We start from the raw sequence: 57,671 nt of genomic DNA, 5'->3' as shown, positions 1-57,671 counted from the left end.
CAATTTTATGCTAATGTTGCGGTGATTAAATGGATTTTAAGTTTAATACATTGATGGAAACTGAATATTGATTCTCAGTATCATGCATTAATTTGAGTTATCATTTGAGCAATAACATCCGGGTTGCCGGCATCAAACCAAATAAATGACGTATCTTTTCTAAACCAGGTGAGCTGTCTTTTGGCAAAACGCCGGGTATTTTGCTGAATCATTTCAATAGCTTTTTGAAGGGTAAGCTTGCCATCAAAATAATCAAAGATCTCGGAATATCCTACGGTGTTTAATGCGTTTAAATCACGATAAGGCATCAAGGCGGTTACTTCTGCCAATAAACCCTGCTGCATCATGATGTTTACACGATCATTAATGCGTTGGTACAGTATTTCGCGCGGGAGATTTAAAGCCAGTTTTATAATATTGAATGGGCGCTTATTAACTGTGGATTGCCTGTAAAAGGATATGGGTTTGCCCGAGCTTTCAAAAACTTCCAATGCCCTTATGATTCGTTGTGGATTACTTAGGTCAACCTCGGCGTAATAAACGGGATCAACAGCTTTTAATTTTTCCTGCAAGTGGGTTAACCCTTTTTCCTCCAGTTCCTGGTTCAGCTTTTCCCTTGTGTTTGGATCGGCAGTTGGCAGATCGTCAAAGCCCTCGCAAATTGCTTTGATATAAAGCCCCGAGCCACCTGCCAAAATAACATGGTCATGTATTTTAAAAAGTTCGTCAAGCAAAGCAAGGCCCTGTTTTTCAAAGTCGCCAACAGAGAAAGGCTCATTTATGGAATGTGAATCAATAAAATAATGCTTAACCTGGGCCAGTTCTGCTGCATTGGGTTTTGCGGTACCAATACTCATCTCCCTAAAAAACTGCCTCGAATCGGCCGATACTACAACAGTATTATAATGCTTTGCCAATTCAATAGCGGCAGCTGTTTTACCCACAGCTGTAGGGCCAGCAACTACTATGAGGTTTTTAGGAGTGGGTTGAGGCATGAGGATATTATTCAGTGAAATAAAAATTCATTACTTGTAATAAAGCATTTGCAAAAAAAAATTGTCATCCTGAACGTAGTGAAGGATCTATTCGCAGACTTTACAGGGCGAATAACAGATTCTTCACTACGTTCAGGATGACATAGCTTTAACGCGTCGTTGCGCTTTCAGTATTCACTGGATTTTTAACTCGCAATGACAGGTATAAGTATCTTTATAACTTATATTAATAATCATCACCACCGCGGTGTGGTTTATCGTCATCCTCGAAGCCTTCATCATCAGAGAATTCATTGCCGAATTCATCATCTTCTTCCTCTTCGGCCTTTTCTTCGGGTAGGTCTGTTTCAACATCTGTAACTTCAGAGAAGTCTTCTGCATCTTCGGGATTGAATGCCATCTCGTTTAAAAAGTCGAAATCTTCATCAGGCGCAGCTGTAGCCGTAGGGGTGAATACATTGCCAAACTGTTTTGGTGCTTCACCAACAGATTTAATTACAGCCGGATATGTGGTGCCCGGTGTATCATTAAGAATGATCTTCATCAGTTCTACGTGAAAATCAAACGGGCGATCAAAATTGAACGTGTAATAAAATTTCTGGTGCGGATCGTCAATAAAGCTTAATAGTTTTACATTGCTCATCAGCGATATGCCACGATCTTTTCTTTTTTGATTAGGCAAATAGGTTATTTCTTCACCTTTGGTCCATTGATCATTGCTGATATAAAACGATGAAGAAAATTCGGGATTATAACCGGTTGACTGGTGTATTGCGCGGTGTAAATCTTCGAAAGTTTGATTCGATTTCACATCAATCTCTCTCATCACGTCATCATAATCTTCGAAAGTAACCCTGAACCTGTATAGTGCCATTGTTTTAGTAAATTTTTAAAATGGGGACAAAAATAGTGTTTTAATTTAATTTGAACTTGCCACAACTTTTAAGCCAATTTCTAAGCCTTTGGCAATTGTGTAATTAATGGCAGCCTCACGTTCGTTAGGAATCTCGCCTTCTAAAATGGCTTCGCGGATCTGGTTTTTGATAATTCCTACTTCACGGCCTTCTTTTATACCAAAAAGCTGCATAATATCTACCCCGGTAACCGGTGGCTGCCAGTTTCTTATGCTATCGCGCTCCTCAACATCTTTTAATTTTTGTTGAACAAGCTCAAAATTGTTACGATATTTTTTTACCTTATATTCATTTTTTGTGGTGATGTCTGCTTTACACAACAACATTAGTCCTTCAATGTCATCACCGGCTTCAAAAAGTAATCTGCGTACAGCTGAGTCTGTTACGATGGATTGTGATAATACAATAGGACGCAAATGCAGCTGAACGAGTTTTTGCACCTGTTTCATTTTTTCGTTTAGCGGCAGTTTTAACTGTGCAAATATTTTAGGCACCATGCGCGCTCCCCGATCTTCATGCCCATGGAATGTCCATCCGTGACCGGGTTCAAAGCGCTTGGTTGCGGGTTTGGCAATGTCATGCAAAATGGCAGCCCAGCGTAACCAAAGGTCGGTAGTGGTGGTGCAAATGTTATCTAGTACCTGCAGCGTATGGTAAAAATTATCTTTATGACCTTTGCCGTCAATATAATCAACTCCGTAAAGAGCGGTCATCTGCGGAAAGATTTTATGCAGCAAGCCTGTATCAAACAAATAGTTAAAACCGATTGATGGAACAGGCGAGAGGATGATTTTATTCAACTCGTCGGTTACACGTTCCTGTGATATGATGCTGATCCGATCGACGTTGTTTTTAATAGCCGCCACAGCAATATCATCAATCCTGAAATTAAGCTGTGAAGCAAACCTGATAGCCCGCATCATGCGCAGGGGATCGTCAGAAAAAGTCTCAGCAGGATTAAGGGGCGTCCTGATCAGTTTATGTTCCAGGTCGGCTAAGCCGTTGAAGGGATCAAGAAGCTCGCCAAATGTTTCTGGATTGAGAGAGAGGGCCAGCGCGTTAATAGTAAAATCACGGCGTTTTTGGTCGTCTTCCAGGGTTCCGTTCTCTACAATGGGCTTGCGGGAATCCCGGCGATATGATTCTTTACGCGCACCAACAAATTCAATTTCCAGGTCCTTGTATTTGAGTGATGCGGTACCAAAGTTTTTATAAATGGCAACCTTTACTTTGAGTTTGGCGCCCACTGCCTCGGCAAATTCAATACCATTGCCAATAATTACAATGTCAATATCTTTTGAAGGTCGGCTTAAGAAAATATCGCGTACAAAGCCACCAATGGCATACACCTGTACATGATGTTGTGCAGCAAGTTTGGATATAACAGAAAATACAGAATGCTGCAGATGTTGTTTCATAGAAACTCTAAATTCTAAGTTCTAAATTCTAAATTTTAGGCTTTGAAGCAAAGTGCAAAGGTAAGGTTAAATTCCAAACTCCAATTTCTAAATCCTAAATCTATAATCTGAACTCCCGAAACAAGACTTTCTGCCGTTATTTTCAAACTTTAAGTCTACCTTCTGATAAACTCAAAACGACCATCGGGAGCAAGCTTCATAATGGTTGACGGGGTTTTGATTTCCTTACTATGCTGATCTATGTCAACCACATAATCAACCCCATCTATAATCTCCTGGTCAATTTGTGAAAAGTATTGGGGCGAGGGTTTGCCGCTGATATTGGCCGATGTAGATACCAAGGGTTTGCGCAAGCGCTGTATAAGCTGCTGGCAAAACTGGTGACTTGTAACCCGTATAGCTATACTGCCATCAGCAGCTATTATTGAAGGTGAAACATTTTTAGCACCCGGCATTACCAGGGTTAAAGGGTTTTCGGCATATTCAATTAAGTCATAAGCCAAAGGGTTTACTTCCTGCACATAGCTTTCCAGTTTGTTTTCGGTATCAATCAGGATCACCATGCTTTTAGCCTCATCGCGCTGTTTAAGGCGAAATATCTTTTTTATAGCTTCGGCATTGGTGGCATCGCAGCCTATTCCCCATATCGTATCTGTAGGGTACAGTATAATACCGCCTTCTTGTAGTACTTTAAAAGCGTTGGCAACTTCATCTCTAAGCATGGTTCAATGTGTTTTGGTATAGCTGCTGCAATTGCAGGGCCAGTATATCATCATAAAAATTAGCAGCGTATTCAAGTCCTTTGATTATCATAGCTTGCCTTAATTTATCATCAGCAAAAATAAGGTTTACTTTTTCTGCCAGTGCCGTTGCATCATCCGGGTGGATGTAAATACTATCTGGTCCCCCCGCTTCTTCAAGGCATGAGCCTGTTGCTGCTATAACAGGCGTTCCTGAATTTAGGGCCTCCAATATAGGAATACCAAAGCCTTCATATCGGGAAGGATAAATAAATATCGACGCCAATTGATAAATAGCCGGCAGTTCATCAAAGGTAACATCTTTTAAAAAGATAACCCTGTTGGTTAAATTGTTGGCAGCTAAATACGCGTTAACCTGCTCCGTGTATTTTGTTGTTTTACCAATTACCACTAAAGGGATATCGTTTTGAATATTTTTTAACGCTTTTGCAATTAATAGTAAGTTCTTTCTTTCCTCTATAGTACCCACGCTAAGCAGGAATTTAGCGGGCAGGCTATATTTTGATTGTACTGCGGCTTTTTGTTCTGGAGTTTGTGCAATACCAAAAGCCAGATCACATCCCTGGTAAATTACTTCAATTTTATCTGCCTCGATATTTAATAACTCCATCAAATCGCTTTTTGTTTTTTTACTTATAGCGATGATTTTGTTGGCAACCTTGCAGGCGTGTTTTATTTTGGCCAGGTAAATTTGGCAATTAAACCATCCAAACTGTTTTGGAAAACGGATGAAGATGAGATCATGAATTGTAACAACAGAGGGGATGCCACTTTGCCCGATACCAGAAGGTAGTTCATGGCTAAGGCCATGATATAATTCAATACCATCGCGCTTCAAATCGTTCACAATACCTTTGCTACGCCATAAGGAGGTGAAGAATTTACTCTTAGGGGTTATTGTGTAAACGTTGCTATGATCGCCCAAAAAACTAAGTCGGCTGTTTGGTTTGTTTTTGGGTGTATATAAAAAATAGGAGTTCTCGGGATGAAAGCAAGCCATAGCCTTAACAAGCCAACGACTGTAGTTGCCCAAGCCCGTATTATTAAAAAAAGCCCGCTTGGCATCGTATCCTATTTTCATATGTTAAGATATAAGATATTGGATGGGAGATATAAGATTGATTAACTATAAAAATATAGTCTCAAATCTCGTATCTCCCATCTCAAATCTAACTTAAACCGCTACGTTATTTTCACGCAGCGCATCGTTCAGCGATGTTTTTTTATCGGTTGATTCCTTGCGGGTACCAATAATCAAAGCACATGGAACCTGGTATTCGCCGGCGGCAAATTTTTTGGTATATGATCCCGGTATAACTACAGAGCGTGCCGGTACGCGGCCTTTATACTCAATTGGTGTTGAGTGTGTAACATCAATAATTTTTGTTGATGCGGTTAAAACCACATTTGCGCCTAATACGGCTTCGTGTTCAACGTGTACGCCTTCTACAACAATAGCCCTTGAACCAATAAAGCAATTATCTTCAATAATAACAGGGGCAGCCTGCAATGGCTCAAGTACACCGCCGATGCCAACACCACCGCTTAAATGCACATGTTTGCCAATTTGCGCGCATGAACCTACAGTAGCCCAGGTATCAACCATAGTGCCTTCATCAACATAAGCGCCTATGTTTACATATGATGGCATCATGATAACACCTTTAGCAAGGTAAGCGCCATAACGTGCAATACCATGAGGTACTACGCGAACGCCGTTTGCTTTATAGTCGGTTTTTAGTTTCATTTTATCATGAAAAACAAAAGGGCCAACCTTTATTTCTTCCATACTGCGGGTAGGGAAATATAGTATCACAGCTTTTTTTATCCACTCGTTTACATGCCAGCGTGTTCCAATCAGTTCGGCTACGCGGATTTGGCCTTTGTCTAAACGTTCAATAACCGCTTCAATGGCATTGGTATAGTCATTATAATTTAGCAGATTCCTGTCTTCCCAGGCGTCTTCAATAAGTTTTTTAAGATCTTGCATTGGCGAAATTAACTTTTGGCAAATTAAAGGAATTTTAGGGAGAATTGATTGAATTTAGGTGAATGTGTTTTAGTAAAAGCCCGGCAATTTGGTGTTCGTTAGTTTTCTCTGTAACGGCAATCTAAATATGTTATAATTGATTACGGTTACAAACGTGCTGAATTATTATAATAACGATAACTTCTTTTAATCTGATTGTATTGGTTTTTAGTAATATAGGTTATATAATATAAAAAAATATCTTATAATTGTTTTACAGATCATTTAAATTATCACAACCTAATCCCCTCTTTGATTATGAATTCTATGGCCATTTTCTGCATTGTTTTACTGGCGATATCATCCCTGCTGATTTTTGGGATTATATTTTTCAGCATTTTGAAATACATTAAAAAGCGCTATTATCCTACCTGGAAATTTCCAGACTATGTTAGTGTTGGATATGCAGAATACCTTTACCACAAATTTATAAAAAAAGACCTTCAGGACTGGTTAAACCAGCAACGCTAATTTTTAGGATATTGATTAGTTTTGTGCCGTGCTGATTGCGGTTATAACTTATTATAACGTAAGCAGGATTAAACAGAGCTAATGGCTAAGAATTAATTAAACAATGCCCGAAAAAGAAAAATTAAGAATAGATAAGTACCTATGGGCTATAAGGCTTTTTAAAACCCGTACCCTGGCCTCCGATGCCTGTAAGGCCGGGCGTGTAAAACTGGATAGCAAGAATATTAAAGCATCCTACGAAGTGAAAATTGGCGATACTTACCAGGTATCAAAAGGTCCGGATCGTAAAATAATCAGAGTAACTGGTCTGCTCGAAAGTAGGGTAGATGCTAAAAAAGCTGTTGACTACTACATGGATATTACCCCTGTTGAGCAAACCCCGGCATTTAAATCCATGTTCCAGGCCCCTATCCTTAAACGCGATCGTGGTACAGGCCGCCCAACTAAATTAGACAGAAGGGAAATTGATGACCTGAAGGATAATTTTTTTGAGGGTAAAGAGGACGAAGAGGATTAACCTTATTTAATGTTAAAATAGGAAATAGGCAGCAGGGCAGGTATCTCTGCTTAATCTTAAGCGCCTGCCTGCAATTAAATGCCCGGCTGTTGCATGGGTGTTTTTTTAAATCTCTTATATTTATCAACTGAAAATATTTGAGGTACTAATCCACTCCGGCCATTTACAATTGTTTTAATGAGTAATGAAAATTAAAAAGCATTTTTTTATAGTACTGCTTTTATTAAACATTTGTATCGGCTTTGGCTGCGCATTGCCTGTTGATAGGCGGCCTGTTGCATTAAATGCGCAGATAGATCTTCGGCAACAATCTTTAAACAGCGAAATTCCGTTAAATGGCAATTGGGCCTTTTTTTGGCAGCAATTAATTCCCCCGCAAAAAATCAATATTAACAGAGGCATATTGGTGGATTTTCCATTTACCTGGGTGGGATATAAGCTAAAAGGTAAAGTCTTGCCCGCTTTTGGTTATGCAACCTATCATCTTACCGTGCTATTGCCTAAAACCAACAAGCCACTAAGCCTTGCCATGCCCGATGTTTACTCGGCGTACCGTTTGTATATAAATAATAGGCTGGCTGCTGTAAATGGAGAAGTGAGCACAAGTGAGCATGGTTTTATCCCCCATTGGGAGTTTCATGCAGTTGAATTACCAGCCCATACTGATACTATTAAAATTACCTTACAGATATCCAATTTTGCGCACAGTAAAGGAGGGATAAGTAAACAAATATTTATTGGGTATAAAGATACCGTTGAACTAAAACGGCTGCGCATTACAAGCATTGACATGGTGCTTACAGGTTGCCTGCTCATGGGCGGTTTTTTCTTTCTCGGTCTGTATCTTTTTGGAAGCAGGGACAAAGCAATTATGCTTTTTTCGTTATACTGCATCATTTATAGTTATCGGATCATAGGCACTGATAATTATGAACTAAATACACTTTTGCCCAACATCAGCTGGTACGTAACCACCCGATTAGAGTATATAAGTTTATTTGCGGGCATAGGCATATTTGGCTTATATACTTTAGCCTTATATCCCGCAAATGTTAACAAGCGCATTGTTAATAGCATTATTGTAGTATGTTTCTCTTTTGCGGCCGCTTCACTCTTTCTGCCTCCCATATATTTTACCAAATTGGTAAATCCTTTTTTAATGGTGACGCTTTTTTGCCTGGTGTATGTGCCTTATGTGTACCTGGATGCCTGGCGTAATAAACAGCCCGGCTCGTTGTATGCATTGATAAGTACCGTTGCCCTCATGTCGGTTTTTGCCATTTCATTGTTTCATTACTGGGGAATGATACCGCCTTTGCAGTTGTTGAGTTTCTGCGGATATGTTAGCTTTTTCTTTTTACAATCGCTGGTATTATCGCACCGGGTTTCTTTTGTATTGAAAAAGGCGCATGAACAGGCAGAGCAGGGGCTTATAGCAAAAAGTGAATTTTTGAGTACAATGAGCCACGAAATTCGTACGCCGCTTAATGCTGTTATAGGGATGAGCCATTTATTGTTGAAAAACACTCCCCGTAAAGACCAGGAAGAGCATTTAAATGTGATGCTTTTTTCTGCAAATAATTTACTGTCAATTGTAAACGATGTACTTGATTATAATAAAATTGACGCCGGTAAAGTATCCTTTGAGCATATTGAGATGGATGTGGCTGCTATAGCCAGGAATGTAGTTACCGGCTTGCAGTTTGCCGCCCAGGATAAGGGAATATACCTTAAATTACATATAGATGAAGCGTTAAAATACAAGCTTTTGGGCGACCCAACAAGGCTTACACAGGTGTTAACTAACCTGGTACACAATGCCATAAAATTTACATCAAATGGTGGTGTGCTGGTAGGTGTTGATGTTATTGAGGAAACCCCTGTTAGTATAATGCTGAGAATGGAAGTGAAAGACACAGGGATTGGTATTCCCAAAGCCAAACAGAAACTGATATTTGAAAGATTTACGCAGGCAGATTCATCGGTATCCAGGAGTTTTGGAGGTACCGGTTTGGGACTGGCCATCACTAAACGGATTCTTGAACTTCAAAACTCATCACTTAGATTGGTAAGTGATGAAGGGGAGGGCGCTATATTTTATTTTGAACAAACGTTTGAAAAAAGCACTAATACGCTTAATGAGGTAAGCGCCGATGTTCGTCCGCAAGAAGCTGATAATCTGCTTAGTGGCATAGCCATTTTGCTGGTTGATGATAATCCTATTAATTTATTGGTTGCTCAAACCTACTTAAAGCGTTGGGGGGCAATTATTGATGTTGCTGCGAACGGGCAGGAAGCATTGGATACGCTTGATGCAGGCCGGCATAAGCTGATACTAATGGATTTACATATGCCGGTAATGGATGGTTATGAAGCCACCAGTAAAATGCGTGCCATTGGCATTACCATACCTATTATAGCCTTCACGGCCCATCTTCCAACGGAGATAGAAGAGGAGATAAGGCAAACCGGGTTTAATGATGTGATGGTGAAACCCTTTTTACCCGATGAATTGTACCGCAAGGTATTGCATTACGTATTTAAATACCAGCATGGCAATTAAATTGTTAGCCTTTGTTAAGGTTAGTAAATGTTTTTATTTTCGGCAATTTCCCAAAGTTTAAAAGCTGGAAGGGCCTCATCACGCAATAGCTGTACAAAGGGAATCTTACGCTTAGCCATAGGGCTTTCCAGCTCATCATAAATGGCATGGTCATCAAAGCCAATGGTGGCTGCATCTGCTTTGGTATTGGCATAGTAAACTTTATCAATACGCGCCCAGTAAATAGCGCCCAGGCACATAGGGCAGGGTTCGCAGCTGGTATAAATTTCGCAGCCCGACAAGTTATAGGTACCAAGCTCCTGGCAAGCCAGGCGAATCACCGAAATTTCGGCATGTGCAGTGGGGTCATTGGTAGGCACTACACGGTTAGCGCTACGGGCCAGGATCATGCCATCTTTTACAATAACGGCACCAAAGGGGCCCCCCATACCTTGATTTACATTGTATTCTGATAGCTCGATAGCTATCCGCATAAATTTTTCGTGCGCCTTGTTTTCCATATGGTACTAAATTAAAAAACCTCAACCGAAGTTGAGGTTTTTTTCTGTCTGAATCAGAATTTTAAAATTAGCAAAATTTCAATCTGTATATCCGCACATTTGAAATCTGCACATCTGCAATATTATTTTTTCTCTTTAGTGTAAGCTTCGTTCAGTTTTTTTACTACATCGCTGGTAACATCTAATGATGGATCGCCATATAGTACAACCGGGCTTGCTTTCGAAAATAGTAACACTAATTTATAGCCTTTTTCTTTGGCATAAGCCTTGGTGAAATCAGCAATCTTATCGTATTGTTTAGAGTTTTCTGTTGCCTGTACATTCTGGAATTCAGCAGTGGCATTTTGCTGGTAGCCTTGTAATTCCTGTTGCTTGCGTTGTAAACGTTGCTCAGTTGCCTGGCGCTGATCTGCTGGTAAAGTAGCTGCACTTTTTTGGTAATCAGCAACTTCACGCTGAAAAGCCTGGCCTTTTGCCTGCAAATCGCTTTGTGAAGCTTTTCCTTTTTCTTCCAGGCGTTTGTTCATATCCTTGGTATACTCATATTTACTTAATAAAGTATCAGAGTTGATATAAACGATGGTTTCTTTACTGTCGCCTACAGCAGAAGTGGCAGCAGCCGGTTTATCGGCAGTTTTATTTTGATTACAGGCGGCTATGCTCCCTGCAATTAATATTCCGAATGTAAATTTTGTTAAAATTGAAGCCGTTGTTTTCATTATGCTCAGTAAAATATTAAAAAAGTTTGACAAAGATAATCTTTCATTGCAAGTATCCTAATTTGATGTGCAGATTTCCGGATGTGCAGATTACAGATTTCAGATGTGCAGATGAAGCGCGCCGATGTGTAGATTATTTTCCTGAATCTATTTGATTAAGAATTTAAAAAACCCGAATGATTTCGTTTCCAACGATAAAAAAGCATCTGCACATCTGAAATCTGTAATCGGCACATCTTACTTATCCCCTCGCTTTTTATCCACAATTATTCGTTAATGCCAGCTAATTTTCGTACTTTTGAAGGTTGTTGTACTAAATAAATATGAGCGAAGAAAATCAGGACAAATCCAATTATTCAGCAGATAATATACAGGTATTAGAAGGTTTAGAGGCGGTACGTAAGCGTCCGTCCATGTACATTGGTGATACAGGCGTTAAAGGTTTGCACCATTTAGTATATGAGGTAGTTGATAACTCTATTGACGAAGCTCTTGCCGGCCACTGCGACACAATTAAGGTTTTTATATTAAAAGATAACTCGATAAGAGTTGAAGATAATGGTCGTGGTATTCCAACCGCGATGCACACTAAGGAACAAAAATCGGCTTTAGAGGTAGTAATGACCGTACTGCACGCCGGTGGTAAATTTGATAAGGATACTTATAAGGTATCGGGCGGTTTACATGGTGTAGGTGTTAGTTGCGTTAACGCATTATCTATCCACCTTACAGCATTGGTTTACCGTGAAGGTAAAATTTGGACGCAGGAGTACTCAGAAGGAAAGCCTTTGTTTGATGTTAAAACTATCGGCGAAACAGATAAAAGAGGTACAACGATCATCTTTAAACCGGATGCTACCATTTTTAGTCTTACCACCGAATACAAATATGATACACTTGCCGGTCGTTTACGCGAGCTTTCATTTTTAAATAAAGGTATCCGCTTAACGTTAACCGACGAGCGGATACCTAATGAAGATGGCTCTTTCCCAACAGAAGAGTTTTACTCACAGGGTGGTTTACGTGAGTTTGTTAAATTTTTGGATGGTACACGTACATCTATCATCCCGGAACCTATATATCTTGATGGTATTAAAAATGGTATCCCGGTAGAGCTTTCCTTTCAGTATAATGATACTTACTCCGAGAATGTTTTCTCGTACGTTAATAACATCAATACTATTGAAGGTGGTACACACGTTGCAGGTTTTCGTCGTGGTTTAACCCGTACTTTAAAGGCTTATGCTGATAAATCGGGCTTGTTGAAAAACTTGAAAATGGAAATTACCGGTGATGACTTCCGTGAGGGGTTAACCGCTGTAATTTCGGTAAAAGTTCAGGAGCCTCAGTTTGAAGGGCAAACTAAAACCAAGTTGGGTAACAACGAGGTTATGGGGGCTGTAGATATGGCAGTAGGTGAAATTTTAGGTAATTTCCTGGAAGAGAATCCGAAAGAAGCCAGGCTGATTGTTAATAAGGTAATACTTGCTGCAACTGCCCGCGCTGCTGCCCGTAAGGCACGCGAATTGGTTCAACGTAAAAGTGTAATGACAGGATCTGGCTTACCGGGTAAATTATCCGATTGTGCCAATAACGATCCATCACTTTGCGAGCTATACCTGGTAGAGGGTGACTCGGCGGGTGGTACCGCCAAACAGGGCCGCGACCGCGAATACCAGGCTATTTTACCTTTACGTGGTAAAATCCTGAACGTAGAGAAGGCCATGGAGCACAAAATTTACGAAAACGAGGAGATAAAGAACATGTTCACTGGTCTGGGCGTAAGCCGGGGTACACCAGAGGATGATAAGGCGCTTAATATCACCAAACTGCGTTACCATAAAATCATCATCATGACGGATGCTGACGTGGATGGATCGCACATTACAACGTTGATCTTGACGTTCTTCTTCCGTTATATGAAGGAATTGGTAGAAGCCGGCTATGTATACATTGCTTCGCCGCCACTATACCAGGTTAAAAAAGGTAAAGAGTTTGAATACTGCTGGAACGATGTTCAGCGTGATGCTGCCGTGCAGCGCTTAAAAGGTGCCGGTAAAGAAGATAGTGTTCACATACAACGTTACAAAGGTTTGGGCGAGATGAATGATATCCAACTTTGGGATACCACCATGAACCCCGCCACCCGTACGCTAAAACGTGCTACTATTGAAAACGCTGCCGAGTGCGATCATACCTTCAGTATGCTAATGGGGGATGAAGTTGCCCCTCGCCGCGAGTTTATTGAGCGTAATGCTAAATACGCTAAGATAGATACATAGGAGGCCCCCCCGCCCCCCTGAAGGGGGAGTTAATGGGTAGTCTTTACAAATATTCAGCCTCGCTTTTTAAGCGGGGCTTTTTTTGTGCTTTGAATTTTTCTTTTGGCGCGGGGCTTTTTTAGTTTAATAACCTGCTTGCCATAATCTATCACCGCTTTATATTTCATCAATATATCACCGCCCAAAACACCCAATACCTGTGGATGCCCCATCTGGCTATAGGCTATATTGATGGTGGATAAATCTAATACCGCAACTTCAAAGTCATCAACTAACAAACTGCCGATGTTCATGCCACTGATGAGAGCGGTAAATGATTGCATGGTATTGGTGCCAAGCCCTGTTGATAAACGGTCGCTTTCTAATATAGACGTGGCCTCACTGGCTTCGGCCAGCATAGTTTGGTCAAAGGCGGTTTTTGAGGCGCCGGTGTCCAATACCATAATAAAGGCCTTACCAAAAAGGATCACTTCGACCAAGGGGTGAAAGCCGTCGTCATGAAGGTCGATAATCTGGAGGGGGATAGATATGGTCATCTGATAATGATAGTAATTTTATTAAATAATTCGGAAATTGATAGCGCAATAATTAAAATTTATTCAACAGAATAGAAAATTAGTAGCTCAATAATTAAAGCTAATAACTAAAAGTGTAAAAATTATACAATAAATGTAAAGTATATTGAGCAAGCTTGCACATATGCTATATCTATTATATATCTATATTTATTTTTTTAGATCAGATGCTTCTTTATTAGCCTTCAAATTCACGTATAAATCTGTTTACCTAAGATAAATATTATGAAAAGCGAAATTATTAAAGATATTGTAGTTTGGGATATTGTAAACTGGTCAAATGCAATAAAATACTGGGGTGATCATGCTCAGGTTATGAATAAAAATTATGAGTGTTTGGAGTTAGGTTCAAGTAAAGGGGGACTATCTTTATGGCTTGCATTAATTGGTAACAATGTGTTATGTACAGACCTTAACGGCCCTGAAGAAGACGCCTATCGTTTACATGAAAAATATAAATGTACTTCCAGAATTACCTATGCCTCAATGGATGCCACCAATATACCGTATGAAAATCATTTTGATGTGATCATATTTAAGTCTATAGTAGGAGGCATCAGTAGCGGTAATCAGCAAAACAAAGCAAAAACGCTGAATGAGATCCACAAAGCCCTTAAACCGGGCGGAAAATTGCTATTTGCTGAAAATTTAGAAGCTACTGCTTTTCATAAAATATTGAGGAAAAATTTCGGCACCAAAGGATGGAACTATTTAAGAATGAATGAAATAAAGCATGTGTTTGCGCCATTCAAAAAAATAAAGTATTCAACAATTGGCTTTTTTGGGTGCTTAGGCAGAAATGAATGGCAGCAAAACTTTTTAGGAAAGATAGATAATATGTTGAGCTCGTTTATTCCACACAAGAGTAAGTATATATTAATAGGCGTAGCTGAGAAATAATTCCATCGCTGAGCTATTGGTTTTAACAATTTACTAATTCGGCAAATAAAAACCATTTAAAATGGATAACCTATAGCGAGGTTAAATACGCTTCGGCTGAAATTCAGGTCCCAGCGTTGTTGCCCCGAATATACGTAGGGCACCCTAAGTGGTACACCAAGATCGGTACGTAGTACTAAAACCGAAAGGTCAAATCGTAAGCCAAACCCAGCATCTACAGCTATATCATTCATAAAGTTTTTGCCAAAGGCTGCGCCTGCCCGCCCGCCTGAATGCAGTAGCCATATATTACCTGCATCAACAAATAATGCACCACGTACAATGCTGAATAGCTTGGGGCGATATTCCAGGTTGGCTTCTATCTTTATATCGCCGGATTCATCGGGTAAAAAATCACCGGCGCTAACTGTTTTAATTGGATTGTATGAACCCGGGCCAATGGACCGTGCCTGGAAACCACGCAAACTGTTTGGTCCGCCTATAAAAAACTGCTGGCTGTATGGAAGCTGTGTCGAGTTGCCATAAGGCAAACCCACACCAACAATTAAACGACTCGCAAAAGTGCTGTTTGGACTGGTTTTATGGAAAAACCTTATTTCGTTTTCCAGTTTTACATACTGGTTAAAAACGGCGCCAAAAAGCTTACGTACTTTGCCCGCCGTGGTATCGGCACCCGTAATTAAACCATATACATTATTTGATAAGCTAACCTTACCATTATAATAAAATGTATTGGTGCGGTAGTCGTCTGTAGTGTTGGTAAAAGTATAGCCATAGCTCGGCCCAAGGGTAAACTGCTTATCAATAACGTGTTGCAGGGCCGGGTTTCGGGGTTTGCCCGGGTGGTTTTTATTGCTTATGCTATCCAAATAAAGCTGCGATACACTTTGGGGATTTAAAAAAGTCAAATTCAATATATTCAACTCGTGGCTGCGGTGAGCATTTTCTTTCCACTGGTAACCAAAGGATGCGTTGAACGAATTTAGCGTATATAGCTTTTGACGGTTAACCAACGTATATCCCAAAGTTAAGTTGGTATGGGGGATATAGGCATTATCGGCTTTTGGATATATAGGGCTGATAAACCTCGGCCATGATAGCGTGGTTGTAATACCGGCCTGGTAAACGTTATAGCCGTTATTGTTACCACCAAGCTGCACATCTGTACTACCAAACAGGGTTACCGTTAAAGCCTCGGCACCTTTAAAGGCGTTTCGGTGTTTCCAGTTGAGGTTTACCTGCGTACCAGTATAATTGGCAGATGTTGTACGACCAAGTATTTCCAGCTGTAATGATTTTCTTTGGTAGGGCGTTAAAAAGTAATAGATATCCAGTTTTGGCGAATCTGGCGTTACATCTTCAAATCTGTTTTTTACAAATTTGTAGGGACCCAGGTTAACAAACCTGTTTAGCGAGTTATTATGTGCGGTGCGGTTATATGCATCATTGGGATGCAGTAAAACAGTATTGGCAAAAGCAAAGCTGCTGATGGTTTTTCTTCGCTCAACCATGTTGTACCAACGGTATGGTACAGCTTTATCAAGCATCAGTGAAGTATCCCTCAATGAATAACTGGGGTATACATAAATATTCCTGATGGTATAAATTTCCCTGGCTCTTTCTGATATCGAATTTTTAACTGCTACAAAAATGTCAACCTGGTGCCCTGCAACAGTACTATCTACCCGCATGATCAGGTCTTCGGGTGCAAAAAAGTAAAAGCCTTCTTCCTTTAACCTGGCATCAATACGTATGCGTTCGTTTTTTATAATATCAAGATTATAGTTTTCACCAGGCTTTAACAAGGTTTTAGCAAATGTGGCTGCTATAGCAGTATCAATATTTTCGTTACCCTGCGGAAAGGTCACTTTCCTGATCTTATAAGCTGGTCCTGCCTGGGCGGTATAAATGGCCTTAGCTGTTTTGCCCTTACTTACGGTATCGCCCGTAACCTGCGCCTGGAAATAACTTACATTCTGTAACCTGTTTTGCAATATGCTGCTGTTCTTTTCAAGGTTTACAGCGCTCACCAACACAGGTGGCTCACCAAATTTGGTGTTTAGCCAATGGGCCAGGCCTTTTGTTTTTTTGGTTTTTGTAATGTTGTAGATATACAATTTTACCCGCAAACCTAATATTGATCCATTAGGATAGGGTCTTAATAATGCTCCCAGCTCATCGCTCAGTGCGTTGGCATCGCTTTTTTTAATATCCTTATCTGTAATTTTTACCTTGCCACCGGTATACAGTTTTTGCCCCGGCGCCAGGTAGCGGGTATTACTGCAGGCATTTAGCAAAACAGTCAGTATCAATATATATCTTAAATGCTTAATCATTGGCTTAGCTTGTAGGTGTGTTTAATGCTTTTTGTTGAGCCGCTTTATCCGCCTCTTCTTTAGCTTTGTCCTTTTCTTTTTGTTCCTGCCTGTATTTGCGGCGCATTTCTTTTTCTTCTTCGGTGCGTTTGCGGAAGATCTCTTTAAAACGGTTATAGTCAACAGTAAGGGTAAAGCCTAAGCCCGTTTCAACTACCTGGCCCTGTATCACAATAAATTCATCCCGGCGGTAGGCGCGCAGGGTGTACCGGCCATCTTTACTCAGTTTGTAACCTACAGATACATCACCCGCTATGTTTGTGGCCTTTTGTCCCTGCTGGTTACCTTCCAGGTTAAAGTTATTACCAACACTTACGGTAAGCCTGTCATTCAGGAAGCGTTTGGATAAACCTATGTTAAGATCTGTTCTGTTGGTTGCCGTGCCCGATGAGTAATCTTCGCCGGATGTTAAGCCGAAATTAAGGTCGACCCCTTCAATGAGGTTGCCTGCCAGTTTATTCAACTGGTCTGACAATAAGCTACTCACGCTGCTGCGGATAGCGCCTTCAACACCGCCGCTGCCGCCCTGGCTTTGCAGTGGGTTATCGCCAATAAAATGGCCTAATACCAATACCCCAAGCACTTGCTTATTCAGTTCGTTAGGATCCTGCCGTACCTGACCAAGGCGTGTATTTACCAAATTTACCACATCGGTTGATACCGTATAGGAGCTATCAGGAAGTACAATATCAAAGCTGATATCTGGCGTAAGCAGCTGATTTTTTAAGTTAAGGTTAACGTTAAATGGCAGCTTCTGCTTATACATGGTGGAGTTATCTGTACCCGACAACTGGTTTTCAACGAGGTCGATTGGCGGCACGTTGGCCACGTAAGTAGCGGTCAGGTCAATATTAGCACTGGTGGGATCACCTGTCCAAACAATGGTACTCCCTTTTTTAAAGTTGAATTTACGTTTTACAGTGGCATAAGCCAGGTTATAGGAACCAGAGTTAACTACATAGGTACCGGTTAGGTTTGTTTTTCCGCTTGGGTCTATACCACCATTTAAGTTGGCTTCGCCTTTCAGGTGAACCACATCCCCGTTTCGCTCATCAACTACAATGGTAAAGGCGGCATCTTTATCAATAATTATATTTGCCGATACATCAAGCCCGGTAATATCTGATTTTTTGAGCGAGTCCAACTGCCGGGCCAACAATATAGAATCCATTTTGGGCGCGTTTTGATCTATAAATTCAACTACTCCTTTCCTGTCTTCAATACCCGGATCTGAAGTTGGCAGTACAAAGGTCATATCGGTTTTCGGGTTTACAGTAAGGTTGGCATCCACAACAGGTTTAGCCATGTTACCACGGATTTTGATGCGGCTATCTATATAAAGCTTACCATAAAACAATTTGTTGTCGGCCTGAGTAGAGTTTACGGCTCTGAAATTATTACTGTTGATATCAAGCCCGAAAGCAAAATCAGAATATGTTTTGGTGTAAACGCTGCCGCTGATAATAGCCTTGTTCCCGGTTGAATCAACCAAAGTAAAATCATTAAAACGGATGCCCTCATCATTAAAGGTAATACTCTCCTTAGGCATACTGAAGTAGGAGTTAAGCATAGTTACGTTGAAGCCTACCTTGTTAAAGTTTACATCGCCCCTTATAGATGGTGCAGTGGTTGTGCCCGTTATTTTTAGCTGCCCGGTAATATTACCTGATGCATTACGCAAACTGCCAAAGCTAAAACCTTCGATGCTTTTCATGCTTAGGCTAACAATATTCAGGTTCATATCAAACCGGCTTTCGGGGGTTGTATAATACACGCCATTCAAGTCAACCTGGTTGCCTTTGCCGGTAATGCTCACATTTGCAGCATAGGCATTATCGGTTTGGTTATTTACTTTTAAAGCGATGTTGCCCAGGGTATCGCCCTTGAAATTAAAATCGTTCACGTTAATTGCAGCTGTAAATGTGGGCGAAGCCTGGAGATTACCTACTACTGCATCACCATTAATAGTGCCGCCAACCTGCAAACTGTCCTGTTTGGCTATTTTTGCAAGTGCTTCTATTTTAAAGTTGTTGAATTTAATATTAAGCGGACTGTTGAATTCCTGTGTAGTACTGTTAACACTTAGCACCTGGTTATTATTGGTGATGGTAAAGTTATGCGCAAGGATTCCTTTTGGCCCATATTGGAAAAAATTGTCGCCACTAACTGCCCATGGCAAATAATCAAGCAACAAGCCATCCTGGTTAAAACTAAACTGGTATTCGTTTGGCAATAAGCTAAATGTACCAGCTACCCGATATCGTTCCTTCTTTTTAGCATCGCGTACCTGTAGGCTTATTCCCAGTTTGTTGTTTTGGGCGCTGCCCGATATGCTGGTATAAAGCAGATCAACAGATGTGCCAATCTTTACCTCATCAACTGATAAGTTATAATTAAGCGCATTGTTGCCCGTGTTGATATTTAGCGTTGCCCGATTAATGGTATTGGTGCCGTACACAACTTTTGGTATTGAACCATTAACTATTAACTCGCCGGTTGAACTGTTGAAACTGCCCTTAAGTAATACAGGATCCAGCTGTTTTAAATCCGGGGCAAATTGGGTGAGTAAAGGTGTTTTAACTAAATGTGCATCAAACACGAATTGCTGCGGTGAGTATTTGGTTTTAACAGCAGGTGCTGTTTTAACCGTCTTTCCATTTTTAGTTTTTACAGCAACCTGTTGCCCGCCGGCAATGGCAGTGTTAAAATATTTATTGATCACATCCTGTACTGCATCGCCAATTTGGGTAAGCTTGTACTTGCCGGCAACATGGGCATTCATAATGGAGGTTTTTAAACGCAGCGTGCTGCTATCGGCATTGGCTGTTGAGATCAGGCTTACCGTATCCAGTTTAATGCGCTGGCCCTTGTTTACCACTAAAAGATCAGTTGCTTCAATATTGGCATTCAGGTAATCAGGGTCGGCAGTGGGTACGTTGGCTACTATCTTACCATGAAAACGCATATCGTCCTTTACGAAATTGAGTTTTTGCAGATTAATGCTATCCACCGTTAAAGTACCGGTTACTGACGGATATTTTTTATTTAAATTGGCTTTGGCATCAAGACCGAAATTGATGTTTGGATCCTTCATTCGTGCAACTACCGTATAAGCCCCATTACTCGAACTGCCTTTTAAAGCAAGGTTTTGATAGGTATAGCCTTTAACATAAGCCTTAACCAAATTACCGTTGAATGAAATACTTGCCTTTTTAGGATCAAGACCTGTGCCTTTCAAATTAGCGGTCATGGTTATTTTGCCAACCATTTGTGGCTGTTTAGTTAAAGCGCCAACATTAAGTTCATTTACTTTTACGCTTGCGGTATAGGCTGCACTGGCTTTGTTAGTGCCGTTTTTCATGGCGGCTACCAAATCAATAGCGCCATAGCTGGAGCGCAGGCCCATTTTGGTATTAAAGTTGGCCATGCTGCCCTTGAAGTTACCCTTGAGGTTAAGCTTTTCGGGAATGCTCACATTTGCAGGTATGCTGCCCGCCGGAGCAAGTTTGTCAATATCGGTTCGGCTGGTATTAAAATCGTTTATAGTGACATCGAAGTATGATTTATTTATATCGGGCAGTCCTTTTAATTTAGCAGATGCTTTAATATGGGTGCTGCTCAATCCGGTTATCTCCAGGTTAGGAATCTCCAGATTGTTTACCTGCCCTTTTACTTTACCATTTATTTTGAATACTGTGTTTGGGGATGATTTAAAGGGCTCCATAGTAGCCATGGTTGGCATTAACAGCAATACGTCCTTCAACCCTAAACGACTGCCATCCAGATCGGCATTGATGCCCAGCGAACCAATGTTTTTGGTAATAGCTGCTATCGACGGATACCTTACCTGTACCGATTTTTGCAGGGTGGTTTGTGGTGTTACCAATAGCAGATCATTCATATAAGCATTGGTAGGCCCATAAAAAAATGCGGTGTGGAATTTGTTGATTTTCAACCCGCTTTTTTCATTGAACGAGAAGGAGTTGATCTTGCCCGAAATAGTATCCGGATTGTAGGAAATATCCCCAGCCTCGGCATTCAGGTTCCTGATATCCATGTGCCCAAAATCAATCCCTTTGGCTATTGCTTTTTGGGCATCATTATCAAACTTAATGTTGTCATTACTAAAGCTGATTTTTCCCATTGTTACTGCCCAGCGCGATGATTGCGGTGCTGCCACCAACGTGTCGAGCTTCTTGGCTACCTTAACAATGGCTTTGGTAACGGTTTGTGGCTTAGCTAAACCTATAGCTGCTTTTGTATCATTTAGTTCGATGTTTTTAATCGCAACCTTTTGGTGTTTCAGGTCTATTTTATCCATCTCAACTAAAAACTTATTCAGATCAACGTTAGCGGTCATTTCGCTGCTGCGGTAATCAACTTTTATTTTCGATAGATCAATTTCTCCTAAATTTAAATCGAGATTCATTGGTTGCACGGCGGTATCAACCTTGGCAGCCTGGGCAATTGATGATCCGGTTGGGGTTTGAATAATACGCGCGTTAACACCAGATAAGGTAATTTTGGGTATGGTAAATTTCATTTTATCCATATCAAAATCTTTTATCCGGGTATCAAAATGGCCCAACAAAAATTTTACGTCGTTTCCGGTTGTGAGATCCTTGTATTTAATATTGATCCTATTGAGGTTGATCTTATCGACAGAGAACTTCATAGTGGAAGTGGTGTCGGTAGGCTTCACCTCTTTTTTTTGCTCACCGGCAAAGGCTTTCATAATATAGTCGAAGTTGAAAACGCTATCGGCCCCGCGGCTTACGTTGGCGGTAATGCCCTGCAGGTTAATTTCGTTTATCTCTACCTTGTTGTGCAATAGCTTAAAAAGGCTGATATCAACCTTCAATTTATCGCCCGCGATAAGGGTGTCTTTCTTCTGATCCTCGAAGTATACATCTTCCAAAACCAATAGTTTAGGTAAGCCAAGGCTTATATGACCAATTTTAACCTTAGTATGGATTTTTCCCTGTAAAAAAGTTACTGCTTTATCCTTTGCGAAGTTTTGCACGGCAGGAACTTGTATTAAAATTACTACAAGGATAACCAGTAAAACTACACTCACCAGTATCCACAGTATCGTTTTGAGGGTTATGCGTAGGATTTTTTTCAATTGTATTATTTTTTCAAAGGTGAAGATCTATTTGCTTAATGTAATCAAATAGTATGCTAAAACATTGACCTGGTTTAAATTTCATTCAAAAATGGAACTTCAAAAAGGAAATTTAGTCCTGTCTTTTTGGAAAGGATTGTACGTTGCGGCTATTTGTTTTTGTTAACACACAACATCGTGAACTTGTTTTTTGATAACTTTGTATTTCTACAGGATTATTGTTGAAACGGATTTACTATGCCAGATTTTTCTCACTTACACGTACATACCCAGTTCTCGTTACTTGATGGTGCTGCCGATATATCAAAACTTTATAAAAAGGCTGCAGCTGATGGAATGAAAGCACTGGCCATAACCGACCACGGCAATATGTTTGGTGTGTTTAAGTTTGTGGCCGAAGCCGGTAAGCACAACGTAAAACCCATCGTGGGCTGCGAATTTTATGTGGTTGAAGACAGGCATAAGAAACAATTCACCAAAGAAAAAAAGGATATACGCCGCCACCAGCTGATGCTGGCCAAAAACCCCGAAGGTTATAAAAACCTGGTGAAGCTATGCTCATATGGTTATATGGAAGGCTTGTACAGTAAATGGCCGCGTATTGATAAAGAGTTGATATTAAAACACCATAAAGGCATTATTGCAACAACCTGTTGCATAGGTGCATCGGTACCGCAGGCTATATTAAGGGATACCCCCGAAGCGGCAGAGGCCGAGTTTAAATGGTGGCTTGACCTGTTTGGCGAAGATTTTTACATTGAACTGCAGCGCCACGATATTCCCGATCAAAATATAGTGAACAAAGTGCTGCTAACTTATGCTAAGAAGTATAATGTTAAGGTGATTTGCTCCAACGATTCGCACTATGTAGATCAGCAGGATTCAAATGCGCATGATATTTTGCTTTGCGTAAACACGGGTGACATGCAAAGCACCCCCATAGCTACCGATGAGGAAGGTGGCCGCGGCTATCGTTTTGGTTTCCCTAACGATCAGTTCTACTTTAAAACGCAACAGGAAATGAGCCACCTGTTTAATGACCTGCCAGAAGCACTGGATAATACCAATGAGATTGTGGACAAGGTTGAAGTGCTGAAATTAAAGAGGGACATCCTGTTACCTAATTATGTTATCCCGGATGAATTTAAGATCCACACAACAGGTGATGCCGATACGCTGAACCAGTGGGAATACCTGAAGCACCTAACCTTTATGGGCGCCAAGGAACGGTATATTGATATTTCGCCCGAGGCAGAAGAGCGCATCAACTTTGAGCTGTTCACCATAAAAACAATGGGTTTTGCGGGTTACTTTTTAATTGTGGCCGATTTTATTAGGGCAGGCCGGGATATGGGTGTATTTATTGGCCCTGGTCGTGGTTCGGCCGCCGGATCGGTGGTTGCCTATTGTACCGGGATCACCAATATCGACCCGATGAAGTACAACCTCCTGTTTGAGAGGTTCCTGAATCCCGATCGTAAATCAATGCCCGATATTGATACGGATTTTGATGATGCCGGTCGCCAAAGGGTTATTGATTATGTGGTAGATAAATATGGTAAAAACCAGGTAGCACAGATCATTACCTATGGTTCAATGGCTGCCCGTACCAGTATTCAGGATGTGGGCAGGGTGTTGGATATGCCGCTATCCGAAATGAACCTTATCAAGAAGCTTGTTCCGGATACTTTGGGTATTACGCTTAAAGAAGCAATTGAGCAGGTGCCCGAATTAAAAGAGATACTGAATGGTAACGACCTCCGTAGCCAGGTATTACGCGAGGCTTCTAAACTGGAAGGGTCTGTACGTAACACCGGTGTGCACGCCGCAGGTATCATTATTGCCCCTTATGATTTAACAGATATTGTTCCGGTAGCAGTTGCCAAGGACTCCGACCTGCTGGTTACCCAGTATGACGGACGTGTAATTGAGGATGCAGGTGTAATTAAGATGGACTTTTTGGGTTTAAAAACCCTTACCATTATTAAGGATGCGCTGCGTATGGTTAAACAAAATCATGGCATACATATAGATATTGATTACATCCCGCTTGATGATAAGGAAACCTATGAGCTTTATCAACGTGGAGATACCAACGGTACTTTCCAGTTTGAAAGTGACGGGATGCAAATGTACCTGCGCGAGCTTAAACCCGATAAGTTTGAGGATTTAATTGCCATGAACGCCCTGTATCGTCCGGGTCCGATAGAGTATATTCCCAATTTTATCAGTCGTAAACACGGAAGGGAACCCATCGTGTTTGACCTTCCGGATATGGAAGAATACCTGGGCGAAACTTATGGTATTACCGTGTACCAGGAGCAGGTGATGCTTCTATCGCAAAAATTGGCAGGCTTTAGTAAAGGTGATGCCGACGTTTTGCGTAAGGCCATGGGTAAAAAGCAAATTGAGATCCTGAATAAAATGGAGTCTCAGTTTATGGACGGGGCAATAGCCAAAGGGCATCCTAAGGATAAACTCACCAAAATTTGGACGGATTGGAAAGCATTTGCACAATACGCCTTCAATAAATCGCACTCTACCTGTTATGCCTTTGTGGCATACCAAACTGCTTATTTAAAAGCACATTTCCCATCTGAGTACATGGCCGCGGTTTTAAATAACCAGAATAACATGGAAAAGATCACCTTTTTTATGGAAGAGTGCCGAAGGATGGGTGTACAGGTTTTAGGACCGGATATTAATGAATCGGACATGGCTTTTGCGGTAAACAAAAAAGGCCAGGTGCGTTTCGGCTTAACCGGAGTTAAAGGGGTAGGCGATAAAGCGGTTGAAAGTATTATTGAGGAGCGCGAAGCAAATGGTCCGTTTACAACGCTTTATGATTTTGCCCGCCGTTCAAACACGCGGAGTGTAAACCGTAAATCATATGAAAACCTGGTTTATGGCGGTGCATTTGACGAGTTTGGTTTTAACCGTGCGCAATTTTTTGCCAAAACAGATGTTGGCGTATTAACCGGTGTTGAACGACTGATTAAATACGCCAATGATTACCAGAATGTGCAAAGCAGCTCGCAATCGTCATTGTTTGGAAGTTCGGTGGCGTCATATGTTCCTGAGCCGGCAATGCCTGAGGCTGAGGAATGGCCACTGATAGAGAAATTGAAATACGAGAAAACGGTGATCGGGATATACTTAACCGGGCACCCGCTTGATAATTATAAGGTAGAGCTTGAACGGTTTTGCAACAGTACCATCAGCGATTTGAAATTGATGCAGAAGGCTCGCTCTGGTGAAGGTGGTGAGGATATCATGGGCGCATTTAATGAGCTACGCAAGAGGGGCGAGATCCGCATTGGTGGGCTGGTGGGGAATGTTCAGCATAAAATAACCAAAACCGGTAAGCCATTTGGTACTTTCGTGTTAGAGGATTACAATGAATCATACGAGTTTGCACTGTTTGGCGATGACTATGTGAAGTTTCGTAACCTGATGATGGATGGGTACTTTTTGCATATAAAAGGGAATATTGAAGAGAAATTCCGCCAGAAGGATAACTGGGATCTGCGCATCCTGGTGATGGATCTGCTATCAGAAATGCGAGATAAACTAACCAAATCATTAACCGTATGTATCGATATCACGATGCTCAACAGTAAACTGCTGGATGATATACAGCATATTATTAACGAGAATAACGAGAAGTATCCTGTTAAAAACTGCAAGCTTCGTTTCAAGATCAATAACCGTGAAGAAGCTATGCAAATTGAGCTCTCATCCAAAAATTTTAAAGTAAACCCAAGTGATGATTTGATAGCCGGGATAGCCAGTATAACAAATATGCAGCCGGTGTTGGGGTAAAGAAACATTAGATTATAGAAATGGAAGGCAATCAAAAAGAAACAAATCTATGGGAAGATGAAGACTTTTTAAATGAAATGAAAAGACGTATGGATGACTATGAAAGTGGGAGAGACGTTTGAATTTCATGGGAAGAAGTCAAGCAAAAGCCCAAGGATAGAAACAATAAGTAACCCCCAGTTATCAGCACCTCTCCTTTTACCGATACACCGTATAGATAATGATCATACTATAGCCTTAGTTTTATGAGCACTGGCGTACCTCAAATAACTTATAATGGCAATTACAGGTGTTGTTATGAAGAATTGAAGGAATCCAAAACCTAAAAAACCTGTGCAACCAACAGCGCATTTTATATCTGATGGTAGCCCCCACATTGAAATCGCAAACGCACTAAACGATAGGATAATAACGAGCGCAAGGGATATTAATGTAATTGCATAAAGCGGCAACTTAATTTTATCTTTTATCCTCATTCCCGATAATTTAATCTGAAAGATGAGTGGAAAAAAGGTAAGAATCAGCGGGATAATAAAAACGAACATTTGATTAAAGGCTTATTGCTTATTAATGCCAATAATTCATTAAAGGTAACCCTTGTTAAAAACTCACAGTCAGCCCAATGTTAGGTGGATAACTTATATTAATATAATTGTCACATTGTCAGGTGTGGTTTGTGGCAAGCTATTTGAATAGTATATATTTGTAATACAAAATTTAAAAATAAAAATCATGGCTTTAGAAATAACTGATGCAAACTTTGACGAACTTGTCCTGAAATCAGACAAACCCGTACTTATTGACTTTTGGGCAGAATGGTGTGGTCCGTGTAGGATGGTTGGTCCGGTAGTTGAAGATATTGCAAAAGAATACGAAGGCAAAGCTGTTGTTGGTAAAGTAAATGTTGACAACAACCCAGGTATATCAATGAAATTCGGTATCCGTAATATCCCTGCTTTATTATTCTTTAAAAATGGCGAAATTGTGGATAAACAAATTGGTGCAGTTCCAAAATCGGTATTAACTGAAAAATTAGCTAAGCAATTAGCTTAAGTAGTACAGGCATAAATTAAGTTTATCTTCATAGCTTAATCCACCATATTTTACTTTAAAAAGCGTTGCTATTTTGGCAACGCTTTTTTTATGCCCTATATTAGCCTTATGCCCAAATTAAATAACGATCAGCAAATACGGCAACTGGCCAATCTTGAACTGCTGGCCCGCCAGGTGGTTGAAGGTTTTATAACCGGTTTGCACCAAAGTCCGTTCCATGGGTTTTCGGTAGAGTTTGCCGAGCATCGTTTATACAATAACGGCGAATCGGTAAAAAATATAGACTGGAAACTGCTAGCCCGCACTGATAAATTGTTTGTTAAACAATTTGAGGAAGAAACTAACCTGCGCTGCTACCTGCTGCTGGATACTTCATCATCAATGAACTTTCCCGAAAAGGGCACCAATAAGTTGCAATTTTCCATCTATGCCATCGCGTCATTAATGTATTTGTTTAAAAGGCAGCGCGATGCTTTTGGGCTTTGCCTGTTTTCTGATAAAATGGATTGGCTGAGCGCGGCAAAGTCAACCACAACACATCTGTTTCATTTGTACGCCGAGCTTGAAAAGGCATACCACGCACCCAAACTAAATACAGTTACCAATATTACCCAGGTATTACACCATGTAGCCAATGAGATTCACCAGCGGTCATTGGTGATCATATTTAGCGATATGCTGGAAAATAGCCTTAACCCTGAAAAGTTGCAGGCATTGTTTGCTGCTGTTCAGCATTTAAAGTTCAACAAGCACGAGGTGATCATTTTTAATGTGAACGATAAGCATAAGGAGCTTGATTTTAATTTTGATAACCGCCCACACCATTTTGTTGATATAGAAACCGGCGCCGAAATAAAGGTTCAGCCCGGTAAAATACGGGATGCCTACAAAGCATCATTAACAGCGTACCGCCATCAGCTGGAATTGAAATGTGCCCAATATCATATAGACCTGGTAGATGTTGATATTCATGAAGGATACCATGCCATGTTGAAAACTTACCTGGTGAAAAGAAATAAAATGATATAAAAAAGAAAATCTATGAAAGCGGAATGGGAGTGTTAAAGATTAATTTAACGGTGGTCCCTTCGCCTTTTACAGAATGTATTTGCACCTTAATGTTATGAAACGCGGTGATACTTTTAACAATAGCTAAACCCAGGCCGTAGCTTTCTCTTTCATCAGTATCCAATTTTTCAAAGCGGTTAAAAGCATTCTCAATTTGCTTACTATCCATCCCAGTACCCGTATCGGTAATTATGAGGGTGTACATATCTTCTTTTAATTCATCGCCGATGATAATGCTACCTGCGGCATTATTATATTTTATAGCATTGTTTATCAGGTTAAAAAGCAAGGTATGCATTAGCGGGCGGTTGCCCTGTATGGTATAAATGTATTTAAGATTATTGGTGAACTTTAATCGTTTTTCCTCAATCCGGTCTTCCAGCTCCTCTTGTATTTCCATTATTACGGCAGCTATCATAACCATATCTGTTTTAGCATATTGGTTGTTTTCAACCTTTGAAATTAATAACAGGCTGTTAATGATAGATTTGAGCCTGTTGAGCGTTTTAAGGGACGCATGCATTTTATTCTCGCTGCCTTCGCTCAATTCTTCCTGCAATAAAATATTTTCAAGTCTTGAGCTGATAATAGATATTGGTGTGAGCAACTCATGGGATACGTTGGCAATGAATTGTTTTTCGAGGATAAACAGGTTCGATATTTTTTTCATCAACGAGCTTATACTGTCATCCAGCAGTTCAAAATCCTGGGTAGTGGTCTTTATTTTTTCATAGTCAAAGTTCATAGGGTCATTTACCTTAATAAGCTTACGATCGATGATCTTATAAAAAGGGGCCAGTAAAAACTTAGTAAAAATCAGGTCGCTTATCAATGTAAGCACCAGTGCAATAACCAAAACTACAATAGTAAACTTTTTGATGATTGATTTTAATTCCTCAACCGATTCAATAGCCACGCCAATCTCTAGCATGTACGTATGGTTATTAAAATTAAAGCGATGCCATAATATGCGGTAGTCTTGCGTATTGCGGTCTATCTTACGGCTTTCCGTTTTAAAGCGGCCGTTAGGGGCCAAAACCGATTTGTATTCTACCGGCTTAATGGAGATGAACTCTTCTTTTAAAATGTTATAGTCAGTGTATGTTTTTTGAGTGGTTAAATAACTATTTATTTCTTTGGACGACAGGCTCCTTAAAATTTCCTGTTCATCCTGTTCCAGGCGCAGTTCAATGTGATTATAGGATATTTTTTCTATAGATAGCAGGATAAGCAGACCCGTGAAAAGGATTATAGCAACCTTTGTTAAGGTATTATAAAGAGCCAGTTTTACCTGTAGTTTCATTGATGCTTTTGCTGGGCTTAGATATTGATCCGGTAACCAATACTCCTTACGGTTTCAAACCAATCAATAGGGATGTATTGTGAAAGCTTTTTACGCAGGTTTTTTACATGCACATCCACAAAGTTCGAGTCGGAATTAATTTCCAGTACATCGCCCCAAACATGCTCTGTTAAATTGGTGCGTGATATAACCCGGTTTTTGTTGAGCACCAGGTAGTTGAATATTTCAAACTCCTTTTTGGTGAGATTAATCCGCTCCTCATTATACATCACGGTACGGTTCTGGATATTAACTTTCAATCCCTTAATGTTAATATCGTTACTTTCCAGCCGGTGTTTGCGGCGGGTAATGGCGTGCATGCGTGCTAAAAGTTCACTTAAAGAAAAAGGTTTTGCCAGGTAATCATCTGCGCCTTGCTCCAGGCCGGAAACCCGGTCATCAACAGCACCACGGGCGGTGAGTATAATAACGGCGTCCTCGCGTTTATCCAAACCTTTAAGCATCTTTAAGAGATCAAATCCGTCGCCATCGGGCAGGCCGAGGTCAAGCAGAATAAAATCATAGTTATTTATAAAGATCTTTTCCTCTGCCGATCTTTTGGTGCGCGCGTGTTCAACCGTAAAGCCTTCATGGCTTAAAAATTCATCAACCTCAAGTGCTAAACCTTTCTCGTCTTCAACAATTAAAACATTCATAAGCGTGCAATTTACAAAAGGTAAAACTTATAAATAAAGCAATTAGTATAATATTAACTGTAACGTCGGTAACGATGTAAAATACATTGGCAGTGATGAAAGGTGAACGAGCTGAAAAAAGGGCTTTTTATATAATGGAACAATAGGAACAGGCTGTTATATTTCCTGATGTTGATTCTTTATTCATGGTTTTTATAATAAATATATGTTTTAATTGTTAATCAACTTAACTAAAAGGTTTATAAAATTACCCAAATCAATTTTGGCCAAATACTGTTACCAAATAAATACTATCTTTTTTATATGAGACTTTCCATTCAACGCAAACCCATAAGAGTTAACCCAGACCCCAAACGTGTTATTGCAAGATTCTTTTTCAATGGGAACGATCGTGCTATAGAAGTAATAGAACGCGTAATGGACATCAGCGAGGAAATTGCCTTTGGTATTGTATCTCCGCTGCTACAGGAGTACTCCAAACGCCATCGCAATATAACCAGGGTTTTAAACCGGCATTGCAGTAAACTAAAACCGCTGTTTGTAGAGCTGAATATTGATTATGATACCCTTACAGTTAATCGTAAACTACTTATCGGTTCCTATTTTACTCATGAATATTCTATTGAATCGGCAGCATTCTTCAATCCATCCATTGTTGAAGATCCGGATCAGACCGAATTGGAAGACGGCCAGCGTAGGGTGATCATCAGTTTCAGGGCGGTAGGCGAGGGGCATATTTCATCTATCACGTTTCGTCGTGGATTAATTGATAAATTTAATAATATTACCATTTTACCAGCAGGTAATTACATTGACGAGGCCGAAATTGTACGTAACGCAGTTTACAATAAAAAGCTATTTTTTGATAAGGCTGTTATAACCCAAATAAACATTGATGTATTACATGAGCTGGAAGGCAAGCTGGATCATCATTTTGAATATGCCAACCTGCGCCGCATCATCCTTGATTCGCAAAAACTACAGGAAAGCGATATGAAAAAACTGGAGTACGATAAAGTACTTTGGCTGGCCGACTCGTATTATGAGATTGTTTTTTCACTTGATACCGATATTTCTGATAGGGTAATATTCCCGATATCTGAGTATGAACGTAAAGGCATTGAGGATGCCCGCTTTGTTCAGTTCACCAATGATGATGGCAGCTCTGTTTACTATGCCACCTATACGGCTTATGATGGTTCGCTTATTATGCCAAAGCTGTTGCAAACCACAGATTTTTATAATTTTAAAATAATGCCCCTATATGGAGCCGGCGCGCAAAATAAAAACCTTGCGCTGTTCCCCCGTAAAATAAATGGCAAATTTGCAATGATATCCCGCATTGATGGGTGTAACAACTACATCATGTACTCCGATAAGATCAACATATGGGAAAAGCCGATCCTGCTGCAGCAACCCAAATTTACCTGGGAATTTATCCAGATAGGTAATTGTGGGTCGCCTATCGAAACTAAGGATGGCTGGTTGGTAATTACCCATGGCGTAGGCCCTATGCGCCGCTATGTACTGGGGGCAAGTTTATTAAAGCTGGATGATCCGGAGATAGAGGTAGGGAGGTTAAGTGAACCACTCCTGATCCCCAATAGCGATGAACGCGAGGGTTATGTACCTAATGTGTTATATTCCTGTGGCGCTATTGTTCATAACGGTATGCTGATTATTCCATATGGGGTATCAGATTCATCAACCGCTTTTGCTGAGGTATGCCTGGACGACTTATTAACCAAGTTAAAGGAGGATAAAAGCGAAGAAACTGCTTCCTAATAAGTTGATTGGTCTTTCGTGAATTAACAGCTCAAAATGAACGGTTCATTAAGGCATGATGGCGGGGTATTATTATTCACCGTTCGCTGTTGATTATGTAAAGTTTATTACGTAAATTGATTGATAATATAACGACTCGGTTAATATAGGACAGGTGACCTAAATAATAAGCGTGTCAATCAAACCTCTACTCCTGATTTTCAACCCTAATTTGAAGAAAACGTGCAACATAATCTAAAAAGGCAAGTTATTTAACGCTCTGTTGTAAAATAAGCATTTGGCATATCCATTGATATAATAACTAATACAACAGGGCAAACATATTTTATTAGTCATGTGAGTGTTATAGTTTATTATATGGTAAAAAAATTATAAAACAATGGATCATTTCAGAGAAATAAAAAACAGTTTAACCTGGCACAACGAGGGCAAATTTGAGGTTGAGCTGATTAATGGCATCATCACCAAACTTAATTTTTGCGAGCCCGGGAAAGGTCCCGATGATGTGGGCAAGTGCCTTACTTCCACCAACTATAAGTATTTGCAGTCGGTTTATTCATGTCTTGGCGACTTGTTTGTATTTATTGAGGAAGAAAACAAGAGATTGGGTTACAGTTATGCCCAGGCAAGCGAAGTATTACAACGCCAGCCAGAACAAACTACCGAAAACGCTTACCCTTTACTTGGTGAAACCAAAATTCGGCCGTTAAGTGATTATAATCATCAGCCGGAATCAACAGAATCTTCAGGAGAAAGCGGGGAGTTAATAAGGGACGTGGGATAGTAAACTTAATCCATGTAGCTTAATGTGAGGCCTTTAAAGTATTGTTCTTTAAAGCATAATATTCCTATGCCCATAACTTTACCATTCATTATGCAAGCCTCCAGCTTTGGCTTTTGGGAGTTTGTTTTATACCCAAAATTTTCTGGTACAAATTCAAATAATCTCCCACCATCTTATCGCATGAAAATTGGGAGTTTGCCCAATTATAACAGTCAATACGATTTATCTCGCTCAGCCTGCTTACTGCTTCAACCGCCTCATCCACGGTATTTACTAAAAAGCCTGTTTGTGCATCTTTAATTAGCTCCGGCATTGCACCCTTATTAAATGCAATTACCGGGGTACCGCAAAGCATGGCCTCGGCTACGCTCATTCCGAATGGCTCATTAAAGCTAATGGGGTGTAACAGGGCGGCGGCGTTGCCCAAAAGTGCTTTACGCTTAGCTGGCCCGGCATGGCCAATGTATTCCACTTCATCTGATAAAAAAGGTTCAATTTTTTCCCTGTAATAGTTCTCATCCTGTATGATGCCGGCAATAAGCAGTTTGCGTTTGCTTTTTTTTGCAATACTGATTGCTTCGGCAGTCCCCTTATCTGGATGGATGCGGCCAAAGTAAAGCAGGTAATCACCAGGCTTTTCAAAAAAATCAAAATCCCGGGTATCCAGGCCGTTGTAAACGGTGGCCAAATAACTCAACTCCGGGCTGCGGTCGGCATTGCTGATGGATACATAGTGACCTATAGGATTGTACTTTTTGTAAACCGGGATTATCCGGTGCGATGAAAAGCCGTGTATGGTAGTGATCACGGGGGTTTTTATCAGGCCCGAATAGGTAAGGGGCAAAAAATCAAAATTGTTGTGAATAATATCAAATTCGCCAGCCTTTTCCATCAGGTTACTAATGTGCAGGCATTCCAATACCTTAGCGTCCTGGCTTCTATCTTCCTCATAACCGGTTGTACAAACCGACTCCAGCCTGCCGGCAGTTATGGAGTCGCCGGTGGCAAAAAGAGTTACCTCTATGCCCAGCTTTATCAAACCTTCGGCAATATTTGATGCAATTTGCTCCCAGGGTCCATAATGCCGGGGTGGTGTACGCCAGGCTACCGGGGCTAAAACGGCTACCTTCATTTAGCAGATCTCCATTTTTTGCCCGTATTTGTTGTATTCGTATTCCAGCTCAAAGGCTTTTAATACAGTTAAATGCGAAATCAGGTAAGCCAGTGTACTTTCGGCGCCCTGGTTGCGGTTAATGCCATTTGGTAATAAACCATCGCAACAGCCCTTGGTTTCATGATCATACAACGGGGCCCGCAGCGTGTTTTCGCCCAGGAACCACTTATAGCTCAGGAACATTTTCTCTATATATTGCGGTACCCTGAATATCTGGTAAGCCTGGAAGTGCATGAGCACCATAGCCATAGTTTCAATAGCCTGCTGATCAAAAGTAGGGAAGGTGCCACCACGATAATACCAGCCATCGTTACCAACCGGGCTTAAATATCCGTTGGATAGTGTCAGTTTATCCAAAAATGCCATAGTTGCAAGGGCTATTCTTTTTGCGTCCTCGTTGCCTGTAATTTCGCACGAGTGTAGCAATGCCAGTGGAAGAATGGCATTATCATAGGTCATTTTTTCTTCAAACCATTGCCAGTCTTCAGATTGTGTATTTTCAAAGGCATCTATTAAAGGTTGAGTAAGATCGGCAAGTATTTTCACCATGCCTTCATCAGAAGGATAAACCTGCAGGTACAAGCTGATACCAATTATGGTATTTGCCATCCCCCTTAAATGTTTTAAGGCTGCAAAATGCGGTATTGATTTATGAAAGATCTCTAAAGCAAATTCACGGTATGAGTTGCTCGCTGCGCAACCTATTAAATGGCCCAATGACCAAATGGTACGGCCAAAGGAATCCTCAGAGCCAACCTCATCCAGGTAACGCCTGTCAAAACTCAGAAAATTGCGAAAATTTCCATCATCTGTCTGCATATAGTGGATATAACTTAGGTATATAGGCAGCAGTTCAAATGCTTCTGTACTTTTATTGCGTTGGTAAGCCATGAGTGCCATGATAAGGGCCCGCGCATTGTCGTCAAGGCAATAACCCTCTTTTAAATTGGGTATGCCATATTTGGCATGTTGTACTATACCTGTATCATCTGTTAGGCGCAGCACATGGGTTAAACTAAACGTAGGTAATATCTCGGGGTCAACAATGCTGTTTTTTAATATCTTGTCGCTGAAATCATATTTTGAGATTGATTCCTGTGCCACTTTAATAAATTCGGCACCAATTACAGGCCAGCGCAGATGCAGGCCATATTGATAGGCATTTTCCTTTAATTCGTTTAAAATACGGTCCTGGTCCAATAATTCAATTATTGTATCGGCCAAGGCTTCGGAGTTTTTGAAATCGAAAAGCCTTCCCCGGTTATCTGCCAAAAGTTCGGTTGCATGCCAGTAGGGGGTTGATACTACCGCGGCACCTGCGCCAACGGCGTATGATAAAGTTCCGCTGGTGATCTGTGCTTCATTCAGATATGGGGTCACATATATTTCACAGGCAGTAAGGTAACTTACCAATTCTTCCTCAGCTACAAATTTATTGATAAACGCCAGGTTTTTTGATACGCCCAACTGCACCGCCAATGATTTCAGGTGATCGCGATATTCCTCGCCCGAATTTTTGATAACCCCCGGGTGTGTGTTTCCTAATACTACGTACATCACATCCGGATGATTTTCAACAATTTTGGGCAGGGCCTTAACAACAGTTTCTAAACCTTTATTGCGGCTAAGCAAGCCAAATGTTAACATTACGCGGTGGTTTTTAAATACCGAAAGATTTTTTATCGGGTTTTCTTCAGGGGCTTCTACATCGGGTACGCCATGCTCAATTATCTGAATCTTTTCGGCTGGTATCTCATATATAGTGGTTAAAAATTCCACCGCCCGCTTGCTCATCACAATAATTTTTGACGATTGCTCAGCAATTTCACGGATGATGATCCGCTGAACATAGCTGGGGTCTTTTAGTATGGTATGTAATATCGAAATCAGGGGCTTCTCCAACCGGTTGATCAATGGCAAGATATAAATACCGCTTTCGCCGCCGTAAATACCAAACTCATGCTCCATAATGCAAACATCGGCGCTGCTGGTATTGATATAGCTGGCTGCCCTGATGTAATCCTTTTGGTGATTTTGGCGTATAACATATTTTACCTCCTCCGGATACTCATATTCCTGTATGTTTTCAGAGTCATTTAGGGCAACAACAAAGCCTCCCTGTAATAATGATTTTCTTTCAGGAAAATTAGCGCTGATAGCATTCATTAAATTGTTATTAAATGTAGCTAAACCGCATTCGCGTGGGGGGTAAGTTGATATATATGCTATTTTCATAATTAGATGGAAGTGTTAAAAACGGTGGCTGTAATAATTAAACAACAATTTTTTATCTATTGTTTAACTGGTGACTATAAAAAAGTTCATTAGTGCGCTGCATTGTACGAAAAGTAATCCCTGGAACTCATTTTTTATAGTTATATGGATAATTGCATAAACCGTACCATTTTAATTAATACAAAAAATTATAAGGTATTATTTAAGAAAAGTAACTTAAAAGTTACGAAAGAAAGGTGTAGCGTTATCACTACAGGACATGATTTGGCCAGGCAGCCTAATTGCAGCACGCGACCACAGGCATGGCCAATATAGAACGGAATGGATTTTGGTAATGGATGAATTACTTACAAATATGCTCGTCCTAATTGTAAAAGTTGCCAAAAAAAATGCATCCGTAGGCAGTCGTACATGTCTGATTATCAAATTCATAATAAATAAAAAAAGTAACCAACGAATTAATTTTTAAAACCAATTGTTCTTTTTAAAGTTAGTTTAAGTATGAAAAAGACAATTTTAAGTTTAAGCCTAATCCTGTTTTCCACTTTAGGTTTTAGCCAGATACTCAAGCCGGTAAAGATAGATAGTCTTGTTACCGTTTCATTACCCGCTAACTTTACTAAGAAAGATACCTTAGGTCAGCAAATTTATCAGGGTACAGCCTCTATGGGATATATAGTTGTTATACGTGCGGAAAACGCGGCAAACAACAAACCCTTAAATAAAGAAAAAGACCTAAAAAAGGTATTTCAAAAATTTGCAGATGGGATCCAGAAACAATCACGTAATGGCAGCATCATGAACCCACGCGATACCACCATTGGTAAACTTGAAGCCAGGGTATTTACGCTGAGAGTTGATAACAGCAACTCCACAGGCGAAGCACCGCAATTAAGGCAGTTTATCCTGTTATATACCCAGGAAGCTACCTATACACTGGAGTATTTTTATCCCGAAGCCAGGGCCGAACTTGCTAAGGCCGAGCTAAAAACGTTTACAAGTTCAATAAAACTTGCACCCGATTTAAAACGTAATGATCAGTATATTTCAAATGCCAAGGGTTTATCAACGCCTATAAAAATAGCTTTATATGGGGGTGCTCCACTTATAATTATTATTGTGCTGATGGCTATGCGCAGGAAGAAAAGACTAGAAGCCGAGGCTTAATTATTTAAAAAGAGTTCTGTATAGGCCCTTGTTCCACTTATCGGTATGGATAAATTGTTTACTATCCAGCCAGGTTAACCAAAACACGGTAACCATTACACCGATAACGGAACCGGCAATAACATCTTCAAAAAAGTGTTGGGTAAGGTACATTCTTGAATAGCCAACCAACATAGCAATTAATAAGGCTGGGACACCCCAGCCTTTATTTTTGCATAAATACGTAATTACCAGCGCGGCCGAAAAAGCGCTTGTTGTATGCCCCGAGGGGAAACTGTTGAAACTGAGTATATAAATTCCTTTAACGGTGTGTACATGGCTCCACTGACTTTCAAAGTAAAGCATTGGCCTGGGGGCGTCAACAATGTATTTTAATACCTGGGCCACCAACGATGTTACCAGGTAACTTGATGCTAATAAGAGGAATTTGCGATAGCTGAATAAAAGCATGATCAACGATAGGGTGATCGCTGTAAGGCCATCTCCTAAGTCGGTCATGTAGGGTTCAATATAATCTGCCCAGGGGCTATTCCATCCATTAACTGCAAAGAAAACTTCCTGCCGGGTGTATAATAGTTTGATAACCAAACAAGCGCAAAGAAACAGCAGGTAGAGTATAAAAAACGGCCTGATCCTGTATAAAACATCTTTTATCCCTATCTTCATGGTGCAAAATAAGCATATACTTATTCAATGCAAAAAAATGATTATGTTTGGAATTGGGTTACACTAATTACTTTAATTAAATGTCGAAAAGTATATTTCGTAAAAAATCTGTTGCCAAAATATTACATGATGTTGAATGCGGTTTCAGCGACAGCGAACACCCTGGTACCGCCTCCTCCCAATTAAAAAAAGAACTTAACGTTAAAGATCTAACCCTCATGGGTATAGCCGCCGTAGTTGGCGCTGGTATTTTCAGTACTATAGGCGAGGCCTCTTTTCATGGCGGCCCCGCGGTATCTCTTTTATTTGTAGTAACTGCCATCACCTGCGGGTTTTCGGCCCTATGTTATGCCGAGTTTGCTTCCCGCATACCTGTTGCCGGTAGTGCTTATACTTACGCTTATGCGTCATTTGGTGAATTAATTGCCTGGATAATTGGCTGGGATCTTTTAATGGAATATGCCATTGGTAACATTGCCGTTGCCATATCCTGGAGCGAGTATTTTGTAAACTTGCTGGAGGGTTTCAATATTCACCTGCCCAAATACCTTACCATGGATTATGTGTCGGCCTTAAGAGGTCACGACGCTGTGTTGGCTGCTGGAAGTAATCTGGCTGATATTAGCGATAGGGTAAAAGGTGCCGCCATGGCCTGGGATAATGCGCCCGGTATCGACGGATTTAAACTGATTGCCAATCTGCCTGCGTTAGGAATCGTATTTATTATCACCTACCTGGTTTATATCGGCATCCGCGAAACCAAGAAGGCAACGAATGCTATGGTGATCCTGAAAATTGTGATCGTTATAGCGGTTATCGTTGTGGGCTTTTTTTACGTAACACCGGCTAACTGGCATCCATTTATGCCAAACGGTTTTGGAGGTGTTATGAAAGGTGTATCGGGTGTGTTTTTTGCTTATATAGGTTTTGATGCCATATCAACCACTGCCGAGGAATGTGAACAGCCCCAGCGGGATCTGCCCCGTGGTATGATCTATTCGCTTATAATTTGTACTGTTTTATATATCCTGATAGCCCTTGTACTTACCGGTATGGTAAGCTATAAAGAACTGCAGGTTGGAGATCCGCTTGCTTTTGTATTTGCTAAGGTGGGCTTACATAAAGTTAGTTACATTATATCTATAAGTGCCGTAATTGCAACTGCAAGCGTTTTGTTGATATTTCAGTTGGGCCAACCACGTATCTGGATGAGTATGAGCCGGGATGGTTTGCTTCCCAAGGCATTTTCACGTATCCATCCTAAGTTTCATACACCGGCTTTTGCAACTGTTGTAACCGGTTTCGTAGTTGCTGTACCAGCGCTGTTTATGAACCTTACCGAGGTTACCGATTTAACCAGTATAGGTACCCTTTTTGCATTTGTATTGGTTTGCGGTGGGGTATTGCTATTGCCACGCGAGGCCGCGGTTAAGGGCAAATTCCATTTGCCGTATGTTAACAGTAAGTTTATAGTTCCGTTGATAACCATTATCATATTTGGTTCGCTTTTTTACTTAAAACCCGCTCCACAGGTAGAAATGATGCAGTTTAAAAAACTAAGGGAAAAACCGGCAATTATCGAGAGCCTGGATGCTGCCGATAAATCCGCTTTATTTGTTACCTGCAATATGCTTTATGGGAAACAAAGTATTGACGGTAAGGCTGACGAAACAAAGTATTTTAAAAATCTGGAAGAAGATAAATTCAACACTGCCTTAAGGATTACCCCTATCAGCGAGGCTAAAAAGTATCATTTAGGATTAGATGGATTTTTATATAATTTCCCTAACTACCTGTTCTTTATTCTCATTATTATAATTAGTGTTTATAGCTTCTTAAAAAACTTCTCGCTGATACCTGTTTTAGGGCTTATGAGCTGTTTTTACCTGATGACCGAACTTGGTTATACCAACTGGTTACGGTTCCTGGTATGGCTGGTAATAGGCCTGGTAATATATTTCAGCTACAGCTACAGGAACAGTGTATTAGGCAGGGAGGTTGAAACAGCATAGATAATTAGATAACCATGTGGACCTGCCCCATTTGCAACCGGGAATTTACTGCCATCAACCAGGTGCACTCCTGCAGGGAGCGTAACCTGAGCGATTTTTTACAGGGTAAATCAGCGCACACGGTTGAATTGTTTGATCATTTGATAAATGAATACCTGCAAATGGCCCCCATTAAGGTTTACCCAACCAAAAGTATGATCGCTTTGGGGCTACGCACAAATTTTGCTTATGTAACTCAGTTAGGTAAAAATTTTATTGATGTAGTATTCCCCTTTAAAGAGATCTATGCAGATAATCTGTGCTTCACTAAAATAAAAACGGTTCCCGGAACTAATGATCATAACCATTACTTCAGAATGTATTTTAAAGAAGATATTAATGAAGAGGTGAGGGGATATATGAGGAAGGCTTTGGAGGGATAATCTCACGCTCCAAAGGCCACTGTATGAATACATCTTGTTAATAAAAGAAAATTGTCATTTCGACGAACAGCGGGTGGCACGAGCATTGGGGTGAGGAGAAATCTTATATAAGCGACAAGCGAACATGCAGGTTGTATAAGACTTCTCCTCACCCCTTTCCTTTTTCCCCACGCCTGTTCGTCGAAATGACAACATCTTTTAATACAAAATAAGGGGGGATAAAAAGATGTGCCTACATAGTAACTCTAAAGGAGATGTGTTCCCACAAAGCCTATAAAACAAAAAGACCTCAGATAATCTAAGGTCTTTTTGTTTGTAAAGGGTTTATGTGCGGCTAATTCACCCTGTGTATTTCAATAGCCTCAGGTATTGACAACATCAGCGGAACTTTTTCAACCGTTACAAAACTCAGGTCGAGGCCAAAACCGCGTTCTTCTGATAAACTTACCTTTTTGAGATATACATAAAAATCCATTATAAAACGCTCATATAACGATAGGCTATGCGAACGGGAAAACACCTTTTCAATCACCACAAACCTAAAGTCGCCCACTATTTTGTGTTTATTTAGTGATTTGTAATGACTGGTAATATCTACCTCGCCTTTTTTAACCAAGTCTTCAACCACTTTCCTAAACAACAGGTTTATCTGCTGCTCAACCCGGAAACCTAATTTAAAATCGATGCGGATAAGTTTGTTTGGCACCAAAAAGTCGACTTCGTACTCACGTTTGTAGGGCTCATCAACCACATCAACGTGAACCAGCCAATATACATCTGCACGCTTAGGCTGCTTTTGGAGTATGGAGTAAACAATTTTCGATTCGATTTCTGAGTTGAAATTGGCGCTGGTTAAATAAACCAGTTGCGATGCGTATTTAGGTACGCTTTCGTCTGCACTTAGTTCATTAATAAGGTTGTAATAATCATCAATACCTACAAACTTAACGTAACGGTTCCTGATTTTGCGGGCAGTGTGCCATGTCCACATCACCGTGAATAATACAAACCCTATTGATAGGGTGAACCAGCCACCATGTAAAAACTTAACCAGGTTACCTGTAAGAAACGTACCCTCAATAACCAGGTAAACCGCTAAAAACGTATTGATGATATAGGAAGGTACTTTTTTGCGTTTCAGGAATTTAGATACCAGTATGGTGGTCATGAGCATCGCTACCGTGATACTTAAACCGTAAGCCGCCTCCATTTTATCTGAGTGGCGAAATATCAGTACCACACCCAAACATCCGGCCCAAAGCAGCCAGTTAACACTGGGTACATACAATTGTCCCTTTTGCTCTGATGGATAATTGATACGTACTTTTGGCCAAAGGTTAAGCCTTACAGCCTCGGCAATAAGCGTAAACGATCCCGAAATTAAGGCCTGGCTGGCAATAATAGCAGCAACGGTAGCTATACCGATACCGAATATAAGGAACCACTCGGGCATAATTTTATAAAAGGGGTTATTGGTATTCAGGTCCATTACGGTGCCATTTCTTTGCAGTAACCAAACTGCCTGCCCCAGGTAGTTAAGAATTAAACAGGCTTTAACATATATCCAGCTTATGCGGATGTTTTGTTTACCGCAGTGCCCCAGATCTGAGTATAAAGCCTCGGCTCCTGTAGTACACAAAAATACCGCTCCTAAAATGATAAAGGCGTTATGACTGCCTGCAGAACTTAACAGCTCATAAGCATAATATGGATTTAATGCCCTGACAATACCCGGTGAGTGAACAATATAACTGATCCCTAACACCCCCATCATGGTAAACCAGATGAACATAATAGGTCCAAAAGCCTTACCAACCAGTGATGTACCAAATTGCTGTATAATAAACAGCCCGGTAATAATGGCCATTACAATTTTTACAGTAGGCAATTGTGGGTAGTAAGTTTGTAAACCCTCAATTGCCGATGATATGGTAATAGGAGGGGTAATGATGCCATCGGCAAGCAAGGCGCAACCACCAACAACGGCAGGTACAATAAGCCATTTTGCTTTTCGGCGAACGAGTGAGAATAGGGAGAAGATACCACCCTCACCCTTATTATCGGCACGTAGCGTAATCACCACGTATTTCAGCGTGGTTTGCAGCGTTAACGTCCAGAAAATGAGTGAGACTCCTCCAAGTATTAATGTTTCGGAAATTTGGTTTGTACCAACAATGGCTTTGAATACGTATAATGGGGAGGTACCAATATCACCGTAAATTATTCCTAAACTGATGAGAAGGCCAGCGGCCGACAGTTTTTGCAGATCTTTATGGTTCGACACTATTTTGATTTTGTGAAGTCGCAAAAATATTAATTTTTTCCATTAAACTTAAATTATCATTAAACGTATAAGTAAATTACGAGTCAAAACCGTAAAAACAGCCCTTATTGTTAAATTTTGTTAAAAAGTTTTACAAAAACGTCATTTTTCTACGTCGTGAGGGCATTATTTATACTTTTGTAGGGAAACTTAATAATGAGGCGAAAAACTACTTACTCTTTTATTTACACATATGCATGGCTTGTATTAGTTGCGATGGCAATTTTTATGAATTTTGCGTTTGCAGCAAGAGTTACGCCCGATAAACTAACTGGCACTAAACAGGCTAAAGGTGATACTACCTATCATGTAACTAAAGCAAAAGGCGGTAAGCCTTCCTATTTAAAAAATGGGCTTCACCTGGCGCTGCCACCTTTAAAACCAGCTGTAACATCAAGTGCAAAAGTAAGTGTATCGCGCCCCGATGATAAGTTGCTTAATGACGTACAGTTGTACCCTAACCCGGTTACCGATCAAATTAACCTGAAATATTCGGTTAGTCGCAACTCCAACGTAACGGTTAAAATAATGGATGTGTTGGGGAATGATATAACCACCGTATTTAACCAACGGGTTGAGGTTGGCGATCACAATATCAGCTACTCCATAAACAACAAACTTAGTCGCGGCTTTTATTTTGTACGCGTTGTAGCCGGTACCGAATCGGTTATTAAAAGGATCTCTGTATTATAGCACCCGCCTTCAGGTGCCTATAGGGCTTATAGAAAATTACGCTCCATTTTTATCAAAGGCCGGGTATTTCACCCCAACATCTACACTTTAAAGCTTACGTGTATGCCAAACCCATCTATTTTTTTAGCTTTGGCGTTTATAGCATTCCCTTATGAAGATAATTGCCATTGGCCGCAACTATGCCGAACATGCCAAAGAATTAAATAACCCGGTGCCAACCGTTCCGGTTATTTTTATGAAACCGGATACTGCCATTTTAAAAGATAACAAACCTTTTTATCACCCCGATTTTTCGGAAGATATCCACCACGAGATTGAGATAGTTCTTAAAGTGAGTAAGGAAGGCAAGCATATTGGTGAAAAATTTGCCGGCAGTTATTATGAAGAAATTGGGTTGGGTATTGATTTTACAGCCCGTGATATCCAAAATCGACATAAAGAAAAAGGGTTACCCTGGGAACTGGCTAAGGCGTTTGATGGTTCGGCACCGATAAGTGCTTTTGTGCCAAAAACAAAGTTTGCCAATATTTATGATATCAACTTTAAACTGGATGTGAGCGGCGAAACCCGCCAGGAAGGCAATACAGGTAATTTGCTTTTCTCTTTTGAAAGCATCATTGCCTTTGTATCCAAATATGTTACACTTAAAAAAGGCGATCTGATATTTACAGGCACCCCTGCAGGTGTATCAAAGGTAAAAGTAGGCGATAGGCTGGAAGGCTATCTGGAAGGTGAGAAAATGCTTGACTTTTACGTAAAATAAGCATGATTAAAAAAAGAATTATTATTATCTGCGCGCTGTGCACCGGTTTTTATTTGAATTTGCAGGCGCAAACTACCACCATACAAAGCAGGCCCTATCCTCAAAATTATTTCCGCTACCCACTCGATCTTAAGCCCCCTACAACGGCAGGTTCATTTGGCGAGTTAAGGCCTGCGCATTTTCACTCCGGACTTGATTTTAAAACCAATCAGCGTACTGGTTACCCGGTGTATGCCGTAAATGACGGCTATATTTCAAGGGTACGGGTACAGTTTGGCGGCTTTGGGCGGGCTATTTACATTACCCACCCCAATGGTTATACCACGGTATATGGTCACTTGCAAAGCTTTACCCCGGCGGTTGCCGCGTTGGTAAAAGCTTACCAATATGAGCATCAAACCTTTGAGGCCGACTTTAAATTATTACCCACACAGGTACCCGTTTGTAAGGATGAAGTAGTGGCCATATCGGGCAATGCGGGGGCATCGGCCGGGCCGCATGTGCATTTCGAGATCAGGGATACACAAACCGAAGAAACTATCAACCCGCAGCTTTTTGGCTTAACTATCCCGGATAAGATTCCGCCCAGTATCAGTTCCATCGGGATTTATCATCTTAACGGCAACCCGTTTAGTGAAAAAACACAGCATGAGTTTATGGCAGTTGGCGGTGCCGCGGGTAATTATCATTTAGTAAAACCACAGGTGTTACATTTAAGTGGCAATATCGGTTTTGGTATTAATGCTACTGATATGAACAGCACATCGGTAAATCACAATGGTATCTACTCCGTTGAGCTGAAACTTGATGGCCAAACAGTGTACACCTTTGCAGTTGAACGTTTCGCGTTTGATCAAACCCATGCCATTAACGCCTATATTGATTACCCGGCTTTTACTTCATCGCGCCGGTGGATGCAGAAATGCTTTATTATGCCGGGCAGTCATATTTCGCTTTATCCGCAATCTATTAACAGGGGCATCATTACCTTTAATGATAATGCGATACATGATGTTGAATATGTTGTAAAAGATGTTGCTGGCAATACTTCATCATTAAAATTAAAGGTACAGGCAAGTCCGTTTACAGCAACTGCCAGTAAAATAGAGGGCACTTTGTTTCATTACGATAAAAAAAGCGAATTCAGTACCGATAAGGTGAAGGTTACCGTAATGCCCGGCAATTTATATGACGATCTGGATTTTATCTACTCTAATTCAGCAAAACCTGTTGGCGCATACTCCTCTGTACACCATATTCATAACCACTTAACACCTGTTCATGACAATTATGAGCTGTGGATAAAACCCGAGGTTGACCTGGGTAAATATGCTGATAAAGCAGTTATTGTAAGCACCGCGGGCTTTTGCCAGGGTGGTTATTACCAGGATGGCTGGGTAAAATCGCAATTGAGCACCTTTGGCGATTTTTATATTAAAGTGGATACCATTCCACCGGTGATCCATCCGTTAAATATCAAAAACGGAAGTAATATGAAAATGGCCCGCAGTATTAATTTCAGGATGAGCGATAACCTCTCGGGCATAAAAAGTTACATCGGAACCATTGATAATAAATGGGTTTTAATGGAACTGGATTATAAAACTAAAATTCTAAGTTATACCTTTAACGGCGATATTACACCGGGCAAGCACACTTTTAAGCTTACCCTTGCAGATAACAAGAACAATTTTGCAGATTTTACCGCAGATTTTTACCGATAATACTCAAAACTATGTCAACATTAAAAGAAGGCGATAAAGCCCCGGGTTTTACAGCAAAAGACCAGAACGGAAACACCGTTTCGCTGTCTGATTATAAAGGCAAAAACGTAATACTTTACTTTTATCCTAAAGATGATACCCCAGGCTGTACAGCCGAATCATGTGATTTTAGGGATAATTACCAATCATTGCTAAGCAAAGGTTACGAGGTGATTGGTGTAAGTACCGATGATGAAAAATCACACAAAAAGTTCGAAACCAAATATAGCCTGCCCTTTACCCTCATAGCTGATAACGAAAAGGAAATTGTTGAAGCTTATGGTGTTTGGGTAGAAAAAAACATGTACGGCAAACAATACATGGGCACCGCCCGCACTACCTTTATTATTAATGGCGATGGAATCATTGTGCATTTAATTAGTAAGGTTGATACCAAGAACTCCTCACAACAAGTGCTTGAGTTAGTAAAATAAGTGTTAAAAGAACAATAAATATTTTTTACTTTAGCCGATCAGTTTCCTAAATTTATAATGAAATCAACTATTAAAGACTTAGAAAAAATCGCGTCACAAATCAGGCGCGACATTGTACGTATGGTACATGGTTGTCAATCTGGCCACCCTGGTGGTTCATTAGGTTGTACCGAGTATTTTACCGCCCTGTATTTTGAGGCGATGAACCACGATCCTGAATTTAACATGGATGGCATTGGCGAAGATCTTTTCTTTTTATCAAACGGTCACATTTCGCCGGTGTTTTACAGCACTTTGGCCCATGCCGGCTATTATGATAAAGCAGAACTGGCTACCTTCCGTAAGCTTAATTCGCGCTTACAGGGTCACCCTACAACACATGAGCACTTGCCGGGTGTACGTATTGCTTCAGGATCATTAGGCCAGGGATTATCTGTGGCTATTGGCGCTGCTTTGGCTAAAAAGCTTAATGGTGATAAAAGCCTGGTTTACACGCTGCATGGTGATGGCGAGCTACAGGAAGGACAAATTTGGGAAGCAGCCATGTTTGCGCCGCACAACCAGGTAGATAACCTGATCTCAACCATTGATGTAAATGGACAACAGATTGATGGGCCAACCAAACTTGTTTTATCACTTGGCGATTTACACGCCAAATGGGAAGCTTTTGGCTGGGATGTTTTGGAAATGAAAGGTAACGATATGGCCGATGTAGTTAAAACGCTAAAACTGGCTAAAAGCCGCAGCGGGCAGGGTAAACCTATCATGATATTAATGCATACCGAAATGGGTTATGGAGTTGACTTTATGGTTGGCAGTCACAAATGGCATGGCGTTGCTCCAAATGATGAGCAATTGAAATTGGCCTTGGCTCAACTGGAAGAAACCTTGGGCGACTATTAAGCCCCCCGGGCCCCCCCCTAAAGGGGGAGCGAAAATAAATAACTATCATTAACTACAATTAATCAAAGTAGCCCTCTCTTTTGGAGAGGGTTGAGTGAGGCCTCTCATGAAAAAATATACTTACACAGATAAAAAAGATACCCGCTCGGGCTTTGGCGCCGGGTTGCTGGAAGCCGGCAGAAAAAACGACCAGGTTGTGGCTCTTTGCGCCGACCTTATTGGCTCGTTAAAAATGAATGATTTTATTAAGGAATTTCCTGACCGTTTTGTACAGGTAGGTATTGCCGAAGCAAACATGATGTGTATTGCTGCAGGTATGACCATTGGTGGTAAAATACCTTTTACAGGTACCTTTGCTAACTTTTCAACCGGCAGGGTTTACGATCAGATCCGCCAGTCGATAGCTTACTCTAACAAAAATGTTAAAGTTTGCGCATCACACGCTGGCTTAACTTTAGGCGAGGATGGTGCAACACACCAGATATTAGAAGATATCGGCCTGATGAAAATGTTGCCTGGGATGACTGTTATCAACACTTGTGATTACAATCAAACCAAGGCTGCTACTATGGCTATTGCCGAATATGAAGGTCCGGTTTACCTTCGTTTTGGTCGCCCGGTGGTACCTATTTTTACAGATCCTGATCAAAAGTTTGAGATTGGAAAAGCATGGATGGTAAACGAAGGTGCCGATGTTAGTATATTTGCAACCGGTCACCTGGTATGGCAGGCTATTTTAGCAGGTGAAATACTTGCAGAGCAAGGTATTGATGCCGAGATTATTAATATTCATACCATTAAGCCTTTGGATGCAGAAGCTGTATTAAAATCAGTAGCAAAAACAGGTTGTGTGGTTACTGCCGAAGAGCATAACCGTTTAGGTGGATTGGGCGATAGTATAGCACAGGTTTTAGCTACACATACCCCGGCCCCGCAGGAATACATTGCTGTAAATGACAGCTTTGGTGAAAGCGGAACGCCCGAGCAGCTGATGACCAAATACGGCCTTGATGCAGAGCATATTGTGCTTGCCGTGAAAAAGGTTATCGAAAGAAAAAACAAAAATGCTTAATTAGCATTTAACTATAAAAATTATAAAATGTCGGTGCAGGTTGAAGATATAGAGATTTTAAGCAAGTTCCAGGACGAAAAAACGCGTAACGAAGCATTTAACCTGTTGCTTAAAAAATACCAGCAAAAAATTTACTGGCACGTTCGCCGTATGGTTATTGACCATGATGATGCGGATGATCTTGTACAGGATGTTTTTATTAAAGTTTGGAAAAATCTGTTGGGTTTTAGAAACGATGCGCAACTTTATACCTGGATGTACCGCATAGCATCCAACGAATGCATTACTTTTTTGAATAAGAAAAAGCAAAAAAATAATGTTTCGTTGGATGATGTTGCCTATGAACTGGCTGATACACTGGCCGATTCGAGCTATTTTAACGGCGACGCGGCACAGCGCAAATTGCAGGAAGCACTGTTAACGCTGCCCGAAAAACAGAAACTCGTGTTCAATATGAAATATTATGAGGATATGAAGTATGAAGAGATTTCGGCAGTGTTGGGTACAAGTGTAGGTGCTTTAAAGGCATCTTTTCACCTGGCTGTTAAAAAAATAGAGGCATATTTAATCTCTAAAGATTAATTCAGAATTAATTCAGATTTACGTTAAACCTTTTAGCACTTTGTTCATCTATAGTTATGTATGAAAAGCGATATGGACAATAGGGAATGGCTGGATGATTATACGTCACTTAAACAGATCAACGCAAATGATCCGTTTACTGTGCCGGCTGGCTATTTTGATGAATTAGCGCAGCACATAACATCACGCATCAGGTTAGAAGAGTTAAAAAGCTCATCTGCAGGGTTTACCGTGCCTGAAAATTACTTTGAACAATTAAGCAGCAATATACAAAGCCGTATAAATGTTGAATCGGATTTGGGTACCGGGAACTCCGGTTTTACTACTCCTCCCAATTTTTTTGAGGAGCAGGCAAGCAATATCCAAAGCAGAATTGCCATTGAGCAATACGTGAATAATGAAGCTGAAGGCTTTGATGTTCCTGAAAATTATTTTGAGGAACTGGACAATAACATCCAAAGCAGGATTGCTATTGATGAGCATTTGAATAATCGGGATGAGGGTTTTGCGGTTCCTGAAAATTACTTTGAAGAGTTGAGTAACAACATCCAAAGCAGGATTGCTGTGGGGGAGCTTTTGGAACATGAGGCAGAAAGCTTTACCGTGCCAGCAAATTATTTTGAGCAGCTTAACCAGAATATTTTAAACAAAACTGTTAACCAGGCAGAGGAAGTTGCCCAGGTGATTAACCTGCAGGTTGCGGTTCAAAAGAGGGGCATTGTTCGTAAAATGTTTGCTTCGGCTACCTTTAGGTATGCTACCGCGGCATGTTTTGCTTTGATCCTTGGAATTGGTGTGGTTTTGAAAAGCCCGACGCCTACAGATCATAATCACTCTTTTTTACATGAGGAGTTATCTACAGTGCCTGTGGCCGAAATAAAAAGTTACCTGCAGCTGCACATGGATGCGAGCGATACCCGTACACTGATGGATGGCTCACAAAAAATTAACAGCCAGAATTTGGATGAGGATTTGTCAGATTATATAGATACTAATTAATTAAGGAGCTTTAATGAGTAAGTTGATCAGGCATATTTTTATTTTATTATTTATTATAGCTGCAGGCTTTGAATCCTATGGGCAGGCCAATAGCCTGGTTCCGGCCAAGCCTAATGTTACGCGTACAAAAAAATCAGGCATGGGCGCCAAGCTTGAGGCTGCACGCAATAATTTTATCAGCAAACAGCTTGATCTCAGCGATCATGAATCAACTAAATTTTGGCCCTTATACCGTCAATACCAACAGGAATTAACTGCAGTACGCATATTAAAGCGCTTAAATAATTCCAGTGCATCCTCCAATGGCACAGAGCAAATTGATAAGGAAATTTACTATGAAAGCCAACTTGTGGCTATACGTAAACGCTACCGCGATTCTTTTTCAAAAATACTCCCACCCGAAAAAGTAAGCAAATTGTATAAAAGCGAGCAAGAGTTTAATGACGAGCTTATTAAACAACTCAGCGAGCGCAGCGAACGGGCCGGGAATTAATTAGTGAAATACTGTTTTTTTTGATCTGCTAATTGGTTAATAATTCGTGAAGTATTAATTGGATTGTTGATTTTTGTATGATCATCATATTTCATCACTTACTAATTAAACATGACCACTCTTCGCCAGCTTTTTTTAGCTAATAATGCACAAACCACTAATTTCCCGTTGTTGCTTGAGTTTGAACGTGCAGAGGGAATTTATATGTATGATGCGGCAGGCAAAGCTTTTATTGACCTCATCTCGGGCATAGGCGTAAGCAGCCTTGGTCATGGTAATCCACATGTTATCGAAGCTATTAAACAGCAGGTTGATAAATACATGCACCTGATGGTTTATGGCGAATTTGTGCAAACACCGCAGGTACGCTTTGCAGAGAAACTGGTATCACTACTTCCCGAAAATTTACAATCGGTATACTTTACCAACTCGGGCGCTGAGGCGGTTGAGGGCGCTTTAAAACTGGCCAAGCGTTTTACCGGCAGGCAACAAATAGTGGCCTGTCATAACTCTTATCATGGCAGTTCGCACGGGGCATTAAGTGTAATGGGTAATGAGGAATTTAAGCAGGCTTACAGGCCTTTATTACCGGGTATAAATTTTATCCGGTTTAATGTAATTGATGATCTGCCGCTGATAACCGGGGAAACCGCCTGTGTTATTGTTGAGACTATACAAGGAGAGGCCGGCGTCAGGGTGCCTGATTTAGCCTATATGCAGGCTTTACGCAAACGTTGTGATGAAACAGGCACATTGCTTATTTTAGATGAGATACAGGCGGCGTTTGGTCGCACAGGTAAGCTTTTTGCTTTTGAACATTTTGGCATTGTACCCGATATATTGTTATTGGCAAAAGCCTTAGGCGGAGGGATGCCTGTTGGCGCTTTTATATCATCAAACCATATCATGGGGGCCTTCAAAGAAAATCCTATCCTGGGGCATATCACTACTTTTGGTGGCCACCCGGTTTGTTGCGCTGCAGGATTGGCGGCTTTAGAAGTATTGATTAATGATGACCTGGTATCAGGCGTAGCCGAAAAAGAAATGCAGTTTCGAAAATTGCTGGTTCATCCGGCTATAAAAGAGGTAAGAGGGAAAGGGTTGATGCTGGCCATTGAACTTGAAAACTTTGATCTGAATAAAAAGATCATTGATCGCTGTATTGAGCATGGTGTAATAACCGACTGGTTTTTACATTGCAGCAATTCTATGCGCCTTGCGCCCCCGCTTATTATCAACCCCGCCGAAATTGAAAAATCATGCGCGGTGATCATTGAAGCTATAGATTATTACACAAACTAATTTGATAAAAAAAGCCAGTTGTTCTGTTTGTTTCAAATAGAATAACTGGCTTTTAAGGCCTTTTCACTTAGAGGTTTACTGTGCGTACACATTTTTTTCCTCTTGTATTAAAAATACGTTGTCATTTCGAACGAGGTACGAGGAGAAATCTTGTACGATATGCAAAGTCAGCTATGCAGGATGTAGAAGATTTCTCTTTCGCTCCTCCGCTCATTCCTCCCCATGCTCTATCGAAATGACATTTTTTTATTAGAAGATGTGTACACAAATAGATAGGGGGTGAAGCTCTTATAATTTATCCATTTCCCGCTTCACAAACTCCGCCAGTTCTTTCACGTAAGCAGCGCTAAAATCAAACTTGATGCCGGCGGTTTCGTAAATTTCTTTGATGGTTTTTGTATAGCCAAGCTTAAGGGCATCCAGGTATTGCTGCAAACCTTTTTCAGGATTTTCTTTATAATTCTTCCATACTGCAATGGCGCCTAACTGGGCCATGCCGTACTCTATATAATAAAATGGTACCTCGAAGATGTGCAGCTGTTTTTGCCAAAGATTAGCTTCGGCATCAGGATGCCCGCTCCAATCCACAAAGCCTGCGCCAAATGGCTCATAAATCTCTATCCAGGCGGTTTTACGGTCGGCGTCGGTATGGCCAGGGTTAGTATAGATCCAATGTTGAAACTGATCAACTACGGCTACCCAGGGCAGGGTTTTAAGCACATCAATTAATTGATCACGTTTGGCGCGTTTAAGGTCTTCCTCATTATCAAAAAACACATCCCAGTTATCCATCGATATCAACTCCATCGACATTGAAGCCAGTTCGGCCACTTCAGATGGGCAATGTTTAAAATCGTTCAACTCCAGGTCGGCAGTTAAAAAAGTATGTACCGCGTGACCGCCTTCGTGTACCATGGTAGTTAAATCGCGGAAAGTATTGGCCGAGTTCATGAATATGAAAGGCGCGCCGGTTTCTGATAGCGGGTAGTTATAACCACCGGGCGCTTTACCTTTGCGGCTTTCCACATCAAACAGGTTATTATCTTTCATGATCTCCAGCCGCTCGCCCAGGTAACGATTGATATTGCTAAAGCACTGAATAGATTTTTCTATCAGCTCATTACCGCTATTAAACGGTTTTAAAGCTGGTTTGCCAGATATATCAACATCCATATCCCAGGGCTTTAAGGCTGGCAGGGCAAGGGCTTCCTTTCGTTTTTCGGCCTGTTCGCGCAGGATGGGCACAATTTCTTTTTCGATAGCTTCATGGAAGGCGTAGCAATCCTGCGGCGTATAATCAAACCTGCCAAGCGCCTGGAACATGTAATCCCTGAAATTCTCAAATCCGGCATTCAAGGCAACTTTATGGCGTAAAGCACGCAGGTGATCAAAAAGAGTATCTAAGGTGTCTTTTTCCTGTAAGCGGCGGGCAGTTATCTTTTCCCATACCTCCTGGCGTTTTGCACGGTCGGTACCTTTTAAAAATACTGATGCCTGCTCCAGGGTAAATTCCTTGTCATCAATATGCACCGACATGGCACCGGTTATTGACTGGTATTTTTGTTGCTCTACCTGGATCTCGGTTTGTACGGGGATGTTCTCTTCACGGAAAAGTTCCAATGCCTTTTTTACGGCGCGCAAAAAGATGAAGTATTTTTCCTTATCAAGTTGGTCAACATATGCGCTGGCTACCAGTTTTTTATTTAAATCGTTGCTATATGGGGCAATTTTAGGCTCAATCTCGGTAGCAAAGTATTGGAAGTTTTGCAATAATTCTTCACTGGTCGTATCGCAGGTCATGCGGATATAACGCCAGGCAAAGTCTTCCTCTAAAGCGGCTTCCAGCTCACTTTTATCGTGCAGCCATTTCTCCAGTTCGTGTACTGAATTGATGGGGCGTGCAAGCAATTCTTTATAAATAGGTTCCAGGGTTTCCCATTTAATATCGAGCGTTGCCGGGATATATGTTCTTGTTTTTTTGTGGATCATTGCTTTGATGTTCAAATTATAGATGTGCAAATATGCAGATTAGTACCGAAGTTTTTTTGGTCGGAAAGTCAAAAGTATCTGGTCCTAAATTTAACTAAATCGCATATCTTACATAAGAAGTCAAAAACGTAAAAACCGGAAATTGAAAAGCAACTCCCGGTTTTTACCGACCCGGTAACTCGCCGTCTTTTATGCTTTGGCTTTATACAATGTTTGGGATAACTCCCTTAATCCATCCTCATAGCTTGTAGGCTTAAAGTTAAATGCCTTTTCAAATTTGCTGCTATCAAAAATATAGTCGTGATTATATTGGTAATACATTTCAACGGTTCCCATTACCACTTTTTGAAACAAGCCTATAAGCCATAACATGAATTTGCTGACACGCATAAACTTAGGTTTAACCTGGTAAACCCTGGCTGCAATATCTATAAACTGTTTGCCTGTAATGGCCGGGGCGGTAGGCAGGTGCCATATTTGGTTATCACTATCCGGGTTTTGCCCAAGCAGGAACATGGCTTTGCCAGCATCGGGAATGTAGATAAAATTGTGTTTCTTTTCCGGGTCGCCTATCCATTGGGCTGTTTGCTTTGCTGCGTTTTTGGTAAGTACCATCATATCAACAAAACTGTTTAAGGAGTCGGTGCCATAAAAATCGGGCGCACGGGCAATACTAGCGCGGATGTTGCCGGCTTTTACTTCATCCATCAGCATGGTGGCGATCCCTGCGCGGGTTTCTCCTTTTGCGCTGTTGGGGTGATAAGGAGTATCCTCTTTCATTGGCCCGTTAACCAGGCCATACATGTAAACATTATCAAAAAATATCAATCGTGCGCCTGTTGCTTTGGTAGCATTTATTACGTTTTGCATCACGACCGGCCATTGTGCCTTCCAGATATCTTTATCGTAAACCAGGCCGGCAACAAGGTAAATTACGGTTGATCCTTGGGCTGCAGCTAAAACTTCATCGTAATTCAGCAGATCTGCTTTTTGCCAGGTTATGTTTTTGCCCGTAATTTTTACAGGTTTGCGGCTAACCAAACGGATAGTTTCGTTTGTGTTCATCAATTCGCGGGTGAGGGCATTTGCTACGGCGCCACCGGCTCCTAATATAGTGTGCATAATCTTTTTCGTTTTTGTTACAACAAATGTAGGGCATCGTTGAAAGTCAAAACGTTAACAAAAGATAAGAAAAATGGATTTAAGAATCGGCTGGTTCAATTTGGGATTGAAATGCCCGATTTAGAGTTTAGGATTTGTTTTTTAGCGGTTGGGATTCAGGGTTCGGCTTTCACCTTTACGCCTTTGGCTTTCAGCTTATCAGGCGCTTATTTTCATAATCCTTCTCCTGATCCGCGACAGTGAAACAGGGGTGATGCCTAAAAAATTGGCAATGTAATGCTGTGGGATGCGCTGCAATACTTCGCCGCCTGTTTCTAACAGCTTGTTATAACGTTCTTCGGGAGTTTGGGTTAAAAAGGACGTTACCCGGTCTTCATAACAAATAAGATAATGCTCGGCTACCAATCTGCCAAAGCGTTCCATTTTATGGCCGATGAGTTCATGGGCGTAGGCCTGCTGCATGGCTTTATAGTTAAGGGCAACTATCTGCGTATCCTCCAATGCCTGTATGTAATTTAAACCAGGGGCGCCGGTTAAAAAACTTTTATATGAGCTAAGTAATTCGTTTTCAAAGCTAAAGTAGCCGGTTATCTCTTCACCATCCTTCACATTAAAATAGCGTACAGAGCCTTTTACAATCAGCCCTATCTGGGTGCAAACTTTGCCTGGTTCGGCAAAGTTTTTCTTTTTTTTAAGGTGACTAACTTCCAATAAAGGCGACAAGATTTGCCATTCCGCATCATTCATCGGAACATATAATTCTACATGTTCCCTGAATTTATTGATGGCGGTTAGTGTGTCCATATCCTGTCTAAAAGAAATAATACAGCAAACACTACGCTGGCAATTCCATTAGTGGTCATGAAGGCAAAGTTTACGCGGCTTAAATCGTTAGGCTTAACCAGCAGGTGTTGATAAATAAGCATCGCACAGAAAAAGGCGATTCCTACGTAATAAAGGATACCCACATGGGTGAAAAATACGGGCATTACAATAAATAACGCCGACAGCACATGTAAAAAGGTTGATAATCTTAACGCATTAACCTTACCCAAATATGCAGGGATTGAATGCAAATTTTGGCTACGGTCGAAATCCTCATCCTGCAGGGCGTAAATAATATCAAACCCGCTCACCCAGCATAAAACAGAAAGGGAAAAAAATACAGGTGTCAGGGCAAATGCTCCCGTAACCACAAGGTATGCGCCGATAGGGGCCAGGGATAAACCTAAACCTAAAACCAAATGGCATAGTGCGGTGAAGCGCTTGGTTGCGCTATAGCCCATTACCACAAATAAGGCAATTGGCGATAGGTAAAAGCATAAAGGGTTAATGAAAAACGTAGCTGCAATAAATAGCCCGCAGTTAATTAATGTAAAAGTTAAAGCTGCGGGTGCGCTGATCCTGCCAGATGGAATATCGCGTTGTTTGGTACGCGGGTTTTGGGCGTCAATGTCCCTATCCAGGTAACGGTTAAACGCCATGGCCGAGTTGCGGGCAAAGATCATGCATAGCACCATTAAAACCAGCTTGCGCCAGTCAAACGTATGGTTAGTAGTGGTAACTGCCAAAAAGAAGCCGATGAATGCAAACGGCATGGCAAATATGGTATGCGTAAAGGTTACTAATGAAAGGTATTTTTTCATGTTATATAAAATGGTCCTCTTGTATTAAAAACACGTTGTCATTTCGAACGAGGTACGAGGAGAAATCTTGTACAATATGCAAAGTCCGTTAGCACAACGCATAAGATTTTTCGCTACGCTCAAGAGATTATTTCTCTTTCGCTCCTGTCCATTCCCCCCCCCCCAGTACTCTATCGGAAATGACAATTTTCTTTTATTAAAAATTTGCGTACTCACAGTAGCTCTCAAGAGGGGAATTGTTAATTATGGTAACATAATGATACCATCATATTAATCTCTTGGTTCAAAATGTGGTATCACAAAACTTCTATTTATGTTATCTATAAAACCTAAAATTTCATCACGGCCTACCTGCAATTCGGCAGATGTTACAAAATATTGCGGAAACTCCTCAAAGGTCTCCGTTAAAGTTTTTTTGAACTTCGCGATATTTTGGTCGGTTTTTACGCTGGATTGTTTATCGGCCTTGGTGAATACCAGTACAAACGACAAGCCTTTTTCGCCCAGCCAGTTACAAAATTCAATATCTATCTTTTGCGGTTCAAGGCGGCTATCAATCAGCACCATTACACATTGCAGGCTTTCGCGTTTATCAAGGTAATTATGGATAAATTTGTTCCAGTTGGCCTTATTTGTTTTGGATGCCCGGGCATAACCATAACCAGGTAAATCAACAATATACCAGCTTTCGTTAACAAAAAAATGGTTGATAAGCTGGGTTTTACCGGGTGTTTGTGACGTTTTTGCTAATCCCTTTTTTTGCGTTAGCATATTGATAAGGGACGATTTGCCCACATTTGAGCGCCCGATAAACGCGTACTCCGCCTTAACAGGCGGCGGAAGTTTGGAAATCTGGGTATTGCTGCAAATAAATTCGGCCGTTTTAACAATCATGCTGCAAAGGTAATATTTTTTACTGGTGCGCTGATGACCGATAAATGTGATCAGCTTTGAACCATATATTTGCTACTGCTTGTTTTACAATAGATAAACAAATATAAATGCAATTATAGTTAAATTTGATGTTTAAACATGTAATATAATGAATGAATATAAAATACCCGCCCAAACCCGCATAGGTCATGTACATTTAAAGGTTAGTGATTTGCAAAAATCACTTGATTTTTATTGCGGTTTACTGGGCTTTGATAAAATGATGATGTATGGCGATCAGGCTGCGTTTATATCTGCCGGTGGGTATCACCATCATATAGGTTTAAATACCTGGCATAGTAAAGGAGCTTCACCAGCGCCAGC

General features: G+C 40.8%; 45 protein-coding genes (1 of these 45 cut by a window edge). 23 read left to right on the top strand and 22 right to left on the bottom strand.

Annotated features, from left to right (window positions below):
* Positions 1-80: 80 nt before the first annotated feature.
* The 6 genes from miaA to Q0R88_RS23955 form a co-directional block, all read right to left on the bottom strand.
* Entirely contained in the window at positions 81-995 is a 915-nt protein-coding gene (gene miaA / locus Q0R88_RS23980; RefSeq protein ID WP_295720958.1) for a tRNA (adenosine(37)-N6)-dimethylallyltransferase MiaA, read from the bottom strand.
* Positions 996-1,221: 226 nt separating this feature from the next.
* Entirely contained in the window at positions 1,222-1,869 is a 648-nt protein-coding gene (locus Q0R88_RS23975; RefSeq protein WP_295720957.1) for a hypothetical protein, read from the bottom strand.
* A 45-nt stretch (positions 1,870-1,914) separates the two neighbouring features.
* On the bottom strand, positions 1,915-3,327 hold the full coding sequence (locus tag Q0R88_RS23970) for an HD domain-containing protein (RefSeq protein WP_295720956.1): 1,413 nt from the start codon (positions 3,325-3,327) through the stop codon (positions 1,915-1,917).
* Between the two features lie 155 nt (positions 3,328-3,482).
* A complete protein-coding gene (locus Q0R88_RS23965) occupies positions 3,483-4,049 on the bottom strand; it encodes an L-threonylcarbamoyladenylate synthase (protein ID WP_295720955.1) in 567 nt (188 codons plus the stop codon).
* A complete protein-coding gene (locus tag Q0R88_RS23960; protein WP_295720954.1) occupies positions 4,042-5,169 on the bottom strand; it encodes a glycosyltransferase family 1 protein in 1,128 nt (375 codons plus the stop codon). Before Q0R88_RS23960 ends, Q0R88_RS23965 begins: the two co-directional genes overlap by 8 nt.
* Before the next feature lie 93 nt (positions 5,170-5,262).
* Positions 5,263-6,078, bottom strand: coding sequence for a 2,3,4,5-tetrahydropyridine-2,6-dicarboxylate N-succinyltransferase (locus Q0R88_RS23955; RefSeq protein ID WP_295720953.1), 816 nt, complete (start codon positions 6,076-6,078; stop codon positions 5,263-5,265).
* A 613-nt stretch (positions 6,079-6,691) separates the two neighbouring features.
* Between Q0R88_RS23955 and Q0R88_RS23950 the strand changes: the two genes are divergently transcribed.
* Both Q0R88_RS23950 and Q0R88_RS23945 read left to right on the top strand, forming a co-directional pair.
* Entirely contained in the window at positions 6,692-7,105 is a 414-nt protein-coding gene (locus Q0R88_RS23950) for an RNA-binding S4 domain-containing protein (RefSeq protein ID WP_295720952.1), read from the top strand.
* A gap of 184 nt (positions 7,106-7,289) precedes the next feature.
* Entirely contained in the window at positions 7,290-9,668 is a 2,379-nt protein-coding gene (locus tag Q0R88_RS23945; RefSeq protein ID WP_295720951.1) for an ATP-binding protein, read from the top strand.
* A gap of 20 nt (positions 9,669-9,688) precedes the next feature.
* Here the strand turns inward: Q0R88_RS23945 and Q0R88_RS23940 are convergent, their stop codons facing one another.
* Both Q0R88_RS23940 and Q0R88_RS23935 read right to left on the bottom strand, forming a co-directional pair.
* Positions 9,689-10,168: a nucleoside deaminase gene (locus Q0R88_RS23940; protein WP_295720950.1), complete on the bottom strand. Its 480-nt coding sequence runs from the start codon at positions 10,166-10,168 to the stop codon at positions 9,689-9,691.
* Positions 10,169-10,290: 122 nt separating this feature from the next.
* Complete coding sequence (locus tag Q0R88_RS23935; protein WP_295720949.1) at positions 10,291-10,887, bottom strand: OmpH family outer membrane protein; 597 nt, start codon at positions 10,885-10,887, stop codon at positions 10,291-10,293.
* Positions 10,888-11,210: 323 nt separating this feature from the next.
* Here Q0R88_RS23935 and gyrB point away from each other — a divergent pair, with 323 nt between their 5' ends.
* Positions 11,211-13,169, top strand: a complete 1,959-nt coding sequence (gene gyrB, locus Q0R88_RS23930; protein ID WP_295720948.1) for a DNA topoisomerase (ATP-hydrolyzing) subunit B — start codon at positions 11,211-11,213, stop codon at positions 13,167-13,169.
* 53 nt (positions 13,170-13,222) lie between these two features.
* On the opposite strand, the gene Q0R88_RS23925 is transcribed toward gyrB, so the two are convergent.
* Positions 13,223-13,705, bottom strand: coding sequence for a retropepsin-like aspartic protease (locus tag Q0R88_RS23925; protein WP_295720947.1), 483 nt, complete (start codon positions 13,703-13,705; stop codon positions 13,223-13,225).
* Positions 13,706-13,969: 264 nt separating this feature from the next.
* On the opposite strand from Q0R88_RS23925, the gene Q0R88_RS23920 reads away from it, so the two are divergent.
* Positions 13,970-14,644, top strand: coding sequence for a class I SAM-dependent methyltransferase (locus tag Q0R88_RS23920; protein ID WP_295720946.1), 675 nt, complete (start codon positions 13,970-13,972; stop codon positions 14,642-14,644).
* Positions 14,645-14,700: 56 nt separating this feature from the next.
* Here the strand turns inward: Q0R88_RS23920 and Q0R88_RS23915 are convergent, their stop codons facing one another.
* Together Q0R88_RS23915 and Q0R88_RS23910 are read right to left on the bottom strand one after the other, a co-directional pair.
* Positions 14,701-16,980 carry a BamA/TamA family outer membrane protein gene (locus Q0R88_RS23915; RefSeq protein ID WP_295720945.1) on the bottom strand — a complete coding sequence of 760 codons (2,280 nt, stop codon included), beginning with the start codon at positions 16,978-16,980 and terminating at the stop codon, positions 14,701-14,703.
* 4 nt (positions 16,981-16,984) lie between these two features.
* Positions 16,985-22,144: a translocation/assembly module TamB domain-containing protein gene (locus Q0R88_RS23910; RefSeq protein ID WP_295720944.1), complete on the bottom strand. Its 5,160-nt coding sequence runs from the start codon at positions 22,142-22,144 to the stop codon at positions 16,985-16,987.
* Positions 22,145-22,381: 237 nt separating this feature from the next.
* Between Q0R88_RS23910 and dnaE the strand changes: the two genes are divergently transcribed.
* From dnaE to Q0R88_RS23895, 3 genes are all read left to right on the top strand, one after another.
* On the top strand, positions 22,382-25,966 hold the full coding sequence (dnaE, locus tag Q0R88_RS23905) for a DNA polymerase III subunit alpha (RefSeq protein ID WP_295720943.1): 3,585 nt from the start codon (positions 22,382-22,384) through the stop codon (positions 25,964-25,966).
* Positions 25,967-26,698: 732 nt separating this feature from the next.
* Positions 26,699-27,019, top strand: coding sequence for a thioredoxin (trxA, locus tag Q0R88_RS23900; protein WP_295720942.1), 321 nt, complete (start codon positions 26,699-26,701; stop codon positions 27,017-27,019).
* A 108-nt stretch (positions 27,020-27,127) separates the two neighbouring features.
* Positions 27,128-28,048, top strand: coding sequence for a DUF58 domain-containing protein (locus Q0R88_RS23895; protein WP_295720941.1), 921 nt, complete (start codon positions 27,128-27,130; stop codon positions 28,046-28,048).
* Between the two features lie 10 nt (positions 28,049-28,058).
* On the opposite strand, the gene Q0R88_RS23890 is transcribed toward Q0R88_RS23895, so the two are convergent.
* Together Q0R88_RS23890 and Q0R88_RS23885 are read right to left on the bottom strand one after the other, a co-directional pair.
* Positions 28,059-29,390, bottom strand: a complete 1,332-nt coding sequence (locus tag Q0R88_RS23890) for a HAMP domain-containing sensor histidine kinase (RefSeq protein ID WP_295720940.1) — start codon at positions 29,388-29,390, stop codon at positions 28,059-28,061.
* Between the two features lie 17 nt (positions 29,391-29,407).
* Positions 29,408-30,085: a response regulator transcription factor gene (locus tag Q0R88_RS23885; RefSeq protein WP_295720939.1), complete on the bottom strand. Its 678-nt coding sequence runs from the start codon at positions 30,083-30,085 to the stop codon at positions 29,408-29,410.
* 303 nt (positions 30,086-30,388) lie between these two features.
* Between Q0R88_RS23885 and Q0R88_RS23880 the strand changes: the two genes are divergently transcribed.
* On the top strand, positions 30,389-31,870 hold the full coding sequence (locus Q0R88_RS23880; protein ID WP_295720938.1) for a glycoside hydrolase family 130 protein: 1,482 nt from the start codon (positions 30,389-30,391) through the stop codon (positions 31,868-31,870).
* A 379-nt stretch (positions 31,871-32,249) separates the two neighbouring features.
* Entirely contained in the window at positions 32,250-32,654 is a 405-nt protein-coding gene (locus tag Q0R88_RS23875) for a hypothetical protein (protein ID WP_295720937.1), read from the top strand.
* 88 nt (positions 32,655-32,742) lie between these two features.
* Here the strand turns inward: Q0R88_RS23875 and Q0R88_RS23870 are convergent, their stop codons facing one another.
* Both Q0R88_RS23870 and Q0R88_RS23865 read right to left on the bottom strand, forming a co-directional pair.
* Complete coding sequence (locus Q0R88_RS23870) at positions 32,743-33,786, bottom strand: glycosyltransferase family 4 protein (protein WP_295720936.1); 1,044 nt, start codon at positions 33,784-33,786, stop codon at positions 32,743-32,745.
* On the bottom strand, positions 33,787-36,063 hold the full coding sequence (locus Q0R88_RS23865) for a glycosyltransferase (RefSeq protein WP_295720935.1): 2,277 nt from the start codon (positions 36,061-36,063) through the stop codon (positions 33,787-33,789).
* Positions 36,064-36,564: 501 nt separating this feature from the next.
* On the opposite strand from Q0R88_RS23865, the gene Q0R88_RS23860 reads away from it, so the two are divergent.
* On the top strand, positions 36,565-37,230 hold the full coding sequence (locus tag Q0R88_RS23860; RefSeq protein ID WP_295720934.1) for a hypothetical protein: 666 nt from the start codon (positions 36,565-36,567) through the stop codon (positions 37,228-37,230).
* On the opposite strand, the gene Q0R88_RS23855 is transcribed toward Q0R88_RS23860, so the two are convergent.
* Positions 37,231-37,896 (bottom strand): phosphatase PAP2 family protein, encoded by a 666-nt coding sequence (locus Q0R88_RS23855; protein WP_295720933.1) that lies wholly within the window; start codon positions 37,894-37,896, stop codon positions 37,231-37,233.
* An 80-nt stretch (positions 37,897-37,976) separates the two neighbouring features.
* Here Q0R88_RS23855 and Q0R88_RS23850 point away from each other — a divergent pair, with 80 nt between their 5' ends.
* Both Q0R88_RS23850 and Q0R88_RS23845 read left to right on the top strand, forming a co-directional pair.
* Positions 37,977-39,908, top strand: coding sequence for an amino acid permease (locus Q0R88_RS23850; RefSeq protein ID WP_295720932.1), 1,932 nt, complete (start codon positions 37,977-37,979; stop codon positions 39,906-39,908).
* A 14-nt stretch (positions 39,909-39,922) separates the two neighbouring features.
* Positions 39,923-40,330 carry a DUF5655 domain-containing protein gene (locus tag Q0R88_RS23845; protein WP_295720931.1) on the top strand — a complete coding sequence of 136 codons (408 nt, stop codon included), beginning with the start codon at positions 39,923-39,925 and terminating at the stop codon, positions 40,328-40,330.
* 334 nt (positions 40,331-40,664) lie between these two features.
* Here the strand turns inward: Q0R88_RS23845 and Q0R88_RS23840 are convergent, their stop codons facing one another.
* Positions 40,665-42,614 carry a KUP/HAK/KT family potassium transporter gene (locus Q0R88_RS23840; protein WP_295720930.1) on the bottom strand — a complete coding sequence of 650 codons (1,950 nt, stop codon included), beginning with the start codon at positions 42,612-42,614 and terminating at the stop codon, positions 40,665-40,667.
* A gap of 267 nt (positions 42,615-42,881) precedes the next feature.
* Here Q0R88_RS23840 and Q0R88_RS23835 point away from each other — a divergent pair, with 267 nt between their 5' ends.
* The 10 genes from Q0R88_RS23835 (at position 42,882) to Q0R88_RS23790 (ending at position 51,657) form a co-directional block, all read left to right on the top strand.
* A complete protein-coding gene (locus Q0R88_RS23835; RefSeq protein WP_295720929.1) occupies positions 42,882-43,346 on the top strand; it encodes a T9SS type A sorting domain-containing protein in 465 nt (154 codons plus the stop codon).
* A gap of 151 nt (positions 43,347-43,497) precedes the next feature.
* Positions 43,498-44,109: a fumarylacetoacetate hydrolase family protein gene (locus Q0R88_RS23830; protein WP_295720928.1), complete on the top strand. Its 612-nt coding sequence runs from the start codon at positions 43,498-43,500 to the stop codon at positions 44,107-44,109.
* Between the two features lie 2 nt (positions 44,110-44,111).
* Positions 44,112-45,833, top strand: coding sequence for a M23 family metallopeptidase (locus Q0R88_RS23825; protein WP_295720927.1), 1,722 nt, complete (start codon positions 44,112-44,114; stop codon positions 45,831-45,833).
* Between the two features lie 11 nt (positions 45,834-45,844).
* Complete coding sequence (gene bcp, locus Q0R88_RS23820) at positions 45,845-46,306, top strand: thioredoxin-dependent thiol peroxidase (RefSeq protein WP_295720926.1); 462 nt, start codon at positions 45,845-45,847, stop codon at positions 46,304-46,306.
* Between the two features lie 57 nt (positions 46,307-46,363).
* Complete coding sequence (locus Q0R88_RS23815; RefSeq protein ID WP_295720925.1) at positions 46,364-47,209, top strand: transketolase; 846 nt, start codon at positions 46,364-46,366, stop codon at positions 47,207-47,209.
* Positions 47,210-47,315: 106 nt separating this feature from the next.
* Entirely contained in the window at positions 47,316-48,281 is a 966-nt protein-coding gene (locus tag Q0R88_RS23810; protein WP_295720924.1) for a transketolase C-terminal domain-containing protein, read from the top strand.
* Between the two features lie 27 nt (positions 48,282-48,308).
* Positions 48,309-48,863 (top strand): sigma-70 family RNA polymerase sigma factor, encoded by a 555-nt coding sequence (locus Q0R88_RS23805; RefSeq protein ID WP_295720923.1) that lies wholly within the window; start codon positions 48,309-48,311, stop codon positions 48,861-48,863.
* A 60-nt stretch (positions 48,864-48,923) separates the two neighbouring features.
* Positions 48,924-49,862 (top strand): hypothetical protein, encoded by a 939-nt coding sequence (locus Q0R88_RS23800; RefSeq protein ID WP_295720922.1) that lies wholly within the window; start codon positions 48,924-48,926, stop codon positions 49,860-49,862.
* Positions 49,863-49,875: 13 nt separating this feature from the next.
* Positions 49,876-50,355, top strand: a complete 480-nt coding sequence (locus tag Q0R88_RS23795; RefSeq protein ID WP_295720921.1) for a hypothetical protein — start codon at positions 49,876-49,878, stop codon at positions 50,353-50,355.
* 111 nt (positions 50,356-50,466) lie between these two features.
* Entirely contained in the window at positions 50,467-51,657 is a 1,191-nt protein-coding gene (locus Q0R88_RS23790; RefSeq protein ID WP_295720920.1) for an aspartate aminotransferase family protein, read from the top strand.
* Between the two features lie 288 nt (positions 51,658-51,945).
* On the opposite strand, the gene Q0R88_RS23785 is transcribed toward Q0R88_RS23790, so the two are convergent.
* From Q0R88_RS23785 to yihA, 5 genes are all read right to left on the bottom strand, one after another.
* A complete protein-coding gene (locus tag Q0R88_RS23785; RefSeq protein ID WP_295720919.1) occupies positions 51,946-53,646 on the bottom strand; it encodes a M3 family oligoendopeptidase in 1,701 nt (566 codons plus the stop codon).
* A gap of 189 nt (positions 53,647-53,835) precedes the next feature.
* A complete protein-coding gene (locus Q0R88_RS23780; protein ID WP_295720918.1) occupies positions 53,836-54,768 on the bottom strand; it encodes an NAD-dependent epimerase/dehydratase family protein in 933 nt (310 codons plus the stop codon).
* A 198-nt stretch (positions 54,769-54,966) separates the two neighbouring features.
* Entirely contained in the window at positions 54,967-55,572 is a 606-nt protein-coding gene (locus Q0R88_RS23775) for a Crp/Fnr family transcriptional regulator (RefSeq protein ID WP_295720917.1), read from the bottom strand.
* The gene (locus Q0R88_RS23770; protein ID WP_295720916.1) at positions 55,560-56,414 is read right to left on the bottom strand and encodes a UbiA-like polyprenyltransferase; all 855 of its coding nucleotides are present in this window, start codon (positions 56,412-56,414) and stop codon (positions 55,560-55,562) included. The genes Q0R88_RS23775 and Q0R88_RS23770 overlap by 13 nt, the downstream gene beginning before the upstream one ends.
* 270 nt (positions 56,415-56,684) lie before the next feature.
* Positions 56,685-57,308 carry a ribosome biogenesis GTP-binding protein YihA/YsxC gene (yihA, locus tag Q0R88_RS23765; protein ID WP_295720915.1) on the bottom strand — a complete coding sequence of 208 codons (624 nt, stop codon included), beginning with the start codon at positions 57,306-57,308 and terminating at the stop codon, positions 56,685-56,687.
* 148 nt (positions 57,309-57,456) lie between these two features.
* Between yihA and Q0R88_RS23760 the strand changes: the two genes are divergently transcribed.
* Positions 57,457-57,671 carry the 5' portion of a VOC family protein gene (locus Q0R88_RS23760; protein WP_295720914.1) on the top strand. Its footprint extends 274 nt past the window's final position, so the window shows 215 of its 489 coding nt (coding positions 1-215); the start codon lies at positions 57,457-57,459; its stop codon lies off the right edge, out of view.

It is taken from the genome of Mucilaginibacter sp. (assembly GCF_025362475.1).
Taxonomy (GTDB): Bacteria; Bacteroidota; Bacteroidia; order Sphingobacteriales; family Sphingobacteriaceae; genus Mucilaginibacter.
Note: the sequence above shows the minus strand (reverse complement) of the source record. Positions and strands in the feature narration are given on the sequence as shown.

Excerpts from the sequence above, each read along its gene's own strand:
- miaA (WP_295720958.1), bottom strand. The coding sequence starts at position 995 with ATGCCTCAACCCACTCCTAAAAACCTCATAGTAGTTGCTGGCCCTACA.
- Q0R88_RS23975 (WP_295720957.1), bottom strand. The coding sequence starts at position 1,869 with ATGGCACTATACAGGTTCAGGGTTACTTTCGAAGATTATGATGACGTG.
- Q0R88_RS23970 (WP_295720956.1), bottom strand. The coding sequence starts at position 3,327 with ATGAAACAACATCTGCAGCATTCTGTATTTTCTGTTATATCCAAACTT.
- Q0R88_RS23965 (WP_295720955.1), bottom strand. The coding sequence starts at position 4,049 with ATGCTTAGAGATGAAGTTGCCAACGCTTTTAAAGTACTACAAGAAGGC.
- Q0R88_RS23960 (WP_295720954.1), bottom strand. The coding sequence starts at position 5,169 with ATGAAAATAGGATACGATGCCAAGCGGGCTTTTTTTAATAATACGGGC.
- Q0R88_RS23955 (WP_295720953.1), bottom strand. The coding sequence starts at position 6,078 with ATGCAAGATCTTAAAAAACTTATTGAAGACGCCTGGGAAGACAGGAAT.
- Q0R88_RS23950 (WP_295720952.1), top strand. The coding sequence starts at position 6,692 with ATGCCCGAAAAAGAAAAATTAAGAATAGATAAGTACCTATGGGCTATA.
- Q0R88_RS23945 (WP_295720951.1), top strand. The coding sequence starts at position 7,290 with ATGAAAATTAAAAAGCATTTTTTTATAGTACTGCTTTTATTAAACATT.
- Q0R88_RS23940 (WP_295720950.1), bottom strand. The coding sequence starts at position 10,168 with ATGGAAAACAAGGCGCACGAAAAATTTATGCGGATAGCTATCGAGCTA.
- Q0R88_RS23935 (WP_295720949.1), bottom strand. The coding sequence starts at position 10,887 with ATGAAAACAACGGCTTCAATTTTAACAAAATTTACATTCGGAATATTA.
- gyrB (WP_295720948.1), top strand. The coding sequence starts at position 11,211 with ATGAGCGAAGAAAATCAGGACAAATCCAATTATTCAGCAGATAATATA.
- Q0R88_RS23925 (WP_295720947.1), bottom strand. The coding sequence starts at position 13,705 with ATGACCATATCTATCCCCCTCCAGATTATCGACCTTCATGACGACGGC.
- Q0R88_RS23920 (WP_295720946.1), top strand. The coding sequence starts at position 13,970 with ATGAAAAGCGAAATTATTAAAGATATTGTAGTTTGGGATATTGTAAAC.
- Q0R88_RS23915 (WP_295720945.1), bottom strand. The coding sequence starts at position 16,980 with ATGATTAAGCATTTAAGATATATATTGATACTGACTGTTTTGCTAAAT.
- dnaE (WP_295720943.1), top strand. The coding sequence starts at position 22,382 with ATGCCAGATTTTTCTCACTTACACGTACATACCCAGTTCTCGTTACTT.
- trxA (WP_295720942.1), top strand. The coding sequence starts at position 26,699 with ATGGCTTTAGAAATAACTGATGCAAACTTTGACGAACTTGTCCTGAAA.
- Q0R88_RS23895 (WP_295720941.1), top strand. The coding sequence starts at position 27,128 with ATGCCCAAATTAAATAACGATCAGCAAATACGGCAACTGGCCAATCTT.
- Q0R88_RS23890 (WP_295720940.1), bottom strand. The coding sequence starts at position 29,390 with ATGAAACTACAGGTAAAACTGGCTCTTTATAATACCTTAACAAAGGTT.
- Q0R88_RS23885 (WP_295720939.1), bottom strand. The coding sequence starts at position 30,085 with ATGAATGTTTTAATTGTTGAAGACGAGAAAGGTTTAGCACTTGAGGTT.
- Q0R88_RS23880 (WP_295720938.1), top strand. The coding sequence starts at position 30,389 with ATGAGACTTTCCATTCAACGCAAACCCATAAGAGTTAACCCAGACCCC.
- Q0R88_RS23875 (WP_295720937.1), top strand. The coding sequence starts at position 32,250 with ATGGATCATTTCAGAGAAATAAAAAACAGTTTAACCTGGCACAACGAG.
- Q0R88_RS23870 (WP_295720936.1), bottom strand. The coding sequence starts at position 33,786 with ATGAAGGTAGCCGTTTTAGCCCCGGTAGCCTGGCGTACACCACCCCGG.
- Q0R88_RS23865 (WP_295720935.1), bottom strand. The coding sequence starts at position 36,063 with ATGAAAATAGCATATATATCAACTTACCCCCCACGCGAATGCGGTTTA.
- Q0R88_RS23860 (WP_295720934.1), top strand. The coding sequence starts at position 36,565 with ATGAAAAAGACAATTTTAAGTTTAAGCCTAATCCTGTTTTCCACTTTA.
- Q0R88_RS23855 (WP_295720933.1), bottom strand. The coding sequence starts at position 37,896 with ATGAAGATAGGGATAAAAGATGTTTTATACAGGATCAGGCCGTTTTTT.
- Q0R88_RS23850 (WP_295720932.1), top strand. The coding sequence starts at position 37,977 with ATGTCGAAAAGTATATTTCGTAAAAAATCTGTTGCCAAAATATTACAT.
- Q0R88_RS23845 (WP_295720931.1), top strand. The coding sequence starts at position 39,923 with ATGTGGACCTGCCCCATTTGCAACCGGGAATTTACTGCCATCAACCAG.
- Q0R88_RS23835 (WP_295720929.1), top strand. The coding sequence starts at position 42,882 with ATGAATTTTGCGTTTGCAGCAAGAGTTACGCCCGATAAACTAACTGGC.
- Q0R88_RS23830 (WP_295720928.1), top strand. The coding sequence starts at position 43,498 with ATGAAGATAATTGCCATTGGCCGCAACTATGCCGAACATGCCAAAGAA.
- Q0R88_RS23825 (WP_295720927.1), top strand. The coding sequence starts at position 44,112 with ATGATTAAAAAAAGAATTATTATTATCTGCGCGCTGTGCACCGGTTTT.
- bcp (WP_295720926.1), top strand. The coding sequence starts at position 45,845 with ATGTCAACATTAAAAGAAGGCGATAAAGCCCCGGGTTTTACAGCAAAA.
- Q0R88_RS23815 (WP_295720925.1), top strand. The coding sequence starts at position 46,364 with ATGAAATCAACTATTAAAGACTTAGAAAAAATCGCGTCACAAATCAGG.
- Q0R88_RS23810 (WP_295720924.1), top strand. The coding sequence starts at position 47,316 with ATGAAAAAATATACTTACACAGATAAAAAAGATACCCGCTCGGGCTTT.
- Q0R88_RS23805 (WP_295720923.1), top strand. The coding sequence starts at position 48,309 with ATGTCGGTGCAGGTTGAAGATATAGAGATTTTAAGCAAGTTCCAGGAC.
- Q0R88_RS23800 (WP_295720922.1), top strand. The coding sequence starts at position 48,924 with ATGAAAAGCGATATGGACAATAGGGAATGGCTGGATGATTATACGTCA.
- Q0R88_RS23795 (WP_295720921.1), top strand. The coding sequence starts at position 49,876 with ATGAGTAAGTTGATCAGGCATATTTTTATTTTATTATTTATTATAGCT.
- Q0R88_RS23790 (WP_295720920.1), top strand. The coding sequence starts at position 50,467 with ATGACCACTCTTCGCCAGCTTTTTTTAGCTAATAATGCACAAACCACT.
- Q0R88_RS23785 (WP_295720919.1), bottom strand. The coding sequence starts at position 53,646 with ATGATCCACAAAAAAACAAGAACATATATCCCGGCAACGCTCGATATT.
- Q0R88_RS23780 (WP_295720918.1), bottom strand. The coding sequence starts at position 54,768 with ATGCACACTATATTAGGAGCCGGTGGCGCCGTAGCAAATGCCCTCACC.
- Q0R88_RS23775 (WP_295720917.1), bottom strand. The coding sequence starts at position 55,572 with ATGGACACACTAACCGCCATCAATAAATTCAGGGAACATGTAGAATTA.
- Q0R88_RS23770 (WP_295720916.1), bottom strand. The coding sequence starts at position 56,414 with ATGAAAAAATACCTTTCATTAGTAACCTTTACGCATACCATATTTGCC.
- yihA (WP_295720915.1), bottom strand. The coding sequence starts at position 57,308 with ATGATTGTTAAAACGGCCGAATTTATTTGCAGCAATACCCAGATTTCC.